Origin of the sequence: Bacillus sp. ISL-45 (genome assembly GCF_018613195.1) — a bacterium.
In the GTDB taxonomy this organism is placed as follows: Bacteria; Bacillota; Bacilli; order Bacillales; family Cytobacillaceae; genus Mesobacillus.
The window spans coordinates 30449-88119 of the sequence record NZ_JAGGQQ010000002.1; the positions used below are offsets into that span (position 1 = coordinate 30449).

The window sequence follows — 57671 nt, forward strand, 5'->3', positions numbered from 1 at the left end:
TGACCTGCCGTCACAGCATTCCCAAAACGGCACAACCATAGCCGATCTGCCGTCGCAGCATTCTCAAAACGGCACAACTATCGCGGATCTGCAGCCACAGCTTGATCATAATGAAGTATTAGTTTAAGGAACTTTTTTGAGGCAGCCTGGACCGTTTTGGTCAGGTTGTTTTTTAATACGACTAAAAATTTATGTCATTTTTCTTTCTTTCATGTTTTCTGCAAATTCTTAAGTTAAAATAGATCAAGTACATAGGAAAAGGCTCTGGCTTTTAGCCAGAACCTCATTATGTGACAGAGGATATCCAATTCAGTCGATGATATCCATATGGCTGCCATCCATCATATTAAAGTTTTTGCTCGGCATAGCACCGTTTGTACCGTGGCAATCATTGTACATTTGCTTGACCTCTTCATTGGACAGCCCTGGGTGCATCTGTTCAATTAACGGCTTCATTTGGCCGAAATTAAAAGCACCTTTGCCTTCTGTCCCTTCCTCTGCGAAAGCAGCAGTACTTGCTCCGAATATCAATGCAGCGCCTAAAAAACTTAACGTTAGTTTTTTCATGCCTTTGTCAGCTCCTTTCAGGTATACATAAATCTTACCGGGACAGTTTGCAAAAACTAAGCAGAAGCAGTGACAAAGTTTTGAAATTTGACTGGAGGCTGAAAATGTCATTATTAGAAACTTTATCTGGCCAGCCGGTATGGCTTGCTGTTGTCATTAGCCTTACAGTCAGCATACTGATTGCCTTGGCGGGAATTATTCCAAGTGCTTTTGTGACAGCTGCCAACATCGTTTACTTCGGATTTTCCTTGGGACTCTTTCTCTCCATTCTCGGAGAAGCCTTAGGAGCGATTATAAGTTTTATTCTATATCGGAAAGGGCTTAAAAAACTGAGTGGCAAAATCGATTCTGTAAAAGCAATTAAATTATTGGAAAAGCTTAAGCAAACAAAAGGCATGGAGGCTTTCATGCTGGTCCTTGTATTAAGGCTTTTTCCGTTCGCGCCATCCGGACTCGTCACCCTTGCCGCTTCATACAGCACGATGGGCACATGGACTTTTGCTGTTTCAAGTACAATAGGCAAAATTCCGGCCCTGTTGATCGAGGCATACTCAGTTTATACTGTTCTTGGCTGGGAAACTGAATACCAGCTTGCTGCAGCCATTTTTGCGGTGGCGGCCGGGATTTGCTACTATTATTGGACAACAATGAGATAAAAACGGAGGAAGTAAAAATGTTTAAATTGAGATTATTTTTGATCGCGATCTTTGCAGCAGTCATGCTCGTGTTTACCGGATGTTCAGGTGAAGCAGATCAGGAACAGGGAAATCCTGCTTCTGATGAAAATAAAACAAAAAAAGAGGAGCAAAAGGAACTACAGGCGGAATCAGATACTGATTTTTTGATTAAGGCAGAGCCACAGAAAATTGAGCATATTCATGGGATTGGTTACCCGGGAAATGATAAGGGATTATTTGTTGCCTCCCACTATGGTTTGAAGATATTCAAAAATGGGGAATGGCTGGAAACGACGGATGAGAACCATGACTACATGGGATTTCAGGCTGTTGAAGATGGATTTTTTGCAAGCGGCCATCCAGCAGAGGGGTCAGATTTGAAAAATCCGCTTGGCCTTGTAAAAAGTACGGACAGTGGAAAAACACTTGATAAAATAGCTTTTTACGGAGAAAGCGATTTTCACTTTCTCTCTGCAAGCTATCAGGATAACGTCCTTTACTTGATTAACGAAGAACCCAATTCCGAACTGGAACGAGGCGTATATGTCTCCAAAGATAGAGGTGCAGCATGGGAACCTGTAGAACTTAATGGAATGGAGGCCCAATCCCTGGGTATGATGGCTGTTCACCCTGAAAACGGTGGAACTTTGGCGATGGCAACAAGGGAAGGGGTGTTTGTCTCGGATGATTATGGGACGACGATGACAAAGGCAGGAGATTTTCAAATGGTAACGGCTGCGGCCTATTCCCGGGAGTCTTTGTATATCGCGCCAGTAGAGGATGAAGAGATTAAGCTAATCAGACTTACAAAAGAGCAGCCAAATGCAGGGGAGGAGCTTCCGATTCCCAAACTGAAGTATGATAATCCGATTACTTATATAGCGGCTGACCCAAAGCAGGAAGGCCGGATTGCATTCATCACCATCCTTAATGATCTATATGAATCCGAGGATGGCGGTAAGACATGGAATCAGCTTTTAGTTAACGGAAGCGTTGAATAGGAAGAACCACAAGTTCGGTTGCAGTGATTTTGGGCTCTATCCGCTATTGCAAATAACATTCCCAATTAGCCAGACACCATCCTCCCAGGGGTACATATCCTGACTAATGGGTGGTGATGCGGTTGGCAACAAGCAGAGCTATCGTGTATGTGGGTCAAATGGGTGCTGATACATTCACACAAGCATTAGAAGGAGTTTTATATACAGAAGATCAAATTGGCTTCATGGCGGACAGGATTTTATGGACAGAAGGGCAAATTGGAGTTATGGCAGACCGAATCGTATATGTAGTTGAGCTTTCACAGTTTAACACAATCAAGGCCATGTATATGGTGATGAACATGAGCTTTATGGGGATGGACAGCATGATGAACAATATGTTCAGGTATGCAATCAGTGTGAACCCAGTGAGGTATATTCCATGGCTAAGCAGGGGCGGATATGCCGATCCATACCAGTCTTATCCAAATATCTATTTAGGCAAAGAATAAGCAGGAAACAGCAGCCAAGGCAAAATGGTTGCTGTTTTTTTTTATTTTTTTTACAATATACGCATAGTTTTTACCGTAGGAGGTATATAAACTAGAGGGGATTTTTGCAGTATGGATTCCACGAATTCATAAATACTAAAGTGTAGGAAGGGGGATTAACTATGTCAATTTCTGCGGATAAAGTACTTGATGCAAAAGGTCTTGCATGCCCGATGCCGATTGTCAAGACGAAGAAGACCATGAATGAGCTGGAGCCAGGCCAGGTTATTGAAGTACAGGCCACGGATAAAGGTTCAACAACCGATTTAAAAGCCTGGGCTGAAAGTACTGGCAATCAATACCTCGGTACGATCACTGAAGGGGATGTGCTCAAACATTATCTCCGCAAAGCCAGTGAAGATGAACTGAACAATGAATCGCCACACCCGCATACAGCAACACTTGAAGAGGTGCTAGCAAAGCTGGAAGGCAATGAAAAAATAACCGTTCTTGATGTAAGGGAATCAGCTGAATACGCTTTTGGGCATATTCCGAATGCAAAATCAATCCCACTTGGAGAGCTGGAGCAGCGTTTCAATGAATTGGATGCTGAAGAGGATGTCTATATCATTTGCCGCTCTGGATCAAGAAGTGATATGGCGGCAAAGAAGCTTGTCGAAAAAGGATTCAAGAAACCAATTAATGTTGTTTCCGGGATGAAGGACTGGACAGGCCCTACCGAAACATCAGTTGAAAAATAAGGAGGAATCAACAAATGAAAGTAGCCATCATCGCCTCTAACGGCGGAATGTTCGACGCATATAAAGTATTCAATATAGCGACTGCGGCAGCAGCAACAGACGCAGAAGTAGGAATTTTCTTCACATTTGAAGGGCTTAACCTGATCCATAAGGAAGCGCACAAGCAGCTGCCTATGCCAGCAGGAACAGAGCACTTCCAGGAAGGCTTCGCAAGAGAAAACGTTCCTCCTGTAGAACAGCTAGTTGAAATGGCAGCAGAAATGGGCGTCAAGATGATTGCCTGCCAGATGACAATGGACGTTATGTCTCTTGAAAAAGACCAGTTTGTTGAAGGGATCGATGTGGGCGGAGCAGCTTCATTCCTTCACTTCGCAAGCGATGCAAACATTACATTGACATTCTAAAATCAAAGCATGACAGGAGGAATGAAATGGTACAGACAATCACAGCAAAAGAATTAGCTCGAAAAGTCATTAACCATGAAGACCTGTTTATCCTTGATACAAGAAATACAGATGACTTCGATGATTGGAAAATCGAAGGCCGCAATGTAAAAGTCCATAATACGCCGTATTTTGACCTGCTTGAAGGTGTGGATCCCGTAAAGGATGTTTTGCCGAAGGATCAGGAAATTTACGTCGTATGTGCAAAAGGTGGTTCGTCAGAATTCGTTGCCGAACAAATCGAAGAGGCCGGCTATACGAATGTTTACTCTATCGAGGGCGGCATGAAGGCCTGGAGTGAACATTTAGAGCCTATCAAGATTGGCGATCTGAAAAATGGCGGATCGCTTTATCAATTCGTCCGTATCGGCAAAGGCTGTCTTTCCTATCTTGTTGAATCAAATGGCGAGGCTGCGATCATCGATACAAACCGGATGATTGAACAGTATGAGGAATTCATGTCAGGCAAGGACTTCAAGCTTGTAGCCCTGCTTGATACCCACCTCCATGCTGACCATATTTCCGGCGGTAAGAAGCTTGCTGATAAAGTGGGAGCTAAATATTACCTTCCGCCTAAAGATGCAGAAGAAGTGACATTCCAATATGAACCTCTTCAGGATGGCGATGAAATCAAGGTTGGAAACACCGCGATCCACGCTTTGTACTCTCCTGGTCATACGATCGGAAGTACTTCGTTCATCATTGATGACCAATATCTGCTGACAGGTGACATTCTGTTCATCGACTCCATCGGACGCCCTGACTTAGCCGGTCTGGCTCAGGACTGGGTAGGCGACTTGAGGAATACTTTATACCAGCGCTATAAAGAACTTGCGGATGAATTACTTGTCCTGCCCGCCCACTATATGGGAATCAATGAGATGAATGATGACGGCAGTATTTCCGAAAAACTTGGCGTTCTTTACGCCGAAAATCACGGATTGCAAATCGACAGTGAAGATACGTTCAGAAAGACCGTAACCGAAAACCTACCGCCACAGCCTAACTCCTACCAGGAAATAAGGCAGATGAATATGGGGAAAATCAACCCGGACATCGAAGAACAGCGGGAAATGGAAATCGGTCCAAACCGTTGTGCTGTTAGATAACTCGATAACCGGAAGCGCTAGAGTGGGAAATGTTAAGAAAGAGGGTACCTTATGTGTAAGGTACCCCTTTTAATAAGGCTTTTTCCATAAGCATCGTGCTGATCAGGACGTTTATGGAAAAAGCTTTAACGAACAATGGAGGAGAGGATACTATGACTAAGTTGACGATTATCCAGCAAAACGACACACATGGGAGCCTGGAACTCCATCATGAACTATTCTGGAAGGAGAACCAGCCTGAACTCCGTAAAATAGGTGGTTTCCCGAGGATCGCAAAATATGTCAAGAATCTTAAATCGCAAAATGAAAATGTACTATTCCTTGATGGTGGGGATCTTTTTCATGGCACGCTTCCTTTGGTCGCTTCAAAAGGACAAGCCATTTTGCCAGCATTGAAGAAAATGGGGCTGGATGGATGGGTCCCCGGCAACTGGGATTTTGCCTATGGTAAGGAGCAATTTTCTTCACTGGCAAAAGACTTGCCTTTCCCGACAATTGCATGCAACGTAAAAGAGGAGAATGACAATCAGTCATTTTTAAAGCCATATATCATTAAAAATCTTAAGGGCATCAAGGTAGGTGTCATTGGACTTACCTATCCTTATGTTGACGAAACCATGCCTGCAAGCTTTTCAAAAGGCCTGGTATTTTCAAAAGGAGTGGAAGAGACCCGTCAATGTGTTGATGAATTAAAAGGCAGCGTGGATCTGATCGTGCTGCTGAGTCATATGGGTCTCCCGCTTGATGTTGAACTGGCTGCGCTCATTGATGGAATTGATATCATCTTATCGGGCCACAGCCATGACAGGGTCGAAAAGCCAATCACTGTAAACGGATCTCTAGTCGTCCAGGCAGGATCCAGTGCTTCCTTCATTGGAAAGCTGGTAATCAACCTGGAAGGCGGAAAGCTGGAAAGCTATCAGTACGAGCTGGCAGCCATAGATGAAAGCTTCCCTGCAGATGAGGAGATGGAGGAAATCATTGCGGATATCCTTAAGCCATACAGCAGGGAGCGGAATCATGTAGTGGGCAGGACAGAGTCGATTTTACACAGGATGACCTTGAATGAAGCCCCGATGGATCAATTGATTACCGATGCCTATCTAAATGCGTACGATAGTGATTTGGCGTTTTCACATGGCTGGAGGTACGGTACCCCGCTCCCTGCAGGGGATGTGACCAAGTATGACCTGCATACGATCATTCCCACGAACCCTGAGATGTTTACGCTGGAGATGACAGGAGAGCATCTGATGAATACTCTTGAGAAGAATCTTGAAATGGTTTTTTCGAGAGACCCATTCAAGCAAAAAGGCGGATATATACTCAGGTCCTCAGGATTATTTATGTCCTTCAAGCCTTATAATCCGGAAGGAAACAGAATTCAGAAGCTTCTTGTTGGCGGGCAGGGGATTGACTTGAGAAAGAACTACAAAATTGCGGGGGCAGGCAAGCAGCTTTTTAAAGGCGCTGAAGCTGATAAAACCTATCATGGTGTCCATGCAGTTGATATTATTAAGCAATTTTTAAAAGAAAAAGGTACATTCAAAGCAGATGCAGAACCAAAAATCCTGAGCACCTAAAATCCCTTGGTTTATGGACATTTCGGAGGCGGAGCAGAGCCAAAATGTCTAAGAAAGAGGGTTTAATGGACATTTCGGAGGCGGAGCAGAGCCAAAATGTCTAAGAAAGAGGGTTTAATGGACATTTCGACCACGAAACAGAGCCAAAATGTCAAATAAACAAAAAAAGTCGCGGGCAAATAACCGCGACTTTTCTTATTTAACCCCAGTAAGGTCCTTCATCATTTTCTCATCCATCGGGCCAACTATTTTCTTGATAATCACTCCGTTTTCATCGAGGATATAGCTAGTTGGGATGGTAAATGCCTGGTAGGTAGTTCCTGCATCACCCTCTTCATCAAGAGGGATTGGGAAGGTCAGTCCATACTCATCGACGAATTTCTGAACTTCATCCACACCTTTATCCATGCTAGTCAGGTTAACCGCAAGAATTTCCACTCCGTCATCTTTATGTTCTTCATAAAAATTTTGCATATGCGGCATTTCTGCTTTACAAGGAGGGCACCAGGTCGCCCAGAAATTCAAGATCACCTTTTGGCCGCGGTAATCTGAAAGCTTTACAGGCTGGCCGTCAAGTGTAGTTAACTCAAAATCAGGTGCCTCAGCCCCTTCACGCAACGAAGACAGCTTCGCGCCTGGAATATCTTCAGTTGTTTCTGCAGATTTGCCTGCTGGAGCTGTTGTGTTTTTTTCACTTTCTGTTGATCCTGGTTTCCAGATATTCACGACCAAAATGACAACAGCCAGTGCTAAAATCGCAAATGATAAAAGATTTTTATTCAATGCTGAAATTCCTCCTTATTAAAACGCTGAAAAATGATTAAGTAAATTCCGAGTGCGAAAATCAACAGATTCTCCACAGCCAGTAAATTGGAATAAAGGCTAATTATCAGTGCTTCGAGCATCAAGAACAATATAGCGTACTCAGCGGTAAGCTTTATGTTTTTTAAGTAAAACAAAATGAACAACACCAATAGGATGGCCTGGAATGCAGCCGCGAGGAAATCCTGTGAAAAGGCAAATAATCCTGTCCAATATAGTAAAAAGAATATAAAGTACCCAGGGAGATATTCCTCAGCTTTGATGGTATTTCCCTTTTTCTTTGTTAACCAAAATAAATATATTGCGATTCCTAGAAATGCTAAAATCTGGCCTTCAGTACCGCCGTTAAAGTAAAGAAGGGAGAATGGGGTGTCGATGAACAGTTTAAAATTGAAGACTGCATAACTGAGTTTATAAATCGCAATGTAAATGAAGAAGCTATTCCAAAACCAATCATCGATACTCTTTTTTTCCTTGACACGGTAAATCAAGGCTCCGATAAAAATGGCGGCAAACGCTGCAAGCAAATCTGCAGGCAGCGTGAATCTGCCCAATGTTATATAGTTCAAGCAACATCACCTTTTTTTGGCTGGTCTGGCGTGAAAGCAACCTGATATTGGATATTAATACTTCCAATGACAGATTGAATCATGCCGCAATTTTTCAGGACAAGTCCGGCAAGCTTTTCAGCCTGAACAGCATTATCCGCGGTATCAGTCTGGACTCTCACATGGAATGTCATTTGTTCGATCCGGTTTGCCTCTTCCGGGTTCCTGGCTGCTGACACATGCACGTCAATCCTTTTATAGTCTATTCTCTTTTTGACAAGAATATTTGCGAGCACTGATGTGCTGCACCCTGTTAAAGAGGATACGAACAATTCCATAGGCCGGTATCCCATTTCGGTGTTCGGAGATATTGGCAGGAATCCATATTCCATTTGTCCAATAAGCTTTCCGTTATAGTAGGTAAATTCCATCACAATCGCTCCTTTTTACGAAACTGCTTTATAAACCAGTATGTGACCTGATTGTTAAGGAATGATTAAGATTTGCGATAGATTGGAATCGTTACCCAAAATGTGTGATGATGCCCATCTGTATCAACGCCGATTTCTCCTTGATGGGCGTCAATAATGCTTTTTGCGATGGCAAGCCCGAGTCCTGCACCATCAGCTTTTGTGCTGCGGGACTCTTCAAGTCTGTAAAAACGTTCGAAAATGAGTTCTTTCGTCTCGGGATCAATGCATGTTCCTTTGTGGGAAAAAGTGATCCTGTACACCTTGCCATCTGGTTTGGCTTTGATTGATAGATCCCCGCCCATATCATAATCTATGATATTTTGAATCAGATTGGACATGACTTGTTTTAATCCGTCTTCATGGCCAAAAATGGGGGCATGTTCTATATGCTGGCTGGCTGTCTCGAATTTGTTCAATAATTTCAGCTGAAAGGCTGCAAGTGATTCTGCCATGACTTGTTTAATATCAATCTCTTCAAACTGCTTCTCAAGAAAGTAAACCTCTTTATTCCACGCGTCCAGCTCGGCGATCAGGTCGACAATCCGCGTAATCCGCCTGGACTCTTCCAATAGAGAACCGAACAGCTCACGGTCTCCGGTCAATACACCATTATGAAGGGCTTCAAGGTAGCCGTTGATATTCGTTAATGGGGTCCTCAACTCATGGGCGATATCCCTGAGCATTTCCTCACGCCGTGTTTGCACCGCAGAGAGCGTTTCGGTCATGGCGTTGAAATTTGAAACGAGCTCACCCAATTCCCCGCTGGCGTGAACATCGATCTTAGAGGGAATTTTTCCTTCCTTTATTTGATTGGCAGCAACAGCCATAGTCTTGACGGGCATCACGATGCGCTTTACTGAAAAATAATGCAAAAGCCCGGCAATGACAAAGGCAACGACACTCACTTTTACCAGGAAGGAATTTAATGTGTCAACCAGCTGTGTCCCTGTCACCTGTTCGCTATTGACAAGAAAGCAGGCATAATCTTTTACTGATATCCCTGCAAGCATAATAACCAGCAGGATGACGACACTATTGACTGCGACAAGCTTGGATAACAATAAATTCGCCATGCTTTTAATTCGCCGCAAATTTATACCCCATTCCTCTTACAGTCTGAATATAATCCTTCGGCGTTTTTTCTTTTATTTTTTCACGGAGATTTTTTATATGGACGTCAATGGTCCGCTCAGTAACGGCTTTTTCGTTGTTTTCATAAATGGTATCGAGTATTTGCGTCCTAGAAAGGATTTGACCAGGATGCTGCATGAACATATGAAGAAGCCTGAATTCAAAATTGGTCAAATCGAGCTGTTCGCCATCGATCATTGCCAGCCCTTTAGCCGGTTTAATGGTCAGGCCAGTAAAAGTCAGCTTCCCGCATCGGCTTGCCGTCCTTCTAAGCACCGCTTCAATCCTGACCATCAACTCCGCTGGACTGAATGGTTTTACGACATAATCATCGGCGCCAAGCTTGAAGCCTTCGATCCTGCTCTTTTCAGAAGCTTTTGCGGTCAGCATGATGACAGGCATCATGCTTTCGAGGTCATTGCGGAGCCAGCGGCAAATTTCCTCACCGCTTTTGCCGGGGAGCATAAGGTCAAGGATGAGGATGCATGGATCATATTTTTCAATCATTTCCTGTGCAGCAATCCCATTGTCCGCTTCAAGGACCTCGTAGCCTTCATTTGTTAAATAAATCTTTACAAGCGTACGGATTTTAGGATCATCTTCGACAACCAGTACACTTTTGCCAACCAGTTCTTTCTTCACTGTATAGGTCACTCCTTAATACTGCCTTATATCAACTATATAAGTTGAACTAGAAAGTTTAACTTTTCATTTCGCTCCAGGTGCTTCGCTTTCCGCGGGAAGAATTAAGTGCAAATTCTTCCTTGGCGGTCTGGGAGTCTCCTCGGCGCAAGCGCCTGTGGGGTCTCCACTGACCTTTCATCCCGCAGGACATTGGTTGAGCTTCCACGAACCCGCCCACGCACGATGGAAATGTTCCAGCATTTTCGAGGAGTCTACGCACCTTCCGCTCCATTTAATCGATAATGGTTAAGTTCAACTTATATAATAAAAAGCATTACAGCAGGAATTAAACTCCGAATAAGCTGTAAGCAGACAGCCAGGCACTGATTTTCTGCATTTGCCCGGAAAGGACAAGGAAGCCCATACCTACCATAATCATACCATTCACAAGTGCAAGCTTAGAAAGATATTTGTTGATTTTCTTGATTGCTTTTAATGAATAAGAAATGACAAAAGATATGATTAGAAAAGGAACTGCCATTCCAAGAGAATAAGAAGTCAGCAGATACATTCCCTGATATAAAGTATCGGAAGAACTCGCCAAAAGCAGGATGGATGAGAGTGCGAGGCCGACACAAGGTGACCATCCGCTAGCAAACGCCATACCAAGGAACACGGAACCAAATGCACCTTTCGATTTGGTTTCGGATTGAACCTTCTTTTCCATCATCAGAAACTTAATGTTCAGCAAGCCGGCCATCTGCAAACCGAAAATGATGATCAGCAATCCTGCGATTTGCATGACGATTGTCCGGTAATTTGCGAAAACCTGTCCAAGGAAAGATGCCGAGGCACCCATGACGATAAAAATCAAACTAAAACCGACGATAAAACCAAATGAACGGGTAAATAGTGTTGTGCGATCGACTGCAACTTTCGATCCCTCAATCTTTCCGCCAGTCAAATGTGTTATGTAAGCAGGGAGAAGAGGGAAAACACAAGGTGAGAAGAATGATAAAATTCCAGCAGTAAAAGCAAAAAATAAACCGATTTCTGTCATAAAAATAGTCACTCCTTTTCTTTTATCTATATTGTGATGTATTTGTTAAGGATTAATTAAGAATACTAAAAATATACCCCTGTTGGTATAGTGTGTTTTTATTGTATAATGACTGAAGATAAGTTTCAAATTTATTCACTTATTTTTGCCGGCACGGTTTTTCGTGCTTTTGATTGCTAGTATACTGCTTCAAGGAACATAAGAAAAGCGCAAGCGCCTTGGCAGCCCCGACAAGCGTTGCCCGCCTATAACGCCACTTCGTGTGGCTGGCGGGTCTGGCACTTCCTGTGCTTCAGAGGGCCGACCGGTGAAGTCGCTCTATGACTTCATAGGGCGGACCGAAAACGAAATGCGTAGGCGACTGCCCAACTCCGACAAGCGTTGGAGGGCCTGACAGTGAAGTCGTTCTTTGACTTCATTGGCAGGACCGAAACGACTCGAGGAGTTAGGAGCCGCAGCTAGACAGACGTCTCGAGCTGCTCAAAGCTGACGCTTCTCGCAAGATACTCGAGGAAGAATCTCGGAGATGAAAACTGGCTAGGCGCTGGAGCTGGACAATTCTCTAAGTTGAAATGATATACATTCTGATACTAAAAAAACCTAGGAGTTCTCCTAGGTTTTACTCAACAATATTTCCTCTCACAACTTAAACCCTGTGTGGTATAATGCCAATTAATGATTTAAATTTCTTCTGATACCGAAATAGGTAAACAGGGAAACAGTGGATAATATGGACAATGAGGCAATTTCGAATTTAACGTCGCGATATGTGACGGAATCATCTTTGGTAAAGTACATCAAGCCGAAGATAAAAACAGATAATACAATAACGGTAATGACAATATCTACTTTTTTCATTTTATTCCCTCCAATTCTATAGTATAAAGGGGTGCGATCATATTGAATCTGGAACATTTAAAGACTTTTATTGCTGCTGCAAAATATGAGAGCTTTTCCCAGGCAGGGAAGATGCTCAATCTTTCCCAACCAGCCGTCAGCCATCAAATCATTCAGTTAGAGACTTATTACAATAAACAGTTATTCATAAGGGCCAATCGTAAAATCAAATTATCAGAGGCTGGCAAAACATTGTATGAACATGGCCAGCAGTTGATTGCGTTGAATGAGAAACTGGAAAAAATCCTTGCGGAAGGAGACTCAAGTCAAACAATCAAGATTGGATGCAGCAATACGATCGGCGAATGCCTTATTTCGAAAATGGTTCAGGATTTCATCAAGCTGAATCCTGATATTAAAAGCAACCAAATCCAGATCACTATCGGAACATCTGTCCACATTACTGATTTGCTGTATGCTTCTGATATTGATCTTGCGCTTGTCGAGGGACAGGCCGGCCGATATGACTTCATTTCTCATGAGTTCTATGATGACCTGCTCGTTCTGGGTGTTTCTCCACAGCTTAGGGTAGACCCGGAAATCCAGGACCCTGCCAAGCTCGAAGAAATGACCTGGCTGATCAGAGAGCCAGGATGTGCAATGAGGCAGGCAACACTGGATCTATGGAATGGGTTAAACATCAAACCGAAATCCGTCCTCGTGTATAATAGCAACACGCTCATCAAAGAAGGCGTGAAAAATGGACTTGGTGTAGCTGTCTTTTCCAAGCTGGCGATCTGCCCCGAGGTAAAAACAAGACAGCTTATGGTCAGTTCTTTCAAGGACAGGGACCGTTTCCGCCCATTTTACCTGTTAAGGAAGGATAAACAGTTTAAGTCCAATCTTCATGAGAGATTATGGGACTATATAAAAGAATTAGATGAAAATCCTAATGCTCCCTGTTAAGAAGCATTAGGGTTTTTCTTTTGTGCAGCAACAGCGTATATAGGATGGTTCTAGCCAAATGCGATCGAGCTAGTTGTTCTTATTCTTTATCTTTATCTTTGTTTTGTTCAGCCAATTCCATTTCGAGTTCCGTTTGGATTGAAAGGGACTTATGCTCGTCAGAAGCCAGGTAATCGATGATTTGCTGTCTCTCTTCATCGGTCATTTTCGCTCCGTTTCCTTTCATACGGTCAACAACTGATGTCCACGCCTCAGCACCTTTACTGTTGTTCCTCATAATACGGCCGATATCATGGCAAGTCAGGCAAGTGCCCAGGAATGCTTCTTCATTAATATTCCTTGCATCCGGGAATACGAGAGTGGAAGCTTTTTTGATCTTGTTTGCTTCTTCCTCATTGCCTTTTTGGTTTGCAAGGAGCTGCTCTTTGGGAACATTAGTCTTAATGGCGATTCCGTTCGGGTTCAAACCTACAGGAATGGTCTGCCTGAAATCTTTTTTCTTTGTCAGATCAATCTTCGTAAGGGTTTTGTCACCCCAGTTCGATCCGAACATCATGCTGCCATCCGGGCTCCAGTAGAGCCAATGGATATTTTGTACGCCCCAGATTTTCCTCACGATCTTATAGTTATCTTCCGGATCCATTACAGTCAGATACCCTGCACCATTTTGGGAAGTATACCAGTATCCATCTGGACCAAGATAAGGGATATTTGTTCCCGGACCTGTTTTAATGGTTTTAATGAACTTTAGTTTATCTGCATCAATGATGGAAATGGATCCATCATTACGGTTCCCTGTAACCAAATCATAAGTATCGCCCATGAAGCTTACGTTGACCGGCTTAGGGATATCTCCGATTTTCTTTAAAAGCTTCTCGGATTCAGCGTCATAGATTGCCACTTCATTGTCGGCAGTATTGGATACTGCCACAAGTTTTCCATCGTTTGACATATCCAGACCGGAACCTGTTCCCTTTCCGTAGTCTGTCTCCGTTCTTTCGAGGTATCTCATGTCACCTGTTTCGATGTCGATGACTGTAATGAAAGATTCAGCCTGCAAGCTGACAAACAGCTTTTTGCCGTCAGGAGTGACATTCAGATCCCTTGGCTTTTTACCTACATCCTTGAAGACTTTTACAAGTTCAGCTTTTTCAGCATCGATCATTCCAACCGCTCCAACACCATTCAAGGAGGTAAAAGCGTATTTGCCATCTCTCGAGAATGTCATATGCTGTGGTGCAGGATCACTGTCAAAGCCGGGGAAGTCGATGTCATGTGCCTCTAGTGTCTCCATGTTGATGGCTAATACGCTTGTTCCGTAACGCTGTGTCGCAAAAGCCCATGTCTGGTCTTTGTTCAGGTGGACATGGTGAGGTGTACCAGAGCTTTGAAAGTATTTTACTGGATTGCCAGTTTTAATATCAGCGATGGCAATACCGTTACTAACTTCGTTTGCTGACAAGATCCAGCCTTCGCCGTCCCAGTCCTTATTGGTATCCGCGTTTCCGTTCGGCTGGTCTTTCCACCAGTTCGAAGAATAGTCCTCATGGATTGGAGGAAGTTCTTTGCTGTTTTTATCATCAAGTGATGTATCTTTCACTGCTGCTTCAGAGCAGGCAGTAAGAGAAATTGAAAGTAGTGCGAATGCTGAAAGTTTCAAGATTTTATTCATTTATGTTTTCACCTCGCTTTTGGTTTTTCTTAGAACCACCCAACAAGCAGGACTAGTACAAGGGCAGTCGTAGTACCCCATGTAATCCATACTCCTGGATGTGTAAGCCATTGAGTTTTATCATCCACACGTGAAATGCCCTGGGCAAGTCCGTATGGGCAAACCTTACAGAATGAGTTCCTGGCCTTGTAAGATAAAGTTGTAAATAGAACAGCAGTTGAAGTTACAAGGAAGAAATATTTATTCATTTTAAAGTTAACGAGTGATTCCCAAATCGTGATGGGATTGTAAAAATAACTTACTGTCGCATAAGCCATGAAGATGCTTACAACGAAAGCCAGCAGGAAGGTTACCGCTTTTCCTTTCTCACCTAATTTTGCTTCAATCTTGTTCAAAAGCATGCTGAAGGTATTGTGCGGGCATGCATACTGGCAAAACGCCCTGTACACGATCAGCGATAGTGCAAGGAAAGCCATCAGGAACAAGAATAAGAAAACGAAAAATAGATAGCCAGCTTCATAGGATAATTCGAAGCCGAATAAGAACAATTTTTCATTGTCGATATCCATCCTGAAGCCGTTCCAGAATGGAAGAGTGAAAATAATGATAAAAAATGCCCATCTTGTTATAGTTTTACCCACGAGAATCCTCCTTTCCTTATCTGTAGTCCTCTAAGTATTCATAAACTTTGTCGATTTCTTTCTCTGTATAAAGGTGTCCGATCGCAGGCATCGTGTTACGGCCTTTTTTGATGACATTCTTGATGTCCTCTTCAGGCATCCTGTCGGTCACACCTCTCAAGTCAGGTGCTGCACCCGTAGCATGGCAGCTCAGGCAAGTGCCTTCAAAAATAAGCTCTCCTTTATTATCCTGGGGAGCTGCAGCAGGTTCGACCGCAAGCTTTCCGGGCATGAAGATCGCATACCCAATCGCCCAGATGGCTACAACATAAAATACAGCTACCAGGAGTTTAGGCACTTTATTGTGTTCAATTTTAATACCAGAGACGATATCCGCCTCTTTGCTATCATGTTGCTGATATTCTTTTTTCATTTTTTGCACCTGCCTTTAAAATGCTGTGATAGAAAATCATTACCTTAAATTGCCGGGGCTTAAGGTAATGGCTATTAAAACGAGGCTTAGTTATGGTCCTTTGATTTTGCTTCTTCCCGTTCTTTCTTGTACTCTTCCAATCGCTCTTCTGTTGGCTTGAGGCTCATCAAGTAAGCGACAAGGTCATCAAGTTCCTGATTCGATAGATAATCGAAAGATGGCATGATTGTTCCCGGGCTTGTTGATTGGGGATCAATCAAATGCTGGCGCTGCCAGTCTTCGTTATATTTCAAGCCAACCCACATTAAATCCGGACCTGTACGGTTAGATCCCAAGAGATGGGGTAAATCATATTTGTAGTCGCCGCCTTTAGTTACGGGACCAAGGTTTTGATTCGTGTCAGCAGGCAATGCTCTTACAAATTGTGTATGGCAAGTCTGGCAGCCATTTTGTACATATATTTCTCTTCCTCTTGCTTCAGCAGAATCCTCTGGATAGTTGCGGAGCTCACCGCTCGCAGTCGCAGAGTTGATTTCCTGGTCGAAGAGGGGAAGGATGACCGTTCCGGCTACACCGAAAGTCCATAGGATTAAAGCAACGATTAATACAGCTGATGGTTTACGTTCCAACGTGTTCCCTCCTCATTAAGCAGAAGCAGCTTGCTGCTGTGCTTGCTGTTTTTTCTCAAGTTTTGCTAGTTTGATAGTTTTATACATATTCCATGCCAGGAAGAATTGAGCTACATACATCATTGTTCCACCGATTGCGCGGCCTTGTACGTAAGGCTCCATCATCAATACAGTCTGCAGGAATGGAACACCTTCGATCCATGCGAATCCTTGGACAACTCCTGCGATCCACAATGAGAATGCGAATACTAGGAAACCAACAGTAGAGAACCAGAAGTGAGCTTCCATTGCTCTCTTGCTGAACATCTCGCGTCCAACGATTTTAGGCAAGATGTAATAGATTGCTGCGAAAGATGTGAAAGAGAACGCACCGAATGGTCCCATATGTGCGTGCCCGACAGTCCAGTGAGTGAATTTAATGACTGAACTTACAGATGGAAGGGCTTGCAAAGGTCCCTGAAGACATGCGAACAGGTAAAAAATCGTTCCCGCAACCGTGAAACGGAGCGGCACGCTTGTTCTTGTCTGGGACCAGGAACCTTTCATCGTTCCCCAGAAGTTGGCTAGAACTGCCCATACCGGAATCAATAGAACGATTGAAGGAATAACTCCAGCTTTTGAAATCCAGCCTGGAATCGGTCCATTCATCAAGTGGTGAGGGCCATTCCAAACATAGAATGTAGCGATTGCCCAGAAACCAATCATGGATAACTGGTGGCTGTATAACGGACGTCCAGTCAATTTAGGCAGCAGGTAATAAATCTGTCCAACACCGACTGTTGTCATCCAAAGGCCGATTGCGTTATGGCCTAAGAACCAGCCCATCAGACCTTGCTGCACCCCGCTTGGAATCCATTGTGCCGGGAAGTTGCCGACAATCCAGGTCAAAGGCAGCCATAGCAATGAACCTAGAAAATACCAGAGGCTGACATAAAGCATTTTTTCCTGGCGGCGTCCAACTGTCTTGAAAAGGTTATAAGCTACAAGTCCAATTGCGACAAGAAGCTGAACGTCTACCCATAATGGAAATTCGCCGTATTCGATGACCTCGGTTTGGCCCAAAAGCAATGCGAAGAAACCTTCCAAAATGACAATGTTATAAAATACTAGAGCGAAATTCCCCATCTTCTCGCTATAAACCTTCGTTTTAGCAAGCTTTGGAATCATGTAGAACATAGAGCCTACATATGCCATCGATAACCATGCATAGATGACAAGCATAACGTGGGCAGAACGCACGTGCCCGTAAGTAAACCAGCGATTGTTCAACAATTCTGGCCAAATTTGTTTTGTTGCAGTAAGAAGTCCCATGCTCATGCCGATGATGATCCAGAAGACAGCAGCGATGAACCAGTTCTTGGAAGAACTCCATTTTTCGTCTGTAAACATTTTGACACTCCCCTGTTCATAAAATAAACACAAATATTTCACAATTTCTTCACAATCTGCTATGTTACATGATACATCCCATACAGAAATAAAGTTATTCAAGTTTTTTATAGTGTTATCCAAATGTTTTATACAAGCTATATAACTGGAAAAAACACGCGTTAATTTACAATTTTGTAAAAAAAAAACAGAGCGAAAGGATTTCGCTCTGTCAGGGGATTATTAATTTTGTTCTTCTTTTTTATTATACTTTCTGCGCAGTGTATCAAGGACGAAGATAATCAGGATAGGGACTCCGATATAATAAAGAAAATCGAAGTAAAAACCCAGGGATTGATGTTCCATTTGCTTACCTCCCAAATTAATTTGAACACATTGTAATCCCAAAGATTTTATTTTACAACCCCTAAAATATACTCTGGACGGTTTCCGATATTTCTGTTAGAGTAATTCGATAGTATAGGACAATTTTCAAAAAGGAGGTGCAATTATGGTACCTGGAGCTTGGCTCTTACTGATGGTGATGTTCGCATTCACTGCTTCAGCAGGGATTGTCTGGGCCTGGAGCAAGAAAAACGGCCTTTACGATGAAAGTGTAAAATATAGAATGCTTGATGAAGACTAATCAAGCCTGGATCAAAATCTTTACAATCTGCTAATTATAAAGGTTCATTTCTCCAGGCTTCTATTTCTTTTTACTATCCCACTATTACTTCTTCTAACTCAATTCACTTTACTATCTCTTATCTGACTAGGTGCTTTTTCATAGCTTTCTTTATTCCAGAAAACTATTTCCTTCTATATAAATATGTTATCAGCTGCATGTCTTTTTCATTTCTTAACTCAAATTCCATTCAACAATCCAAAATTGAAACATATGATGATAATATCCGTGTCATAAAGCTGTTTTCTAAGGTTATGATTAATTATGATAAAAAAAGTCATAAAAAATTCATAATTACGGTTGACAAAGGTATTGATTTTATATAATATATACCCTGTGAGGTATTTAATAACGTAATCACGTTAGAAAAGATATTATATTTTTTTGTAGTCATAAATACCCGTTACCGTAATTAAAGAGGGGAAGAGAGATAATGGGAGAACAGAAAAAAACCACAATTATTTTATTCAGTGGGGATTATGATAAAGTCATGGCTGCTTACATCATTGCTAATGGTGCCGCTGCCTATGATCATGAAGTGACGATTTTCCACACATTTTGGGGATTGAACGCTCTAAGGAAAGATGAGCCAATCCAGGCTGACAAAGGCTTCATCGAAAAGATGTTTGCCAAGATGATGCCAAGAGGCGCGAACAAATTAGGAATGTCAAAAATGAACTATGCAGGCTTCGGACCTAAAATGATCAAGGATGTAATGAAAAAGCACAATGTAATGCCGCTTCCAGACTTGATTGACATGGCAAAAGAGCAGGATGTCAAGCTTGTTGCCTGCCAAATGACAGTAGACTTATTTGGCCTTAAGCAAGAAGAAATCATGGAAGGCGTTGAGTTTGCTGGTGTAGCAGCTTACCTTGCTGATGCGGAAGACGGAAACGTCAACCTGTTCATCTAATAGATACTATTAATTGGAGGTCGACAAATGGAAACTGTTAAAACAAATGCTACAGTCGACGCAAAAGGGCTTGCATGCCCAATGCCGATTGTCAGAACGAAGAAAGCAATCAACAATTTAATACCTGGCGAGGTTTTAGAGGTGCTCGCAACGGATAAAGGTTCTAGGGCGGATATCCAGGCTTGGTCTAAAAGCTCTGGCAATCAGTATCTTGGAACCATCGAAGAAGGCGATGTTCTTAAGCACTATATCCGCAAGGGCGGTTCAGGTGAAGAACAAGAAGAAACAAAATATCCAAACATTGTTTCAAATGATGATGTTGTCAAGAAGCTTGAAGCAAATGAGGATGTTGTTGTCCTTGATGTAAGAGAGCCGGCTGAATATGCATTTGGACACATTCCAAATGCAGTATCTATTCCATTTGGTGAACTTGAAAGCAGACTCGATGAACTTGATAAGTCCAAAACAATCCTTGTTGTTTGCCGCACAGGCAACAGAAGTGACATGGCATCCCAGACACTTTCAGGCAAAGGCTTTGAGAAGGTTTGGAATGTAGTGCCAGGCATGTCTGAATGGAATGGCCCAACTGAAACAAAAGTATAATAATTTATTTTTTTGTAAAAAACCATACCCAGGGAGGTAAGATAGTTTATGAAAGCAATGACGTCTAAAGAAATAACTAAAAAAGTATTCAATAAAGAACCATTTTTCATTCTTGATGTCCGTAACGAGAGCGACTTCAACGACTGGAAAATTGAAGGCGAAAACTTCGAATACCTTAACATCCCATACTTCGATCTTCTTGACGGAGTAGAAGAAATCCTTGATAAAGTACCTACTGATAAAGAAGTTCTAGTTGTATGTGCAAAAGAAGGTTCTTCAGTAATGGTCGCTGAAATGCTTGATGAAGCTGGCCGTGAAGTATCTTATCTTCAAGGCGGTATGAAAGCATGGAGTGAACACCTTGAGCCAGTAAAGGTTGGAGATCTTAAAGATGGCGGAGCAATGTACCAGTTCGTCCGCATCGGAAAAGGCTGCCTTTCATATGCAGTAGTTTCTAACGGTGAAGCAGCATTGATCGACGCAACAAGAATGACAGATGTTTACCTGGACTTCGCAAAAGAGTTTGGCGTTGAAATCAAGCACGTTTTCGATACACACCTGCACGCCGACCATATTTCCGGCGGAAGAAAAATTGCGGAAGCAACAGGTGCAGCATACTGGCTGCCTCCAAAAGACGCTGATGAAGTCACATTCAATTACCAGCCTCTTGAAGATGGCAACAATGTAAAAATCGGTGAAACAAACATCGACATCAACGCACTTTATACACCGGGCCACACAATCGGTTCTACATCTTTTGTTGTAGATGAAAAATATCTTCTATCCGGGGATATACTATTCATTGATTCAATTGGACGTCCAGACCTTGCTGGTAAAGCAGAAGACTGGGTAGCAGACTTGAGAAACTCACTATACACTCGCTACAAGCAGCTTTCTGATGAGCTTGTCGTTCTTCCTGCACACTTCATGATTATTGAAGAGTTGAATGAAGATGGCAGCGTATCTGAAAAATTAGGTACACTTTTCGCCAAGAACCATGGCTTGAACATCGAAGACGAGGCTGAGTTCAGAAGACTTGTGACTGAGAACCTGCCGCCACAGCCAAATGCATACCAGGAAATCCGTGAAACAAACATGGGCAAAATCAACCCAGACGATGAGAAGCAAAGAGAAATGGAAATCGGACCAAACCGCTGTGCGGTAAGATAAATCTGAATAGGGGGCTTTGCTCCCTGATCGTTATTAAAAAATACAATTTTTTATACAACCAAGGAGGATTTTAACATGAACGTAGCAAAAGTATTAGACGCAAAGGGACTAGCTTGTCCAATGCCAATCGTAAAAACAAAGAAGGCCATCACTGACCTTCAATCTGGAGATGTACTAGAAATCCATACAACTGATAAAGGCGCTGTAAAAGATTTAGCAGCTTGGGCACAATCCACTGGAAACGAACTTCTTAAGCATGAAGAAGAAAACGGTGTGTTCAAGTTCTGGATGAAGAAGGCGTAATTGAACGAAAGGGGGAGCTCGTCTCCCTTTTCTTATGCGTTTTTTGAATAGGGAATGCTTCGAGGCATTCCTGTGGAAGTAGTTATCTACAAAAAGGAGGAAGCCCGATGGATTTCACATATCTTATTGTCATCTTTCTAATTGGTTTTATCGGTTCTTATATTTCCGGGATGGTTGGAATCGGCGGTTCAATCATTAAATACCCAATGCTATTATACATTCCGCCATTGTTCGGCATTGCTGCATTCAGCGCGCACGAAGTTTCAGGGATCAGTGCGGTCCAGGTTTTCTTCGCGACAATCGGCGGTGTCTGGGCCTACCGTAAGGGCGGATACCTGAACAAGACCTTGATTATTTATATGGGTTCCGCGATCCTGGTCGGTTCCTTGATCGGAAGCTACGGTTCCCGCTTCATGTCTGAAGGCGGCATCAACCTTGTCTACGGTATTCTTGCCTTGATTGCTGCTGTTATGATGTTTGTTCCAAAGAAGGGTGTAGATGAGATCCCGCTGGACCAGGTTACTTTCAATAAATGGCTGGCAGCAATCTTTGCATTCATCGTTGGGATTGGAGCGGGTATTGTTGGCGCTGCCGGAGCATTCTTGCTGGTGCCAATCATGCTTGTTGTGTTGAAGATTCCTACTCGAATGACAATTGCAACATCACTTGCCATTACCTTCATTTCTTCAATTGGATCGACAGTGGGTAAGCTAGCCACTGGCCAGGTGGAATTTTGGCCGGCATTGATCATGGTAGTTGCCAGTCTAATCGCATCGCCAATGGGTGCAAATGCTGGTAAGAAAGTGAATACTAAGATTCTTCAATATATCCTCGCATTCTTGATCTTAGGTACTGCAATCAAGATTTGGATGGATATCCTGTAAGATTTATTTAAACAAGACTCCGCTTCTGCGGAGTCTTGTTTTTTTTTGAGATAAACTTACATTGGTTATTTAGACAGTTTTTAAGGTGGATAGCCCAAAGCTGTCAAAAAAGCGAGGTTATTATGACAGGTTTAAAGCAGTGAGCCCCAAAGCTGTCAAGAAAGCGAAGTTATTTTGACAGGTTTCAAGGATAAGAGTGAAAAGTTGTCAGAACATGATCTTACTTCAGACAGGTTTGAAGGGAAAACGTGAAAAGTTGTCCGAACTTGATGCAACTTCAGACAGGTTTGAAGGGAAAACGTGAAAAGTTGTCAGAACATGATCCAACTTCACACAGGTTTGAAGGAAAAGCAAAAAAGCTGTCCGAACATGGTCCAACTTCAGACAGGTTTGAAGGAAAATCGTGAAAAGCTGTCCGAACATGGTGCAATCTTGGCCAAGATTAAGAGCGGAACAGCAAAAAGTCGGAGCAACTCCCTCCTATCGAGCTAGTATAAAGGTATTATTTAGGTAATTATGGAAATATAGTTAATTTTTATAGAGCAATATTGATAGTTAAGCCTTTCGACTCACGAAAAAAACTATCAAACGATACTTTATCCCTATTTAGAATATACTGAATCTTTTATATTATTTAGGAAATAGAAACATTCTAAATAGGGAGTGAATGAATTGTTAAAAGTCCTTTCAACATCAGCGTTATCACTTGCCCTAGCTGGAAGTGCAGTTTTTGCAGGAATCAATGGAACTGACACAACGGCTAAGCAAGAAAGTAAATATCACATCGGGCTGGCCGACCATGTTGGCGCTTCTCCTGAGCTAACCGAAAAAGCAAAGAAATTGGGTATCGATCTATCGAAGGTAGACCCTGCAGAGAAAGCCGCGCAGAATGGCACAAAGTTCCAGGAGCCTGGAGACAATCATGTTGCTTATAAGGAAGCAACAGGTGATATTCCGGTACTCGTTCTTTTGGCAAAATATCCTGATGGGGATGAGCCAGTTGGAGATATGCCAGGACAGGTGCCTGCAAAGTATTATGAAGATCTAATCTTCGGTACTGAATACAATCCGTATGAGTTAGAGCAATTCAAGAAATACGATGGACCAGATGTACCAAAGAATCGTACAATGCAAAATGCCTATAAGGAATCAAGCTACGGAAAAACCAACCTTGTCCGCAAAGAAGATACTGAATTTGTATGGGTAGAAATGCCGAAGGGCGCTTCCTATTATTTAGATCAGGAAGGTAAATACGCAGAAAGCGGTAAATACGTACTTGGAAACGAAAACGGCGATGCACATACTGGTGAGTTCATTCGTGACCTTTTAAAGGCAGCGGACGACCAGGTTGATTTCTCACAGTATGCAGAAAATGGTGAAGTACCAAATATCTTCGTCGTACACGAAGGAACTGGAGCGGAATTCAGCCGTGACCCTGCTCAATTTTGGTCTCACAAGTGGAGCCTGTTAAGTGCATTATTCTATGGAAAATACTATGAAACTGGAAAGCCTGCTCCACAGCATGAGGGGATCAGCCAGTCAGCATGGATCGACCGAACGATTAAAGAAGACATGACTTACGATGGCGTACTCGTAAACAACTACAACATCCAGCCAGGAATCGGCGGCAACGTAGCAGGTTTTGACGCTGCAACGAAGACATATAAAGAAGAAGCGAAAACGGGTCCATTCCCTGCTCAAACTGGGGTATATGCACACGAATTCGGACATGCTTTAGGCCTTCCTGATTTTTATGACACTGTTTATACTTCAGAGGGTGTTGGCAACTATTCAATGATGGCAGGCGGATCATGGATGCGCTATCCAGATGCAGCTGTTTATGGCGGAAACTCGCCTACACACTTTGATCCGTTCTCAAAGATTTTCCTTGGATGGGTAAATCCTGTCGAAGTTAAGCCAGAGGATGGAGTACAAACAATCACATTGCCTCCGGTTAACAAAGCATCCGCAGACAACGCGATTGTGAAGATGGAAGTTCCAGGCTCAAATGGAACAGAATACTTCTTGTTCGAAAACGTCCAGCAGGATGGATTTAACCAGGGATTAATCCGCCAGGGCAAAGACTCTAAAGGGTTGCTTGCATGGCATGTAGATGAAAATGTCATCAATCTTTACCAGACTGCCGGATTCCGTCCGAACAACGTAGAAAACTGGATGAACAAGCGCTTCCAGTTCAACCAGTCACAGACTGCCAGCAATGGTGATGTAGTCACTCACTACGGATTGTCAGTCCTTCAGGCAGATGGCCTGTATGAGCTTGAGAAGAACCTTAACCGCGGTAATGCAGGTGACTTCTTCAAGACTGGCAGCAAAATCACTCCAGTAAGCGGAAATGTACACACTGGTTCTTACTACTTCTGGAAGGGCTTTAGTGATACACCTGCTGACTCTGGAATCCATGTGACTGGCATTACAGAAAATGCAGATGGCTCAATTACAGCTAAATTCTTCTACAACTTTAATTCAAGCGTAAAATAAACCAAAAAAAACCTGAGCAGGGAATTCCTTTGCTCAGGTTTTTTATTTATTCATTTATTATCGGTACAAACACTTCCAAATGGCTCTGTAGCACTTTCGCCTTAAATGGCAATGGCTCTCCTTCTTCACCGTCGATATTCACCACATGGTGTTTGCCGGAAGTTACATTAAGGAAGGAGCTTCGTATATATTCTACTTCTTCACTTTCCTGCAATTCTCCCTTCATAAGGGATGGGATCAGTGCAGCAATTTTCGGGACAGACATCTTTTTAATAATGAATGCATGAAACTTTCCATCATTCACGCTGGCTTTAGGGGCAAGGGCCTCAAACCCGCCAACAGAATTCGTTAGTGCAGCAATCAGCAGGAAAGTTTGGCCTTCCCATTTCCCGCTATCATGTTCAACGCATAATTCGATTGTCTCACCACTTAGGAACGATTTCGCCCCTTCCATAAAATAAGCAAGTGGACCAAGTCTTGTTTTCAATTCAGGACTCACACTATAAGAGGCTTCTGCAATCGCACCGACTGCTATGACATTGGCGAAGTAATGTTCATTGATTTTGCCTATATCTACTGGCCGGAGGTTTTGCCCATCCAGAATAGAAATAGCTTCATAGGGGTCCAGCGGAATGTTGAGAGCCCTGGCAAAATCATTGACCGTACCAAGTGGGATGATGCCGAGAGCAGGCCTGTGGGCTTGTTCAGCCAGTCCATTTATCGCCTCGTTGATTGTCCCGTCCCCGCCCATGGCAATGACAGCATCGTATAAAGCAACGCAGGCTTCGGTAGCAAATGCAGCAGCATCGCCTTCTTTTTCGGTTCTTCGAATATCTATATCATTGTACTGATTTCTTAAGGTTTCCTCTATTTTTTCAGCGTAGTCAGCCGCTTTTTCTTTTCCTGAAGATGGATTCAAAATAATCATGGCTTTCATCCAGGATTAACCTCCCCAAAATCTATTCACAGAAATAAGTATTTTATCAACCCTATTATTTACCTTAAAATGAATCACTATAAACCGCTTAGTCCGGGAGTAGGAATGGCACGCATTATTACAGAAGTAAAAAATGAAGCAAAACGATGATTTAGTGAGAAAGGCTGTGATTTGGTATAAATAATGCTTTAAATTGAATAAAAAGAGTCATTTTTGGCGTTCTGTTCTTGTTTACAAGTAGAATATGGGAGGAGTATGATTACAACAGTTTCAGATTTCTATACAAAATTAAATGAGTTTCATATTTCTAAATCGCTGAATCCAATTGGAGCGGGGGAACCAACTTTGTGGATGCAATCCACTTGGGGTGAGGCCTGAATGATAGGCGGGGCTATTCTGAGCCCTAATCCGACAGCTAACTCCGTAAGCGTTGCAGATGAGGAAGATGAAGCTTGTGTGACAGGTTTGTTCAAAGTCCACAAGGCTGCTATCTTTTAGCCTCTGTGGGCTTTTTTGTTTTGCTGTATTTTAGATATGCCGGCTATTTGAAAATTCCAGTTTGAACAAAGTCCCTGCAAAGAAATATTAGACGCATGGTTTCCTCATACTAAGGAAAGAAGGAAGGATCATGAGGAGTAATTTGTTTTTCAGGATGGATCCGCCGAAAGTACTTGTTTTTGGATTTGGAGCCATTATTTTGTTTGGGACAGTGTTGCTGTCATTGCCATCTTCAACAGTCGATGGCAAAGGACTTCCTCTTTTAGATGCGTTATTTACGGCAACTTCAGCAACCTGTGTAACAGGCCTTGTCGTCGTGGACACAGGCGATACCTTTACGCGGTTTGGGGAAATGGTCATCCTGTCGATGATCCAGGTCGGCGGACTGGGGTTCATGAGTTTCGCCACTTTGCTTGCATTTATTTTAGGGAAAAGAATTTCCTTTAAAGAAAGACTGATCATCCAGGAGTCATTGAATAACGCGACGGTAGAAGGGATTGTCAGGCTTGTCAAACGAATCTTCCTTTTTACAGCGGCAGTCGAAATCGCTGGCGGAATCATCCTTTCTCTGAGGTTTTCACAGGAGATGGCTGCGGGCAAAGCGATTTATTTCGGTTTTTTTCATGCCGTATCGAACTTTAATAATGCTGGATTTGATTTGATGGGTGGATTCAGTGGGCTCACTGCATATGCTGAAGACCCGGTCGTCAATCTTACCATGGTCACTCTTATCAGTTTGGGTGGGATTGGATTCATTGTCATGAATGAGCTTTTTGACTATCGCAGGACTAAAAGGCTTTCCCTGCATTCAAAAGTCGTTTTGGCATTATCAGCTGTTTTGGTGTTTGGAGGAGCTGTCCTGATTTTTATCCTGGAATTTAACAATCCTTCCACCTTGAAGCCGATGACGATGACTGGTAAAATATTCGGAGCGCTTTACCAGGCTGTCACACCGAGGACAGCTGGATCCAATACAATAAATATCCCTGACTTGAAACAGTCGACCTTATTTTTGATCATCTTCCTGATGTTCATTGGCGCTTCGCCGGGTTCTACGGGCGGAGGAATCAAGACCACCACCTTTGCAGTCCTGATTGGTGCAGTCAGATCACAAATTCGCGGCAGGGAGGATATCACATTCTTTGGCAGAAGAATGGACCTAAGCATTGTCTCCAAGTCGTTGACGATTACAATGATTTCACTTTTTTTAATAGGATTGGTTACAATGGTGTTGACTGTCACTGAACCAGGTAAAGATTTTTTGATGATATTCTTTGAGGCAGTTTCAGCCTTTTCAACAGTAGGGCTTTCAATGGGCCTGACCCCTGAGCTGTCACCATACGGAAAAATATTAATAACGATTACGATGTTCGCTGGCCGGGTTGGTCCGCTGACACTGGCTTTTGCAGTTACGAAAAAAAGAAAAGAGGATCATTATCGATATCCAGCTGGAAAAGTGATGATTGGGTAGGAGGAAGTTATTATGGCAAAGCAGTTCGCAGTAATTGGTATGGGACGTTTCGGCTCCAGTGTAGCGACCACTTTTTATCATGAAGGGCACGAAGTTCTTGCGATTGATAAAAGTGAACAGCATATCGAGGACTATAAGGAGTTTGTTACCCATGCGGTAATCGGTGACTCAACGGATGAGCAAACGTTAAAGGCTGTAGGAATCAGGAACTTTGATACCGTCATCGTGGCGATCGGGGACGACATCCAGGCAAGTATCCTTACTGTACTTATTTTAAAAGAAATGGGTGTTGCCAACGTTGTTGCCAAAGCCCTTAACAAACACCATGCACAAGTACTGTTCAAGGTTGGCGCCGACAAAGTCATCTTCCCGGAACGGGATATGGGGGAGAGAGTCGCCCACCAGCTGATGGCATCACCCAATGTACTGAACTTTATCGAGCTATCGGATGACTATAGTATCGAGGAAATCAAACTTCCGATGAGCATGGCAGGGAAGAACCTGATTGAAATTAATTTGCGTGCCAAATATAATATCACGGTTATCGGCGTGAAGACCGCTAACAAGGTCGACATCTCTCCAGATCCAGAGAAAACGCTTAGAGCAGAGGATATCCTGATTGTATTAGGCGAGAATGGCGATTTGAACAGGTTTACAAAAATTAAATAATGTAATCGAAGCAGGCTGGGTAATCACAGCCTGTTTTTATATTTTTTAGAAAATTGATAAAAGATAGACTTTATTTTTTGGCATAAACAATAATTAGCAATGGTCGATGAATAAGATATAAATTTAACTGAAAAGGGAGCAGGACACCAAGATGAAACGAATCATGTTTGTGCTTATAATCGTGACACTACTCGCAGGAGGGCTTGCTGGATGCACCACTACCGAGTTGAACGCAAAAGAAAGGGTAAAAATTGGCATTATGTTGTCTGACGTCGGACTAGGTGACCAATCTTTTAGTGATGCGGCGTTTGCCGGCCTGACAAAGGCACGGGACGAACTTGATATTCTTTTTGATTATCGGGAGTTGCAGGAAGCAGGAAGCTATGAGAAAGGATTCACGGAGTTGGTGGAAGAGGGAAATGACCTTGTCATCGGTCTTGGCTTCATGGTTCTTGAAGACCTTGAAAAGGTGGCGAAAAAATATCCTGAACAACAATTTGTTCTTGTCGATTCGGTATCAGAGATGGACAATATCACATCGATTACTTTTAAAGAAGAACAGGGAAGTTTCCTGGCCGGTGCCGTAGCAGGAATGGTCTCAAAATCAAATATCATTGGATTTGTTGGCGGAGCTGATGTCCCACTGATCCACAAGTTTAAGGTGGGATTTGAGCAGGGAGTAAAATCTGTGAATCCAGAAGCCGAGGTTAAGGTTGAATACGCAAATGACTTTGGCAATGCAGAGCTTGGAGGGAAGATTGCTTCCGGAATGATTGATGAGGGTGCGGATGTCCTCTATGCTGCGGCTGGTTTCACCGGAGTAGGTGTGCTGAAGGAAGCGCAAGCGAGGATAAAATTCGCGATTGGTGTGGATAGCGATCAATACTTTTTTGCCGAAAAAGCAATCATTACCTCCATGCTGAAAAATGTGGATATCGCTCTATACGAAGTAGTAAAGGAATTCCAGTCCGAAAAGAAACTCGAATCCAGGCAAATCGAGCTGGGCATAAATGAGAAAGGAATCGGGCTAGCACCAATTCGTGTGATCAAACTGACACCAGAACAGGACAAGAAATTAAAAGACCTGGAAGAACAATTATCAACAAATGAAGTTTCAATCCAGCTAGATTAACAGCTGCAACTGGGGGAACCAAGATGACAATCAAGAAGAAATTACTATTGAACTTATTGCTCGCCATTGGCTTATCGATTGTGATGATTTCTTTCATCATTTACAGGATGCTGATGGTCCAGGCATCTAATCAGGACTATGTCCAGGTACTGCTGACTGTCCAGAATCTGCAGGCTGAAACATCGGCCGTAAAGCAATCGCTAAGCAATTTTTCCTTCAATCCAACAGAAGGCAACAAGCAGGATGCTTTGGTGAAAATGGAGAAGACCTCGCAGACTTTTGCTCAGGCAAAAGAAGTGATACAGCAGGAGAACAGCAAAATCGTGCTGGAAAAGGCACTTGGAAAGTTCAGCACCCTGGAGTCTGAAGCTAAACAAGCTCTTGAGGACAAGGTAAGTGCTGAAGTTAAGCGTCAGTCACTGCGCAGTGAAGGAATCCTGAACGATTTGCACCTATTGAATATCCAGGTCAATGAATACTATGATTTTCTGCAGGAGGATTTGAAGAACCAGATCCAATTCATCATCTTGGCGGCTGTCATCGGCAGCATCTTGCTTGTGATTGTTGCTGGTGGTATTGGAATCAGGCTTACCAGCTCAATCACCAGGCCGCTGAAGCAGATTGCCTTCAATGCCCAGGAAATCGCCAGAGGAAACTTGATGATCGAAAAAGTTCCTTACAAACACAGGGATGAGCTTGGAACTTTGAACGAGTCTTTTGAAATGATGGCAGCCCAATTGACATCCCTGCTGCAAAAAGTGAACATGGCAAGCAAGGAAGTGGAAGATTTCGCAGGAGAAATCGAGCAGGAAAATATCGCGCTGACGGAAATCTCCAACCAAGTGGCTATATCAACGGATGAGCTTTCTGCAGGTGCCCAGACTGTCTCGGAAGATCTTCAGCAATCAGTCGAGCTGATTGATGAAATGGATAAGGAAATCATGCTGAACCTCGATTACACCCAGGAATCTTCCTCGTATAGCCAGGAAGCGGTGGAAGCAATCAGCGCAGGCAGAAAAGCGATCGAGGGGCAAAAAGTCTTAATTACCGAAAACAAAGAAGCCTCTGCTTCAATCCAGGCAGCGACTGATCAGTTTGCAGGCTATGCGGCAAAAATCCAGGATATGGCCCAAACTGTTTCAGCCATCGCGGATCAGACCAATCTGCTGGCATTGAATGCGGCGATTGAAGCAGCAAGGGCAGGAGAAGCCGGAAAAGGATTTGCAGTCGTTGCCTCAGAGGTCAGGAAGCTGGCTGAAGAATCCAACAGAGCCACAACACAAATCTTTGATATGGTCAATCTCCTAAAGACTGGACTTGAAGGAATCGGAGAAGCGGTAAACAAAGGCGGAGCAATTGCAGAAGAGCAGATGGAATCAATGAGCCTGACAATGTCTGCTTTTGTGAATATTGAATCGAAGGTAAGCGGCATCTCAGAGAAAGTTACTAAGCTTGTCAAAGGTATGGAAGCTTCGAAGGAATTGGGAGCCAGGGTTCTGCATAATGTTGAATCGATCAGTGCGGTCGTAGAGGAAACAGCCGCTGGAAGCGAAGAAATCTCCGCATCCACAACGGAACAATTATCTGCATTCGGCAACCTTTCGAAAAAGGTGACAGACCTGAGGAAGCTGACAAATGAATTGAATGTATCCGTTTCAGTTTTTAAGTTTAATAGATAATAAGATGAGTATCATAGCCTTAGGGCTGTGGTACTTTTTTATATGAGGCTGTTTTCGTAAAGGTTGTTGTTAAAATCCTAAAGCCGATTTTAACGTAATATAAGGATCGGTAATAAGTTTGCGTGCTCTTTTCTCACAAAAGAGTCTACTTTGCGAGGAAAAATAGGTCATTTAATCATATTTGGTAGTCAATAGCAACAAAGTATGAGAAAAGAGCCTTATATGAAGAGCTATATGCAGCCGAAACTGCAGAAATGCTGCTTGGTCCAAATATTCGTGGAGTTTGCCGAATTGATCAAAAATTGGCAGGGATAATTAATAATTCGTCAATACCTTGCGTGGCGGGGAGAATATGAAGCATCTGAATGGCGAAAATTACGATGAAATAGGCCCACACGGTAAAAAACTTGAATTTGACATGCAGTATTGATTATATGAGTCTATAATTAAAAACAAGATATAAGTATAGATTGAATAGATTGCTGTTCCTGGAACGGTACACTTTTGAGGCTGGATTTGATTTGATTTCATAAGGATACGATTAGTTGCATCAATAATAGATTAGAAGGTGAAGTTTTGAAGCAAAGAGATTTATTCTTAGCATTTTTTCGCGTGGGAATCCTTGGATATGGCGGCGGCCCGTCTTCGATTCCGCTTGTACATAAGGAAGTGGTTGAAAAATATAAATGGATGGATTCTGATGAATTCGGTGATGTTCTTGCTTTGGGAAATGCGCTGCCAGGTCCAATTGCCACAAAAATGGCGGGCTACATTGGCTATCGAGTAGGCGGATACCTTGGTATGATCAATGCCCTTGCAGCAACGATGATTCCAGCAATTATCCTGATGATCCTGCTGCTGACCGGTCTGAACTCATACAAAGATGAGCCTTGGGTGAAAGGAATGGCAGAGGCTGTTGTTCCAGTTGTTGCCGTCATGCTTGCTGTCCTGACATGGGATTTTATCAAGAAGTCAGGTAAATCAAACCTTGGTTGGGCGTGGACAGCTGTGGCGCTTATTGGCAGCCTGGTTCTTCTTCAATTCTTGAATCTGCATCCCGCTATTTTAATTTTTGTCTTGCTGCTCGGTGCCTTGCTGAAAAAAGACCCTGCAACATCTGAAAATAAACAAACAGGAGGGGAGCAGCAGTGATTTATTTCCATATATTTTTGGCCTTTTTTATTCCAGGGATTTTAGGATACGGCGGCGGCCCTGCCTCCATTCCATTAATCGAAAATGAAGTCGTTGACCGATATGGTTGGATGTCAGTCAATGAATTCAGTGAGGTGCTGGCGATGGGGAACGCCCTGCCTGGCCCGATTGCTACCAAGATGGCTGGGTATATCGGATATGCAGAAGGAGGAATCCTCGGAGCTATAGTTGGGGTATTTGCCACGGTAGCACCATCCCTAATCCTGATGATCAGCTTGCTCGGTTTGTTAATGAAGTTCAAAGATTCACCCCGTGTCAAAAGGCTGACAATCGTCGTCCGCCCTGTCATTGCCGTCCTTTTAGGAGTCATGACCTATGATTTCTTTTTCTCTTCCTATGAGGGGGTCGGGCTGATGCAGACCATTCTGATTGGCGGAATCAGCTTCATCCTGATGGAAAAATTCAAAGTCCACCCTGCCTATGTCATCGCAGGATCCCTTGTTTACGGTGCCCTTGTTTTATCGTAAACAAGGGGTTTTCTTTTTCAAAAAATAATTCCCTTACTCCTGCAGCCATGTAAGCGGTAACATGAGAAAAACCTCAAAAAACTTTGTTGACAAATAAATCAGATAGACTTAATATTTCAATTATCGAAATTAATTAAATAAGTTACTTATCAAGAGAGACTGAGGGATTAGGCCCTATGACGTCCGGCAACCTCCTTTTGGGAAAGGTGCCACTTCCTGCAGAATGTTTTCATTCTGAAAGATAAGTCGTATAGATGTTTACGATGCCTCTTTCTTTGAATGAAAGAGGCTTTTTTATTTTTAAAAAACGGGGGTGCAAATCATGATTGAAGTGAAAAACCTGGTCAAGATTTATGAAACAAAAAAAGGGGCGGTTACTGGTGTTGACCAAGTTTCATTAAAAGTAGAAAAGGGAGAGATTTACGGAATTGTCGGATACAGCGGAGCAGGTAAAAGTTCTTTAATCCGATGCCTGAATCTTCTTGAAAAACCAACATCCGGAGAGATACATATTGACGGTCTGGAGCTTACTTCTTTGAACAAGAGTGATCTGAGGAAAGCGCGCCTGAAAATCGGGATGATCTTTCAGCACTTCCATCTTGTCAGCGCAAAGACAGTTAGTGAAAACATAGCCTTTGCACTGAAAGCGGCCGGCATTCCGAAACTGAAAATCAATGAAAGAGTGACGGAGCTTCTTGATATGGTCGGGCTTACTGATAAAAGAGAAGTCTATCCGGCACAATTGTCAGGCGGACAGAAACAGAGGGTTGGTATCGCCAGGGCGCTGGCGAACAATCCATCTGTGCTCTTATGTGATGAAGCTACTTCTGCTCTGGATCCAAGCACAACGAAATCAATTCTATCCCTGCTTAAAAAGATTAATAGTGAATTGGGCATCACGATTGTCCTGATCACCCACGAGATGGAAGTCGTCAAGACCATCTGCGACAGGATGGCTGTCATGCAAGACGGGAAAATCATTGAAGAAGGAGAGGTGTATGAAGTCTTCGCGAATCCGAAACAAGCACTCACAAAGGACTTCGTCAACTCCATCCTTCAATTCGACCTGCCGGAAAGATTGCTGGAGGAGCGTCGAGGGAAAATGATCAAAATCTATTTCCAGGGTGAGATTGCCGAACAGGGAGTCATTTCTGATGTGTTCCAGACCTATAAGGTTCGCGGAAATATCCTGCATGGAAAGATTGAATATATTCAGGATATTCCATTGGGAGTTTTCATTATGGAGGTTTCGGGCGACCAGCTGGAGATTGACCGGGCGATTGCCTATATAGCGGCAAGGACTAAAAATCTGGAGGTGATTGATGATGCTGCTTGATAACCTGATTACATTGCTGCCTGAATTGAATAAAGCATTTTTTGAAACGATCTATATGGTCGGCATCTCCATCCTTGTCGCCATCATCGTTGGATTGCCAACAGGAGTCCTTCTTTTTGTCACTGACAAAGGACTGTTCCTGGAAAACCAGCTTTTTAAAAATATTGCCGGCTTCATCGTCAATATGATCCGTTCGGTTCCGTTCATTATCTTGCTGATCGCCCTGCTCCCGCTTGCGAATTTGATTGCTGGCACGACAATTGGTCCGACTGCGGCATCTGTTTCATTGTCGGTTGCGGCCATTCCATTTTTTGCCAGAATCGTTGAGCAAAGCTTTCGGGAAATTGATAAAGGAGTCATAGAAGCTGCGGTTGCGACTGGCGCGACTCCATGGATGATCATTAACGATGTACTGATTCCTGAAGCAAAGCCTGGCATTGTCCAGGGTGTAACCATCACAATTATTAGCCTTGTTGCCTATTCGGCAATGGCCGGCATTGTCGGCGGAGGTGGAGTCGGTGACCTGGCGATCCGCTTTGGCTATTACCGATACGACAATACCATCATGATCACAACAGTCATTATCCTCATCTGCCTCGTCCAGCTGATCCAATTTGGTGGAGACAGGATTGCAAGATTAGTAGACAAAAGATAAATATTAGGGGGTTCTTTTAAAATGAGGAAATTATTATTGTTTGTACTGTTATTTTTATCAATCGGGCTGCTTGCCGCATGCGGCAGCGACTCAGCATCCAACGGCGCTGCGGAAGCAGACGCCAAACAAGTGACATTCGGTGCGACATCCGGTCCATACAGCGATATGGTCACAAAAGGGATCAAGCCGCTCCTTGAGAAAAAAGGCTATGAAGTGAAAGTAATCGAGTTCAGCGATTACATCCAGCCGAACCTGGCTTTGTCAAAAGGTGATCTAGATGCTAACCTGTTCCAGCACAAGGTTTATATGGAAAACTTCGCGAAAGAACATAAACTTGAGCTATCGGAAGTCATTGTCGTGCCAACCGCGCCAATGGGGATTTACTCAAATAAATTCAATTCACTGGATGAAGTCGCAGACGGTTCTGCCATCGCAATTCCAAATGACCCAACAAATGCAGCGCGTGCCTTCCTGATCCTTGAGGACGCTGGATTAATCAAGCTTGATCCTGATGCTGACCCACTGACAGTTTCTGAGAAAGATGTAAAAGACAATGTCAAGAACTTGCAGTTCAAGCCGATTGAAGCAGCACAGCTTCCAAGAGCAGTAGAAAGCGTCGACCTATCAGCAGTACCAGGAAACTTTGCCCTTGCAGCAAAAATGAACCTGCTGGACGCGCTTCAGCTTGAAAACATGCCAGACCAATACCGTAACCGCGTGGTTATCAACACAAAGGATCAGGATGCCCAGTTTGCAAAGGACATCAAAGAAGTTGTAGAATCCGCTGAGTTTGAAGAAATCATCGATGAAGAATTCAAAGGTTTCGGAAAGCCAGAGTGGATGAAGTAGGAAAGTCATAATAATGAAGTCCCGGCAGCCAAACTCCCGGGACTTTTCCTTTTTTATAGCTTTCTCCCCTATAAATTGGTTAAAATATTGAAGAGACTCTTTTTAGGAATTACTATTTTTTTCTTTTAATAGTAGAAATTTTTGGCATGAGGCAGAAAGGTACCTTTATGAGCTCAAATGAGGTTTCTCATTCTGAGAGGATTCAATCTATGGCCCGGCTGCAGCCTTTACGCCAGAGAGGTCACATAGAAAAAATCTATAAGCCCGAAATGAAGTCCCAAGGGATGAAAAGGTCACATAGAAAAATTCTATAACCCCAAATGAGGCCCCGGGGCATGAAATGGTCACAGAGAACAATTAACAGTAACAGAGGGAGATATATGGAAAAACGTGATAAGAGATCTAGACATTTAGCGGCTATTTCGCTGGCGATTATGGGAGCGGGGTTCCTTGCTGCGATTCCGTTTCAGGATTCATTGATCGGGAAATTGCTGATGGGCGGCTTTGAAGCTGGTCTTGTCGGGGGACTTGCTGACTGGTTTGCCGTTACAGCGCTATTCAGGCACCCGATGGGAATCCCGATTCCGCACACGGCACTACTGCCGAAGAATCGTGATAAAGTAACGCACGCGTTAATCAACATGCTTGAGAATGACTGGCTCACGAAAGAGAGCATCATGGAAAAGTTCAAGCAGATTCATATTCTTGATAAAATTTTCGAAACGGTTGAGAAGGAACTGCATTCTGAGTCTGTTAAGAAAAGCATCCAATCATTCAGTCTGGATGTTGCGGGGAAAATAGACATAGAAAGATTTGCACCGACGATCGAACAAGAAGTCAAAGGCTTCCTGCTATCAGCAGACTCTTCCGATTTTTTTCAAAAAGCCTCAAGCCATATACTGGCAAAGAAATATGACTCGGCCGCTTTTGACTATGTATTGCAGGAGACGGAAAAATGGGCGTCGCAGGATGAAGCGAAACTGGTTCTTGGCAAACTGGGCAAGCAGGCGATCGATACAACGGAAGCTGACGGACTTTTGAAATTCGCGATCCAGTCGTTCAGCAATATGATTACTGAAGAAAAGGTCGGCAATATTTTGCAATCATTCATTTTAAAAAGAATGAAAAACCTGCAGCAGGAAGATAATCGCTACCGCCATATGATTCTTGATAAAATCCGCCAAGAGCTTGGAAGCATCAGTGAGCGTGAAGCTCTCATGTCGGAAATCCAGGCCTGGAAAAACAAGATGGTCGAAGAGATGGACTTAACCGGACAAATCAAAGGTGTATTGGCAAAGGCAAAGGAGCGCACAATTGCTTTTATCGAAAAAGACAGCTTTGTAGATGATACGGTTACACCAGTGGTGAAAAAGTTCATTGAAGAAATCAAAGCTGACGATAAAAAGGTAACAGCGATCGAAACCTGGCTCCATGCAAAGATTGCAGGGTTGATTGAAAGAAACCATTCTAAAATCGGCAAGCTTGTCAGAGAAAATCTTGATAAGCTCGATACAGAAACACTGATTGACATGATGGAAAACAACGTGGGAAAAGACCTGCAATGGATCAGGGTGAACGGAGCCGTCTGCGGCTTCCTGATCGGGATTGGCTTGACGATCTTCAAGCTTATGGTGATGTAAAATAGTAATATGAGGCCAATCCAATGGGTTGGTCTTTTTTAATGGCTCTTTTCTCAAACTTTGTCGCTATTGACTACAAAAAAGGATTGTAATGACCTATTTTCTCTAAAAAATTGACTCTTTTGGAAGAAAAGAGCATGCAAACTTAATACCGACCAGCAAAATGGCCTTATTTTACGTTAAAATCTGCTTTAGGATTTTAACAACAATCTTTACGAAAACAGCGTTCTTAGTGAAGTAAATGGTAAAATGATAGGGGGAGGGATCGGCATGGCTAAAAGGAAAACGCTTGTAACTGTCATTTTAGTTCTGGTGAGTGTCATCCTTTTGACAGGATATTGGGCTTATCATCACAAAATCCTGTCAGGTAATTATGATAAATTGGCAGTCAGCGGCATGGATGGCACAACAATTCAGGTTATAAAAGACCCGGACGAGATTGCCAAAATCATAGCAGACATAAATGGAAGCCCAAGGACCTTCAAGTATAATGACGGACTTACATACGATTATCTGCCGCACGGTGTCTTGACTTTTGAAAATGAAACTGAAAAAGTGCAGATAGGGTTTATTTTACAAACTGGAAATACGATAACAAAGTATTGGGAAATCCATACAGAGTTTTCTTTTGGACAATAGGGGGGGATTGGCAAAAATGGAGAAGGTAAATATCAACGAAAAGTTTTCGCTTTTCAGTGATTATTGGAGTCCAAAAATTGCGGGGGAAATAAATGATATGCATGTAAAGTTCGCCAAGCTGAAAGGTGAGTTTATCTGGCATATGCATGAACATGAGGATGAGATGTTTCTTGTTGTAAAAGGTGAGCTTTTGCTTAAATTCAGAGATCGGGATGTACACCTGAAAGAAGGGGAATTCATCATTGTCCCTAAAGGTGTTGAGCACCTTCCTATAGCAGAAGAAGAAGCACATGTTATCTTTTTCGAACCGAAATCAACCGTGAATACAGGCGAAGAATTGAATGAAAGAACGGTTTCCGATCTTCCAACAATATAAATAGATGAAAAGGCTCGGTCAGTGACCAAGCCTTCTTTTTATGGTTAATCTTCAATTTTTACAAGTTCAAAACCCGTTTCTTTCCACACATAACGGATTCCATGGACAAATGTGTTGAAAGTCGGAACATTAACGTGCAAACCATTTAGCACGATTGATTTGGCCATTTCAGGACGGATCCCTACATAGATGGATTGAACACCCATAAGCTTCAAGGCATTGATGACCTGCTGCAGTCGGAACGCGATGGATGCATCAAGTTCATCCGAAACTCCGGTAAAATCAAAAATGACAAATTGATTTCCCTGCCTGGCGCTGTGGGAGAGGATTTTGTCACCAAGAAGCACCAGTCGGTCTTCAGTCAATTTTCCCATGACCGGAACCAGGACAGCTGAGTCGACGGATAGCGGGATGACAGGCATATCAAGAACTTGCAGCTGTTTCCTGTTTTCCTCCAGTGCCTCTTCGAATTCAGTGATATCTTTCCATGTAAGGATAAATCCGCTTTCCTTGCCATCATGATTAGTAAGTCGATCTACCATAATTTCGGCTGAAAATTTATTGAACAAAGTGATGCTGGCGGAATGAGGAAAATTCCCTTCGACCAGGATTTTCTGTTGACGGCTGCCATGGAACTCTCCTAAATTCCTGCCAATGAATTCTTCTGGATCAGCAATCCCTACATAAGGGCCAATTTGCGCTAATAATTTCAGGGCAGAATCATTGATGAAGACAATTTTGTATTCTTCATCAGCAATGAAAATATTTTCATTGATTTTATTTAAAAGCTGGTGAGTTTCTAGTGCACCGAGGTTGAACAAAATAATCGCTCCTATTCTAATAGGCGTTCTATGTAAAATTATAGCTAAGTTTTCCAGTTGGGACAAGGTATACAAAAGCCCCCTGCTATTAGCTCAGGAGGCCGAAAATTTATTTAGTGGCTGCTTTCTGTTTGAAAATGGTTTTCCGGATATACGGGATCACCCAGTAGTCCAATCCATACTTCCCTGCGTTAAAACCAGCGAAGAGAATGATGAAACCGAAGAATATATCAGTTGGATTATGGGATACGGTTCCGGCTAGAAAGAAGCTGAAATTCATTACTAAGCCGAAGAACATTGAGGCAGTGGTCAGGCAGCCAAGGATGAGGCCCAGGCCGACGAGGAATTCACCGACCGGCACTATAAAGTTGAATAGCTCAATGTTTGGCAGCGCGAAGTTTTCCAGAAAAGAGACATACCAGCCATAAACCATGTTCCCATCAGGACGTTTTACCGGATTGGCGACGGCATTCTTCAGGTATCCAGTTGCGTCAAATCCTTCCCCGGTCATTTTATGCCATCCAGCAACCATCCAGTTATATCCGAGCCAAAATCTTAAAACAGTCAACAGGCCAGCGGCAATCTTGTTTTCCCTTAACCAATCAGCAATCATATCAATCGCTTCCCTTCAAGGATGAAGTATTATTTGATTACACTACAATATATTAATCTTCTATTTTAAAATGCGGGCAGGAAGTCTTTGTTCACATATTAGAAAAAACATATTGTCAGGATTTTGAACACTTTGTGGAGAAGATGACAGTGGCAATGCTTGGCGGGGGCTAGGGAAATCATGGTGGAAGCAAAAACTAGTATAGGCAGATCCGTAAAAGAAAAAGAGCCAGGCAAATGCCGGGCTCTCTGATTATGATTTCAGTTAAACTGCTTTATATGCAGCTTCAGTTTCGCGTTTGAATACAGTTTTACGGATGAAAGGAACGACCCAGCGGTCTAAACCGTATTTGCCAGCGTTATAGCCAGCGAACAGGATGATGAAGCCGAAGAAGATGTCAGTTGGATTGTGAGATACTGTTCCGGCAAGGAAGAAGCTGAAGTTCATCACCAGGCCGAAGAACATGGCTGCAGTTGTCAGAGTTCCGAGAATCAAACCAAGACCAACAAGGAATTCTCCCAGAGGGACAATAAAGTTGAAAAGTTCGATATTCGGGAGCGCAAAACTTTCAAGGAAGTTTACATACCAACCATATACTGCGTTTCCGTCTGGACCTTTTACTGGATTGGCAACTGCATTTTTTAAATATCCAGTTGCGTCAAATCCTTCACCCGTCAATTTTCCCCATCCCGCAGTCATCCAGTTATATCCGAGCCATACCCTAATGACAGTCAACAGGCCAGCAGCAATATTGTTTTCTCTTAACCATTTAGCGAACATCTAAATCGCTTCCCTTCAAAAATAAGTAATTATTGATTACACTTACAATATATCAGAATCCGAAATAAAAATGAGTTGATTGTGAAGTTGTTCACACAAATGCAACAACAAATTGACGGAATATTGAACAAGAAAATTTTTAAAAGGATGGATTGGCAACAGTGCCTAAACAAAGCATGGAATTTAGAAAGGATGAATCATATGGATCAATCATCAGGAGCAGCTCAGCAGCCACAGGGCACTGAAAAAATTTGGAGCAAGGACTTTATGTTTATATTCCTGGCGAATTTCTTTATCTTCCTGGGTTTTCAAATGACCTTGCCTACCATTCCGTTGTTTGTGGAGCATCTGGGCGGAAATGACCAGTTGATCGGGTTTGTCGTTGGGATTTTCACATTTTCGGCATTGCTTGTACGCCCATTTGCAGGATGGATGCTGGAAACGAGAGGCAGGGGGGTTATTTACCTGACAGGCCTGGCCATTTTCGTGGTTTCTGTAGGCACATTTGGATTTGCTTCAGGAATCGCCTTCTTGTTTTTAATGCGGATTGTCCAGGGGGTTGGCTGGGGATTTTCCACGACAGCATCTGGTACAATCGCAACCGACTTAATACCACCGCGGCGCAGGGGAGAAGGAATGGGATATTTCGGTCTCTCTGGGAACGTTGCGCTCGCGATGGGACCGACGCTTGGTCTGGCGCTGGCTGCGGCAATCACATTCAAGCAGTTATTTTTAATCAGTGCCATCCTGGGTCTTGCTGCCTTCCTGCTGGCATCAAGGATCACCTATAAAAAGGTGGAAAAAACGGAAGAGAATAAGGTCAGGCGCAGATGGGATGTATACGAAAAGTCCGCCCTGCAGCCGTCATTGCTATTATTGTTCATTACAACCACATTTGGAGGAATCGCTTCATTTCTGCCCCTTTACTCAGCACAGAAGGGAATTGAAGGGATAGAATGGTACTTTTTTATTTTTGCGATTACCCTAATGCTTTCCCGGTCCTTTGCGGGCAAACTCTATGACAAAAAAGGACATGGCGCCGTCTTCCTGCCCGGGACAGTTTTAATTATGATCGCCATGATCCTTTTAGCCTGGCTGCCAAACAGCCTGGTGATGTTCATCGCAGCCGGCCTGTACGGATTCGGTTTCGGCTCAGTCCAGCCGGCACTTCAGGCATGGGCAGTACAGGATGCACCGATGAATCGAAAAGGCATGGCTAACGCAACCTTCTTCTCCTTTTTCGATTTGGGCGTTGGTGTCGGAGCGATGACTTTTGGCCAGATCGGTCACTGGCTTGGCTATGGCAGCATCTACATCGCTTCCGCCATTTCCGTTTCCGTTTCGATTCTCCTCTATATTTTGATGATGAAACGTCCTGCTGGAAAATAGACCTGTTCCAATTTTGGAGCAGGTTCTTTTTATTTGAAGGAGATTTCTTAACAGAGTAAAATACAGATATAGGTATATATTGGAATTAAGGCAGCCCCCTGCACTGATGTTTTTTGACTTTTAAAATATATGGTGTGGGGTATAAGAGAATATAGTCTTCATAAACCTATTAAAATGAAGGAGGAGTTCATATGTATTTCAAGTCATTTTTTGATGACCAGCTTGCACATATGTCTTACTTGATCGGCTGCCAGAGAACGGGCGAAGCGATTGTCATCGACCCGGCAAGGAATATCCAGCCTTATCTGGACATCGCCAAAAAAGAGGGCCTCAAAATCTCAGCTGCAACAGAAACCCATATTCATGCAGATTATCTGTCAGGAGCAAGGGAGCTTGCCCATCACCATGGCGCGAAGCTGTATGTATCCGATGAAGGGGATAAGGACTGGAAGTATCAATATGTCGACCAGTATGAGCATGAATTGCTGACAGAAGGCTCGACGTTCAATATTGGAAATATTTATTTTGAAGTCATCCACACGCCGGGCCATACACCGGAAAGCATCTCATTCCTGTTGACGGATAAGGGCGGCGGCGCCAATGAGCCGATGGGAATTTTCACGGGAGACTTCCTGTTCGTGGGCGATGTAGGCCGACCGGATCTTCTTGAAAAGGCGGCAGGCATCAAGGATACATCCGAAGCGGGTGCACGCCAGATGTTCGAATCGCTCCGAAAAGTGGAAGAGCTGTCTGACTTCCTGCAGGTATGGCCAGCACACGGAGCAGGAAGCGCATGCGGAAAATCCCTTGGAGCTGTGCCAATGTCCACTTTAGGCTATGAAAAAAAATTCAACTGGGCTTTCCAAATCAAAGAAGAGGATAAGTTTGTTGAGGAGCTGCTTGCCGGACAGCCGGAGCCTCCGAAGTACTTTGCCCAGATGAAAAAGCTGAATAAAGTAGGCCCTGAACTGCTCAGACATGAGGAAACGCCTAAAGTGTCATTATCTGACGCAGGGGATGCAGTGGTTGTCGACACCCGTCCGGCAGATGAGTTCGCCGAGGGACATGCTGAAGGAACGATCAATATCCCCTATAATAACTCCTTCACGAACTGGGCAGGTTGGCTGTTAAACTATGACCAGGACATCGTATTGATTGGTGATCCGGAAAAACTGACTGATGCAGGAAAATCCCTGCAGTCAATCGGACTTGACCAGGTCACAGGGTATATTGACCCGAAAGAGCTCAGCGGCAGCCTGGAAGGTTACAAGACCATCACCGCCAGCGAGGCAAAAGAAATGATGGAAGACGATAACTACTTTGTCATCGACGTCCGCAATCAGAGCGAGTGGGACAGCGGCCATATCCCCGGTGCCCATCACATGATGCTCGGAAACCTGACCGACAAGCTTGACGAGGTGCCAAACGACAAGAAAATCATCGCCCACTGCCAGTCAGGCGCACGTTCCGCGATCGGAACAAGCCTGCTCTTGAAAAACGGCTACAAGGATGTAGTCAACCTCGAAGGCGGCTACTCCGCCTGGGAAGAAGAAGGACTCCCTGTTAAAAAGGATTAATACAATTAGCCAGCTTAGTTTTTAAGCTGGCTTTATTTATTTGGGTATTGGAGCGTGTTGCGGGTGGAATTGTAATAATATGGTAAAAATAGCCGCCGATGGAGTGGATCGGCTTCGTGGATTGCAAGGTAGAGGGAAGAGGTCACTAGATCCATCTCTATAAGGGCATCGTCCAAGCCGAAAGGTACCCTTATGCAAGCAGTTCTGCATTTATAAGGGTACGATTCAAGCGGAAAGATACCCTTATGCAAGCCATTCTTCCTCTATAAGGGTACGATTCAAGCGGAAAGATACCCTTATGCAAGCAGTTCTGCATTTATAAGGGTACGATTCAAGCGGAAAGATGACCTTATGCAAGCAGTTCTGCATTTATAAGGGTACGATTCAAGCGGAAAGATGACCTTATGCAAGCAGTTCTCCCTCTATAAGGGTACCATTCAATCGGAAAGATACCCTTATGCAAGCAAAACACCCTCTATAAGGGTACCATTCAAGCGGAAAGATACCCTTATGCAAGCAAAACACCCTCTATAAGGGTACCATTCAAGCGGAAAGGTAACCCCATTAAGCAATCCTTTCAACCCAATAGAGTGTATTGCCGCCTGAATTTAACTAACCCCCCTATAATCATGAACAAACTATGACCAACATGTTAAATAATCTGTAACAGCAGGTGAAACAGTTGATTCTCTCGCCATTGCGCTATAATTTATATATAACAGATGTCGGAACAGAGGGGATTGCCGTGAAAATATTAGTGATTGAGGATAATGAAAGTGTCTGTGCGATGATTGAGATGTTCTTTTTAAAAGAGGGCATAGAAGGCAGGTTTGTGAATGATGGCCTCCAGGGCTATGAGGCTTACAAAAGCGCAGAGTGGGATTTGCTGATTGTCGACTGGATGCTTCCGGGTATGGATGGTGTAACACTTTGCAGGAAGATCAGGCAGGATGGCAGTGATGTGCCGATCATCATGCTGACGGCCAAGGACAGTGAATCTGATCAGGTTCTTGGACTAGAGATGGGAGCGGATGATTATGTGACGAAGCCGTTCAGTCCGCTGGCTTTGATGGCGAGGATCAAGGCTGTGGCCCGGCGATATCAAAAACAGAAACCCGGTGAGCACAGCGAGGTTGGGACGAGCCGTCTGAAAATCAACAAAGAAACTCGTGAAGTAAGCCTGGACGGCAGCCCAGTGACAAATTTGACGCCAAAAGAATTCGACCTGCTTCTATTGTTCGCCCAGCATCCGCGCCAGGTATTCACGAGGGAGCAGCTTCTTGAGCGTGTCTGGGGATACCAATTTTACGGTGATGAACGTACGGTGGATGTCCATATCAAGAGACTAAGGAAGAAGATTGGCAGTGCTGAACAGCCATTCTTCCATACGGTTTGGGGCGTAGGCTATAAATTCGATGAACTGGTTGATGGGCATGAAGGTTAAATATATATACCAGCAATTTCTGAGCCATATCAGCATTATCATCGTTGCCTTCCTCATCCTGAGCCTCGTATTCACACAGTATGTGGAAACGTTGGTTTATAAAAATAAAACGGAGGAGCTGATTTCCTACGGGGAAAATATCCTCCGAGATCTTGATCGAGGCAGTGAACGTCCTGATCAGGTGATCAATCAGTATGCCCGGGTTCTTTTTGGCCGGGATATCCAGTTCAGTGTATTTGATGAGAATATCCAGCTGCTGAATCCAATCAGATGGAGAGGGCCGGCGATCGAGTTATCGGAAGAAGAGTGGAGCCAGCTCACAAACGGAAATCCGATTGTGAAAAATTTTGATCTAGAACGGTATGACCGTGCTGTGACCCTGGTTGTTTTGCCATATGTGGATCGTGGAAATTTCATCGGCGGCATTCTCCTGACCTCGCCAATCAGCGGGACACGGGAAATGATTACAGAAATCAATAAATATTTATTTTATACCGTGCTGATTGCGCTTGCTGTTTCGTTCCTGCTGAGCTGGGTGCTGTCACGCATCCATGTGAACAGGATCAAAAAGCTGCAGGAAGCCACATCGCTGGTGTCTGCAGGGGATTATACCGTAAAAGTTCCATCCTCTGACTTCGATGAAATCGGTGAATTGGCGAATGATTTTAACAGCATGGTAAGCAAACTGAACGATTCGAAATCAGAAATCGAAAGCCTGGAAAACCGGCGCCGCCAGTTCATGTCAGATGTTTCCCATGAATTGAGGACGCCGCTTACGACCATTAGCGGAATTATTGAGGGGCTCAGGAATAATATGATTCCCGAGGCGGAGAAAGAGCGGGGCATCAACCTGGTCAGCCAGGAAACGAAGCGGCTGATCAGGCTGGTTAATGAGAACCTGGATTATGATAAAATCCGCTCGAATCAAGTACTGCTTTTAAAAGAAGATATTGAACTGATTGAGGTATTCGAAATCATCCAGGACCAACTAGGGCTGCAGGCGGAGGAACGAAATAACTCAATTGAGATCCAAACGGAAGAATCAGCCATGGTCCATGCTGATTATGACCGTCTTGTCCAGATTTTGATCAATATTACGAAAAACAGCATCCAGTTCACTGAAAATGGAACCATCTTGCTTCGCGGCAGGATGGCTGGGGCGAAGACGGTGATTGAGATCGAGGACACAGGCATTGGCATCGAACCGGCTGAAATCGAAAAAATCTGGCATCGCTTTTACAAAGCCGATATCTCGAGAACGAGCAACCCGTTTGGAGAGTTCGGCCTCGGGTTGTCAATAGTCAAACAGCTGGTACAGATGCATGATGGAAAAATTTCAGTGGAAAGCGAGCATGGAAAAGGGACAAAGTTTGTGATCGAACTCCCTTTTCGATAAGATGAAAAAAGAAGCTGCGGGCATGGTCCCCGGCTTTTCCTATTTGAAAGGGTGAAACAACATGGTGCGTTTCGGAGTAGTAGGTACAAATTGGATTACAGAAGCATTTATCAAGGGGGCAAGCCACCATCAGGATTTTCAGCTTAATGCCGTTTATTCGCGTACTGAGGACCGTGCCGCGGAGTTTGCCGGCAAATTCGGAGTGGATACTATTTTTACAGACCTGGAAGAGATGGCAAAAAGCAATTTAATTGATGCCGTCTATATTGCAAGTCCCAATTCTCTGCATGCCAGCCAGGCGAAGACTCTCATGGAAAATGGCAAGCATGTTCTCTGCGAAAAAGCAATTGCGTCTAACAGCGGCGAGCTGGACGATATGATCAGGACGGCAAAGGATCATCAGGTTGTTTTGATGGAGGCGCTAAAATCGACCCTGATGCCGAACTTCAAGGCCGTCCAGGAGAATCTGGATAAAATCGGCACGATCAGAAGGTACTTCGCCAGCTATTGCCAGTATTCGTCCCGCTATGACAAGTATAAAGAAGGTACCGTATTGAACGCCTTCAACCCGAAATTTTCGGCAGGTTCACTGATGGACATCGGCATCTATTGCCTCTATCCTTTCGTTGTCCTGTTTGGAGAGCCAAAGTCTATTCAGGCAACCGGCTATTTGCTTGAATCAGGTGTGGATGGGGAAGGCAGCCTGATTATGAAATATGAGGAAATGGATGCGGTCATCATGTTTTCGAAAATCACTGATTCATCTCTTCCTTCTGAGATACACGGCGAGAATGGGAACATCAAGATTGATAAAATCAGTACGCCGGAAAAAGTGGAAATTCTCTATCGTGATGGGAGATATGAAGATATTTCGAGAGAACAACTGGATGATAATATGTTTTATGAAGCGGAGGAATTCATTAACTTGATTCAGCAAGGGAAACTGGAATCAAGGAACAACTCGCTTGAAAACTCGAGGATCACGATGAGGATTCTTGATGAGGCAAGGTCGCAAATGGGTGTCAGATTCCCGAGCGACAAATAGAAAAAGGGCAGGTGCCTTTTGTGCACCTGCCTTTTAGCATTTTTCAGAATGCCCGAGGATCAATAATTCAAAAATTTCACGCATACTGGATCCGGCACCTTCACATCTGACTGCAGCAATGTCAATCTGCCTGTATCTGTATCACGGGAATACAGCGCGACATTGCTGGAATTCTGGTTGGCGGCAATCAGGAATTTCTCACTGGGGTCTAGCACAAAATCCCTTGGCCAATTCCCCTCCGTAGACGTAAGCTCGACAAAATCAAGCTGGAAGCTTTCTGGGTCCACCTTAAAAATCGCGATACTGTCATGGCCGCGGTTGGCAGCGTAGACGTACTTCCCATCAGATGAAATATGGATGGCGCTTCCTTGGTTGTTGTCGGTAAAATCTGCAGGCAGGGTGGAGATGGCCTGCAGCTGTTCAAAGCTGCCTTCCTGTGAATTGTATTTTAAAACAAGTACTTCAGAGCTGAATTCTGTCATCAAATAGGCGATGGTATTGTTTGGATGGAAAACAAGATGCCTTGGACCGCTGCCTGGTGCAATATGGAGCACACTCTTCTCGATCAGCTGGCCGTTATCCAGAGTATAGGTAATCAATTGGTCGATGCCAAGGTCGATTACTGCTGAATGGTTTCCGTCCGGTGTAAATCCCGCATAATGGGTGTGTGCTTTTTCCTGGCGCTCATCCGGTCCTGAGCCATCATGGACCGCGCTTGATAAGACCGACTCAATATTGCCTGTTTCAGGGTTCAGCAGATAGGAATCAGCAGACCCTTTATGGTAATTGGCGGATAAAAGCAGGTTATTTTCCTCGTTCACGCTCACATGGCATGGTGACGCTCCTTGTGCAAGCTCGGAATTGATGAATGATAGCTTTCCGGAATCGAGAATGCGGAAACCTGCCACTCCTCCTGTACCACCTTCCTTTGCGACAGCATAGAGAAAGCGGTTGTCGTCACTGATTGTCAGGTATGTAGGATTTTCCAGGGCTGCCGCTGGTTCCACGTCGAGGATTTTTCCATTCACTGGATCAAGGGTGAAAGAGTAGATGCCCTCGCTGTCTTCTTTTGTATATGTACCGAAATAGCCTTTGAACTTTTCATGGGTTGCCATTATGAATGCCTCCAATTTGATTAAGCATTAATTGTCTAAGATATAGTCTAGCAAAAAAATCCTGGGTGACAAAATGTTACGAACAACAGGTGAATGGGTAAAATAGTACAGGAGATCTTCAGTTTGTAAAATGAATGTTAGATAACCTGACCAAAATCTGGACTTTAAGCTTTTTAAGGGATATGCTCTTTTATAATGAGATTCTAGCAAAGTTTTCTCAATAGACGAAAGAGCCTGATATCAGTTTAAAGTGTTTAGGAGGTTTATTATGAGCTTGCAAAAACAGATAATTGACGCATTGAATGTGAAGCCGCAAATCGATCCCCAGCAGGAAATCAGGAAGAGAATCGATTTTTTAAAGGAATATTTACTTGTCTCAAGGGCAAAAGGGTTCTTGCTTGGAATCAGCGGCGGCCAGGATTCCACCCTCGCTGGAAGGCTGGCGCAGATGGCAGCGGAGGAATTGCGGTCAGAAGGCAAGGAGGCCAAATTCGTAGCAGTCAGACTTCCATATGCTGTGCAAAAAGACGAGGAAGATGCACAGAAAGCATTGGACTTCATCAAGGCTGACCAGACGATCACCTTCAATATCCAGCCTGCTGTCGATACGTTCAATACACAGTTCGAGGAAGCGATTGGCGATAATATGACGGATTTTAATAAAGGAAACGCAAAGGCAAGGATGAGAATGATCACACAGTATGCCATCGCAGGACAGGAAGGCTTGCTGGTGATCGGGACAGACCATGCTGCCGAGGCTGTGACCGGATTCTTTACAAAATACGGGGACGGCGGTGCCGATTTGCTGCCTCTATCCGGACTGAACAAGCGTCAGGGCAGGGAACTGCTGAAGGCATTGAACGCAGAACCGAGACTGTACCTGAAAGAGCCTACTGCCGACCTTCTTGACAACAAGCCGCTTCAGTCCGATGAAACCGAGCTTGGAGTCAGCTATGAAGCAATCGATGACTATCTGGAAGGAAAGCAGATTGACGAAGCGGACGCTGGCAAAATTGAAGGCAGATACCTTGCTTCCGAGCATAAACGGCATATGCCTGCATCCATGTTTGATTCTTGGTGGAAGAGATATGCATAAAAAAGCCTGGCTGAGATCTTCGATCAATCAGCCAGGCTTTTCATTTATTCAGTTTGCGCCACTGCGAAATGCGGCGTATCTTCTTTTTCCGTCACTTTGTCGATTTTATCGGTGAACATTTGGAAGACTCGCTTTTTCTCTTCCAATTCCTTGATATATTCCTTCAAATCATTGAATTTCTCCTCAAATGGCTGATGATACAGTTCACGGATTTTCCTGTTCAAGTCTGGATTCACTGTCGACTGGACGACTTGCTTTGTGATGTTGAATTTATATGTATACACTTTTAACTCGTTTTTAACTTCTTCATACTCCGAATCAATCTCTTGAAGAATCTCTTCAATTTCTGTTTTCCATTCATCTAGCGACTTCTTAACATGCTGTTCCATAAGGATCCTCCTGCCATTCGCCTGTAATAAAGCTTCTTCCCTTTATTCTAGCAAGCGAATTTTACATAGAGATTGCTGGGATATTACATTGTTAAAACAATCCTAGTCCGAATTTGTACAGTGCTTCCCAAAAGCTGTTTCTATCAATCTGCAGGTATTAAACTATCTCATAAAAGATTTCTCTATAAATGGTTCTAGGAAAAAAGACTCATCCTTGTAAGAAAATGGCGAAAATTGTTGAAATAACGGTACTATAGTTTTATATTTTAATTAGAACTGAAAAAGGCAAACTCATCGAAAGGTGAGGACGCAAAGCCACGAGTCTAAGGCATCACTGCTATGATCGTCGGGCTGCCAAAAAAGAACGGATGAGAACACCAGGTACAGGTGGATGGTTTTAAAGACTGTTTGCCACATTAAAATCCGCCGTCCTTTTGGGGGATTTTTTATTTGGAATGTCTCTTTCTGCACCATATTGCAAAAAGAAACGAATTTCACGTTTGTATATTGCGATATAGGATAAATAATACCTAAGATACTTGACAGGACAAAATAAAATGATCCTTTTGGCAGATTTGGTTTTAGCCAATGTTCAATTTTTTTATGAAAGGTGGAGGAAACGTTGACGGTTTTATTTGGGACGGTAGAGTACTTTGAACGGGAGATAGAGTTTCATTTATCTGAAGTTGAAAAAAGAGAGAGGTTCCGGGAAGAAATCAATCAAATTCAATTGAAGCTTGAAGAAGAGCTGCTTAATGACTTTATCTGCGACGAAAAGCTAAGGATGGAATGCTTGCAGAATCTATCGAATGCCTGCAGTAAGTTAACTGAAGATTATGTAGTTTGACAAGAAAAGCGGAAGCGCCTTGGTCAGCCCCGACAAGCGTCTTGAGGGGCTAGGCGGTGCAGCTGGACAATTCTCAAGTTATATCTTTCTTATTTCATACGAAAAGCCTGTGGACCGATCCACAGGCTTTTTCTATTGCTCTATTTAACTAGGCAGAGGGATAATACCTGGTTGGTATGTATTCTGCTTTGTAAAAGAAGAATGTCCTTTTGAGTATTTTTGATGAGGCTGGAACGGAAATCAACAACCACTATGGACAAGAGCATTATTTCAAAAAAGTGTTTGAACATCTCGTTTAAAGGATATGTTTATCAATAGGACAGCAAAAGGGGAATCGACATGGAGAAAAAGGAATATAACAAACTCGTAAGAGACCTGTTTCCTGATTTGATGAAGGAAAAGGGAAAGAAAGTAGAATTTGAAATTTTGGAAGCCAGTCAATATAGTGAAAAACTTATGGAGAAGTTCAATGAGGAAGTTGAGAAATTCCGTAATGCTGGAACAGACAGGCTGCTGAGTGAAATGGTTGATTTGCTTGAGGTGGTCTATGCGATTGCCGAGCACAGGGGAATCACTGAATCGGAAGTAGAGTTTATGCGCCAGCTGAAGAAGAATCGCAGCGGCGGCTTCAGGAAAAAAATCATGCTTAAAACAATTGAGGAAGAATCCTGATAAAAAAGCCCTCTGCCTTATCGGCGGAGGGCTTTTGCTATATCGTTAAGCAGATTTATGTGCAGCTTCTGGTGTTTGTTTGAAAACAGTTTTGCGGATGAAAGGAACCACCCAGCGGTCCAAGCCGTATTTACCAGCGTTGTAGCCAGCGAACAGGATGATGAAGCCGAAGAAGATGTCTGTTGGGTTGTGAGACACTGTTCCGGCAAGGAAGAAGCTGAAGTTCATCACAAGGCCGAAGAACATGGCTGCAGTTGTCAGTGTTCCTAGAATCAAGCCAAGACCAACCAGGAATTCTCCCAGCGGGACAATAAAGTTGAAAAGTTCGATATTCGGGAGTGCAAAACTTTCAAGGAAGTTTACATACCAACCATATACTGCGTTTCCGTCTGGACCTTTTACTGGATTGGCAACTGCATTTTTTAAATATCCAGTTGCGTCGAATCCTTCACCAGTTAATTTTCCCCATCCAGCAGTCATCCAATTGTAACCCAGCCAAACACGAATCACAGTCAACAGGCCAGCAGCAATATTGTTTTCTCTTAACCATTTAGCGAACATCTAAATCGCTTCCCTTCAAAAATTAATAATTATTACACTTATAAGATATCAAAGCAATTTATGGAAATCTGTGAAAAAAGTGTGAAGACACATATCAGCCATAATGTTTTGAACAAATTTTGTCAAATAAATTCCTTTAATGCAACATAATACCTACACAGGTATTTTTTTATTTTCCTTTTTCTTGTCGCATATGATGGAAATATATAGAATAAATATAGTGAGAAGTACAAGCTGGAAAGGGGAAGGTAAGGATGAGCGAGCTTTTATTCAAGCAGTTTGAATTAACAAGAGGTTCTTTTTTGAAAACAACTGAGGGCATCACTACGGAACAGGCAAGTGTCCAGCCAGAGGGCTTCAATAATAACATTCACTGGCACATCGGGCATGTGCTGACAGTTACAGAACAATTCATGATGGGATTCCCGAAAAAATCAAGTCATCTCCCTGTAAACTATATAGAGTTATTCGGAAATGGTACCCGTCCATCCGACTGGACTGGAGATGTTCCTTCCGTTGAAGTTTTGCGGGACCAATTGAAAGCGCAGCTGGGAAGGATCAAGGAAATACCGCCTTCAATGCTGGATGAAAAGCTCAAAAAGCCTTTCCTTGGGATGGAGACTTTCGGAGAGCTTGCGAACATGTCACTATTTCATGAAGCCTATCATCTTGGGCAAATTCACGTGATGAGAAAATTAGTAAAGTGATAGAGTAGCAAAAGCTATAAATGGGCTCTGTTTTATTAACCTGAAAACCCTTAATACGTAATAGTAAATAAGGGAAGCGGATGGTGTCTATAACACAACAATCAATGGAGGAACAGGCACAATAAAAAATGAGAAAAAGTAAGGGTTGGCAGGAATGGAGGCACTAGAAAATGTACCAGGAGAATTGCCCATATTGTAATGTGCACGCAGATGAAGAGCAGGAAATTGTACTGGAAAGTGAAACCTGTTATTTTATCCAGAAGGAGTCTGAGCAGCAAGTCCTGCAGGGAAGCGGGCTGATCATCCCGAAGCTCCATAAGCAAAATGTTTTTGAGTTATCAGATCAGGAATGGAAGGATTCCAGGGAGTTACTGCTTGAGACGAAGAAGATTCTTGACGAAAAGTATGCTCCAGACGGTTACAGTGTAGGGTGGAATACGGGACACGCTGGAGGGCAATCGATTTTCCATGCCCATTTGCATGTGATTCCGCGATTCAAGGATGAACCTCTCGCAGGCAAGGGGATCAGGTATTGGATTAAACAAAAGGAGAATAAGAGGAATTGAACCACGAAGTTTAGGTTGGGAAAATTTCCGTGAAGATATTAGAATATTTTTACAAAAATGATTCCAAAATCCCGGGAGAGCAGTCCCGGGATTTTTCTATTTTAGAGGAGGGTTGGGTCTATAGTGGTATAGACATCTATACTGTTATTTAGATAGTCTAAGGTTACAGCATGAAAGCCTTTTCAAAGTTTAATAGATTAAATGGAGCAATCGCTCGGAAAAGGAGGAAACATGAAGAACAAAACACTAACTATTGCACTGTCAGCAGTTCTCGGTACAGGGGTGATGATTCCAGTCTCATTCGCGGACGGGAATCAAGTGCCGGGCCCATCGATTGAAAAGCGGGAGGGAAAAGCAGGCTTCCAGGAAGTCCATCCTGTGTTTTCGTGGGATAAGCCAGGTCCTTTATCGCCTGTACTTCATAAAGGATCGGTTCGGGGAGCGGGCATGGTCCAGCAGCCGCTGGATGAGATTGACGGGCATATGGAAAAAATGATAGCCGACCGTGTAATGCCAGGTGCTGTCGCTTTCGTCGCCCGGCGCGGCCATGTTGTGAAGCATGAGGCGTATGGATTTGCTTACAGATATGAAGATGACCAATTCACTGAATCCAGGAATCCGATCATGATGGAAGAAGATACGATATTTGACCTTGCCTCTATCAGTAAAATTTTCACCACTACAGCAGCTATGATTCTTTATGACCAGGGAAGGTTCAAGCTGGATGATAAAGTTTCAAAGCATATTCCTGAATTCGCCGCTAATGGAAAAGAAGACGTCACCATAAGGCAGCTCCTTACCCACACATCCGGTTTCACGGCATGGGTTCCCCTTTATACAAAAGGAGGCAGCCGTGAAGACAGAATGAATATTGTATTGGAACATCCATTGAAAAATGAGCCGGGCAGTACTTATACATACAGCGATCTCAACATGATCACGCTCGGTATGTTGATTGAAAGGCTTTCAGGCCAGCGTCAGGATGAGTTTGTCAAAGAATTTATAACAGAGCCTCTTGGAATGGCGGATACAATGTACAATCCTCCGTTATCACTGAAAAAGCGGATCGCTGCGACAGAATATCAGCCATGGACGAACCGCGGAGTTGTCTGGGGTGAAGTACATGACGAAAATGCGTGGTCACTGGATGGTGTCGCAGGACATGCTGGAGTGTTCTCAACAGCCGAGGACCTGGCAAAGCTTGCTCATATGTATTTGAATGATGGCAAATATGGAAGCGTTCAGATCCTTAAGCAAAAAACAGTGGATATGATTGTTGAAAACCAAATCCCTCAGTTCTCTGGTGATGACCACGGATTAGGCTGGGAGCTTGCCCAGGGATGGTTCATGGATGCGTTATCTGAGGGGACATCACTTGGCCATACCGGTTATACAGGGACTTCGATTGTCGTAAACAGGAATAATGGCACACTCGCAATCCTGTTGACCAACAGGGTCCATCCAAGCCGAAGCACGGTTTCTACGAATGTAGCGCGAAGACAGCTTGCAAGACAGGTTGCCGATTCCATCCCGGTAAATATTCCAGATGGATCTGCCTGGTTTTCAGGATATGGAGACAAACTCCAACGCACGATGACAGCAGAAGTAAAACTCGAAAATCCTGCTAAACTATCATTCGACACCTGGCATCGGATTGAAGCGGATGCTGATCATGTTTATCTGGAAATCTCGGGGGACGGTGAAAACTGGGAACGAGTGGCTAGTTTTACAGGAAGCAGCGTGGATTGGGATGCAGAGGAGGTTGAAATACCTGCAGCGACTAAGCACATCCGTTTCCAATACGAAACGGACAGTTATACGAATGGCCGAGGCTGGTATGTCGACAATATCAGTCTAGTAACCTCCGATGGAAAAAAGGTTGAACCTGAATTTTCAGGAGAAGGCTGGGAGCAAAGAAATTACTAACTTTAGTAATTCTTAATAAATTGGATAAAATATGCAAAACGGAGGAGATTAGATGAGGAAACTCAGTAAGCTAATGCTTTATTCTCTAGTGTTCATGCTGGCATTTTCACAAATGCTGCCTGGCCTTTCTATGAAGAAGGCTGGTGCCGAGGAAAAGAACACAGCGGAGGATCTGGTGATTTACGAAAATGTTCCAGAAGCCGAAACAGCAGTTAAAGACGGAACCATACAATTGAAAGCACTCCATGTGTATTCCGAAGGACATTTTATGCTGGCATCTGAAAACCTTGTATGGGAGTCGGCCAATAAAAATGTGGCAACAGTTGACAAGGATGGAAATGTGGAGTTCACAGGGCAGAATGGACGGACATTCATTACAGTGACAGACGGTACTTTCAAGGACCGTATCGCACTCGATTATAAAGTGAATCCATCCTCCAAGGCTGAAGGGGAAAAAGGAAAGCCTGAATCGGAAGGTGTTGTCATTAAGCAGGAAAGTCAGCGATATGACTTGATTGGCAATGCAATCAGCAAAATGACCCTGGAGGAAAAAACAGGGCAAATGCTTATGCCTGATTTCAGGACTTGGAAAGGTGAAAATGTAACCGAAATGCTGCCGGAAATTGAGCAGCTCGTAAAGAAATACCATTTGGGCGGAGTTATCCTCTTCCGTGAGAATGTGGTTACAACAGAACAGACGGCACGCTTAGTATCCGATTACCAGGAGGCGGCCGAAAAATTCGGCCTGCTGCTGACAATTGACCAGGAAGGCGGAATTGTCACCAGGCTTCAATCTGGGACGGATATGCCAGGCAACATGGCATTAGGCGCAACACGCTCACCAGAAATCGCTTATAACGTGGGCAGCGCCATCGGCGAGGAACTCGCATCTTTGGGAATCAACATGAACTTTGCACCGGTTATGGACGTTAATAACAATCCGGACAATCCGGTAATCGGCGTCCGTTCATTTGGTGAAGATCCAGAGCTTGTTGCTGACATGGGTGTAGCTTATACAAAAGGGCTACAGGCTGCTGGTGTCGCGGCTACAGCGAAACATTTCCCTGGCCATGGGGACACGGCGGTCGATTCCCACCTTGGATTGCCTGAAGTTCCACATGGTAAAGAACGATTAAAGGAAGTTGAATTGTATCCTTTTCAAAAAGGAATGGAAGCGGGGATTGACGCGATCATGACAGCACATGTGACTTTCCCTAAAATAGATTCAACAAAAGCAGTTTCTCAGAAAACAGGAGAAGAAATCGCCATTCCGGCAACACTTTCATACAAGGTCCTGACAGAACTAATGCGTGAAGAAATGGGCTATCAAGGCGTCATCACAACAGACGCGATGAATATGAAAGCCATTGCTGACCATTTCGGCCCTGTTGATGCAGCTATCCGTGCGGTAAAGGCTGGTACGGACATCATTTTAATGCCGGTCGGTCTTGAAGAAGTCGCATCAGGACTGCTGGAAGCTGTGAAGGCTGGAGAAATTTCCGAAGACCGAGTGGAAGCATCCGTTAGACGTATTTTAACCTTGAAGGTAAAAAGAGGTGTGATCAAGGAAGAAGCGCCTGTTTCAATCGAAGACAAGATTGCGAATGCAGTGAAGGTGGTCGGATCTGCTGAGCATAAGCAAATTGAAAAAGAAGCGGCTGAGAAATCAATCACTTTAGTTAAAAATGATGCAGGATTGCCTCTGAACCTGGAAAGCGGTGGGGAAATCGTCGTTGTGGGCAATACTTTCATCAGCAGCCTGGGTGAAGCGGTTAAACAGCGCCATGGAAATACAACTGTCATCTCATCTTCAACTTACAAGCTGACTCAGGAACAGCTGGAACTGATTAAAAATGCCAGCGCGGTAATAGTCGGCACCTACACTTACAATGTGTCAGGACGTATGCCATCGAGCGCACAAATGGCAATGGTCAACCAGATCATAGAGGTTGCAAACGGTCCTGTTGTCGGTGTCGGCATCCGAAATCCATATGACATTATGGCTTACCCGAAAATCGATGCGTACCTCACCCAATACGGTTTCCGTCCAGCAAGCTTTGAAGCAGCGGCCGGAGCGATCTTTGGTGAATTCGCTCCAACAGGAAAGCTGCCTATCACGATTCCTGATTATAATGGCGGGGTTCTTTATGAATTCGGTCACGGATTAACCTACTAAAAGTTTATAGGCGGGCTTCAGGAATGCGGCCTGCCTTTGATTTTGGAAGATGAAAAAAATGTGAGAACTGCATAACTAATAGTTTTTAAATCTATTAAAACAGGAGTGATCATGATGAAAAAATGGCTGGCAGCAGTATT

The 57671-nt window shown here is 43.6% G+C and carries 61 protein-coding genes and 3 riboswitches (1 of these 64 cut by a window edge); of the genes, 40 read left to right on the forward strand and 21 right to left on the reverse strand.

What is annotated here, in order from left to right; genetic code table 11:
• Positions 1-309: 309 nt before the first annotated feature.
• Entirely contained in the window at positions 310-567 is a 258-nt protein-coding gene (locus J7E35_RS01365; protein ID WP_214776429.1) for a hypothetical protein, read from the reverse strand.
• A 104-nt stretch (positions 568-671) separates the two neighbouring features.
• Between J7E35_RS01365 and J7E35_RS01370 the strand changes: the two genes are divergently transcribed.
• The 7 genes from J7E35_RS01370 to J7E35_RS01400 all read left to right on the forward strand — a co-directional run bounded on the left by J7E35_RS01370 (position 672) and on the right by J7E35_RS01400 (position 6611).
• Complete coding sequence (locus J7E35_RS01370) at positions 672-1223, forward strand: TVP38/TMEM64 family protein (RefSeq protein ID WP_214776430.1); 552 nt, start codon at positions 672-674, stop codon at positions 1221-1223.
• Positions 1224-1240: 17 nt separating this feature from the next.
• A complete protein-coding gene (locus J7E35_RS01375; protein WP_214776431.1) occupies positions 1241-2245 on the forward strand; it encodes a F510_1955 family glycosylhydrolase in 1005 nt (334 codons plus the stop codon).
• Between the two features lie 122 nt (positions 2246-2367).
• Positions 2368-2736 carry a hypothetical protein gene (locus J7E35_RS01380; protein ID WP_214776432.1) on the forward strand — a complete coding sequence of 123 codons (369 nt, stop codon included), beginning with the start codon at positions 2368-2370 and terminating at the stop codon, positions 2734-2736.
• 161 nt (positions 2737-2897) lie between these two features.
• Positions 2898-3476: a sulfurtransferase TusA family protein gene (locus J7E35_RS01385; protein ID WP_214776433.1), complete on the forward strand. Its 579-nt coding sequence runs from the start codon at positions 2898-2900 to the stop codon at positions 3474-3476.
• A 14-nt stretch (positions 3477-3490) separates the two neighbouring features.
• Entirely contained in the window at positions 3491-3880 is a 390-nt protein-coding gene (locus tag J7E35_RS01390) for a DsrE/DsrF/DrsH-like family protein (protein ID WP_214776434.1), read from the forward strand.
• Between the two features lie 26 nt (positions 3881-3906).
• Positions 3907-5028 carry an MBL fold metallo-hydrolase gene (locus J7E35_RS01395; protein ID WP_214776435.1) on the forward strand — a complete coding sequence of 374 codons (1122 nt, stop codon included), beginning with the start codon at positions 3907-3909 and terminating at the stop codon, positions 5026-5028.
• 152 nt (positions 5029-5180) lie between these two features.
• Complete coding sequence (locus J7E35_RS01400) at positions 5181-6611, forward strand: bifunctional metallophosphatase/5'-nucleotidase (protein ID WP_214776436.1); 1431 nt, start codon at positions 5181-5183, stop codon at positions 6609-6611.
• A 195-nt stretch (positions 6612-6806) separates the two neighbouring features.
• Here J7E35_RS01400 and J7E35_RS01405 read toward each other — a convergent pair whose 3' ends face one another.
• From J7E35_RS01405 to J7E35_RS01435, 7 genes are all read right to left on the reverse strand, one after another.
• Positions 6807-7394: a redoxin domain-containing protein gene (locus tag J7E35_RS01405; RefSeq protein WP_214776437.1), complete on the reverse strand. Its 588-nt coding sequence runs from the start codon at positions 7392-7394 to the stop codon at positions 6807-6809.
• Positions 7391-8002, reverse strand: coding sequence for a hypothetical protein (locus J7E35_RS01410; RefSeq protein ID WP_214776438.1), 612 nt, complete (start codon positions 8000-8002; stop codon positions 7391-7393). Before J7E35_RS01410 ends, J7E35_RS01405 begins: the two co-directional genes overlap by 4 nt.
• Positions 7999-8412 carry an OsmC family protein gene (locus J7E35_RS01415; protein WP_214776439.1) on the reverse strand — a complete coding sequence of 138 codons (414 nt, stop codon included), beginning with the start codon at positions 8410-8412 and terminating at the stop codon, positions 7999-8001. The genes J7E35_RS01410 and J7E35_RS01415 overlap by 4 nt, the downstream gene beginning before the upstream one ends.
• A 65-nt stretch (positions 8413-8477) precedes the next feature.
• On the reverse strand, positions 8478-9527 hold the full coding sequence (locus J7E35_RS01420) for a HAMP domain-containing sensor histidine kinase (RefSeq protein WP_251040705.1): 1050 nt from the start codon (positions 9525-9527) through the stop codon (positions 8478-8480).
• Between the two features lie 4 nt (positions 9528-9531).
• Entirely contained in the window at positions 9532-10227 is a 696-nt protein-coding gene (locus tag J7E35_RS01425) for a response regulator transcription factor (RefSeq protein WP_353050003.1), read from the reverse strand.
• A gap of 328 nt (positions 10228-10555) precedes the next feature.
• The gene (locus J7E35_RS01430) at positions 10556-11269 is read right to left on the reverse strand and encodes a cytochrome c biogenesis CcdA family protein (protein WP_214776441.1); all 714 of its coding nucleotides are present in this window, start codon (positions 11267-11269) and stop codon (positions 10556-10558) included.
• A 672-nt stretch (positions 11270-11941) separates the two neighbouring features.
• A complete protein-coding gene (locus J7E35_RS01435; RefSeq protein WP_214776442.1) occupies positions 11942-12127 on the reverse strand; it encodes a hypothetical protein in 186 nt (61 codons plus the stop codon).
• A 42-nt stretch (positions 12128-12169) separates the two neighbouring features.
• On the opposite strand from J7E35_RS01435, the gene J7E35_RS01440 reads away from it, so the two are divergent.
• Complete coding sequence (locus J7E35_RS01440) at positions 12170-13072, forward strand: LysR family transcriptional regulator (RefSeq protein WP_214776443.1); 903 nt, start codon at positions 12170-12172, stop codon at positions 13070-13072.
• Between the two features lie 79 nt (positions 13073-13151).
• Here the strand turns inward: J7E35_RS01440 and J7E35_RS01445 are convergent, their stop codons facing one another.
• The 6 genes from J7E35_RS01445 to J7E35_RS23425 form a co-directional block, all read right to left on the reverse strand.
• Positions 13152-14744: a beta-propeller fold lactonase family protein gene (locus J7E35_RS01445; RefSeq protein WP_214776444.1), complete on the reverse strand. Its 1593-nt coding sequence runs from the start codon at positions 14742-14744 to the stop codon at positions 13152-13154.
• A gap of 29 nt (positions 14745-14773) precedes the next feature.
• Positions 14774-15385: a 4Fe-4S binding protein gene (locus J7E35_RS01450; protein WP_214776445.1), complete on the reverse strand. Its 612-nt coding sequence runs from the start codon at positions 15383-15385 to the stop codon at positions 14774-14776.
• 16 nt (positions 15386-15401) lie between these two features.
• Entirely contained in the window at positions 15402-15797 is a 396-nt protein-coding gene (locus J7E35_RS01455; RefSeq protein WP_214776446.1) for a c-type cytochrome, read from the reverse strand.
• Between the two features lie 86 nt (positions 15798-15883).
• Positions 15884-16426, reverse strand: a complete 543-nt coding sequence (locus J7E35_RS01460; protein WP_214776447.1) for a cbb3-type cytochrome c oxidase subunit II — start codon at positions 16424-16426, stop codon at positions 15884-15886.
• A 15-nt stretch (positions 16427-16441) separates the two neighbouring features.
• Complete coding sequence (locus tag J7E35_RS01465) at positions 16442-17815, reverse strand: cbb3-type cytochrome c oxidase subunit I (protein WP_041964867.1); 1374 nt, start codon at positions 17813-17815, stop codon at positions 16442-16444.
• Between the two features lie 222 nt (positions 17816-18037).
• Positions 18038-18160 (reverse strand): hypothetical protein, encoded by a 123-nt coding sequence (locus tag J7E35_RS23425; protein WP_285290312.1) that lies wholly within the window; start codon positions 18158-18160, stop codon positions 18038-18040.
• 145 nt (positions 18161-18305) lie between these two features.
• Here J7E35_RS23425 and J7E35_RS23430 point away from each other — a divergent pair, with 145 nt between their 5' ends.
• The 7 genes from J7E35_RS23430 (at position 18306) to J7E35_RS01495 (ending at position 24851) form a co-directional block, all read left to right on the forward strand.
• The gene (locus J7E35_RS23430; RefSeq protein ID WP_285290313.1) at positions 18306-18440 is read left to right on the forward strand and encodes a hypothetical protein; all 135 of its coding nucleotides are present in this window, start codon (positions 18306-18308) and stop codon (positions 18438-18440) included.
• A 472-nt stretch (positions 18441-18912) separates the two neighbouring features.
• Positions 18913-19392: a DsrE/DsrF/DrsH-like family protein gene (locus J7E35_RS01470; protein ID WP_214776448.1), complete on the forward strand. Its 480-nt coding sequence runs from the start codon at positions 18913-18915 to the stop codon at positions 19390-19392.
• Positions 19393-19419: 27 nt separating this feature from the next.
• On the forward strand, positions 19420-19995 hold the full coding sequence (locus J7E35_RS01475; protein ID WP_214776449.1) for a sulfurtransferase TusA family protein: 576 nt from the start codon (positions 19420-19422) through the stop codon (positions 19993-19995).
• Between the two features lie 48 nt (positions 19996-20043).
• Positions 20044-21165 (forward strand): MBL fold metallo-hydrolase, encoded by a 1122-nt coding sequence (locus J7E35_RS01480; RefSeq protein WP_214776450.1) that lies wholly within the window; start codon positions 20044-20046, stop codon positions 21163-21165.
• A 75-nt stretch (positions 21166-21240) separates the two neighbouring features.
• On the forward strand, positions 21241-21468 hold the full coding sequence (locus J7E35_RS01485; RefSeq protein ID WP_144478685.1) for a sulfurtransferase TusA family protein: 228 nt from the start codon (positions 21241-21243) through the stop codon (positions 21466-21468).
• Between the two features lie 107 nt (positions 21469-21575).
• Complete coding sequence (locus J7E35_RS01490) at positions 21576-22352, forward strand: sulfite exporter TauE/SafE family protein (RefSeq protein WP_214776451.1); 777 nt, start codon at positions 21576-21578, stop codon at positions 22350-22352.
• Between the two features lie 663 nt (positions 22353-23015).
• Entirely contained in the window at positions 23016-24851 is a 1836-nt protein-coding gene (locus J7E35_RS01495; RefSeq protein ID WP_353050324.1) for a M6 family metalloprotease domain-containing protein, read from the forward strand.
• 46 nt (positions 24852-24897) lie between these two features.
• On the opposite strand, the gene J7E35_RS01500 is transcribed toward J7E35_RS01495, so the two are convergent.
• Complete coding sequence (locus J7E35_RS01500) at positions 24898-25788, reverse strand: diacylglycerol/lipid kinase family protein (RefSeq protein ID WP_214776453.1); 891 nt, start codon at positions 25786-25788, stop codon at positions 24898-24900.
• Between the two features lie 303 nt (positions 25789-26091).
• Positions 26092-26233: riboswitch (cyclic di-AMP (ydaO/yuaA leader) on the forward strand.
• A gap of 183 nt (positions 26234-26416) precedes the next feature.
• Here J7E35_RS01500 and J7E35_RS01505 point away from each other — a divergent pair.
• The 12 genes from J7E35_RS01505 to J7E35_RS01560 all read left to right on the forward strand — a co-directional run bounded on the left by J7E35_RS01505 (position 26417) and on the right by J7E35_RS01560 (position 38411).
• On the forward strand, positions 26417-27757 hold the full coding sequence (locus J7E35_RS01505; RefSeq protein WP_214776454.1) for a TrkH family potassium uptake protein: 1341 nt from the start codon (positions 26417-26419) through the stop codon (positions 27755-27757).
• Positions 27758-27769: 12 nt separating this feature from the next.
• Entirely contained in the window at positions 27770-28426 is a 657-nt protein-coding gene (locus tag J7E35_RS01510) for a potassium channel family protein (RefSeq protein ID WP_214776455.1), read from the forward strand.
• Between the two features lie 151 nt (positions 28427-28577).
• The gene (locus J7E35_RS01515; RefSeq protein ID WP_214776456.1) at positions 28578-29558 is read left to right on the forward strand and encodes a BMP family lipoprotein; all 981 of its coding nucleotides are present in this window, start codon (positions 28578-28580) and stop codon (positions 29556-29558) included.
• 23 nt (positions 29559-29581) lie between these two features.
• Positions 29582-31237, forward strand: coding sequence for a methyl-accepting chemotaxis protein (locus J7E35_RS01520; protein WP_214776457.1), 1656 nt, complete (start codon positions 29582-29584; stop codon positions 31235-31237).
• Positions 31238-31813: 576 nt separating this feature from the next.
• A complete protein-coding gene (locus J7E35_RS01525) occupies positions 31814-32389 on the forward strand; it encodes a chromate transporter (RefSeq protein ID WP_214776458.1) in 576 nt (191 codons plus the stop codon).
• Positions 32386-32916 (forward strand): chromate transporter, encoded by a 531-nt coding sequence (locus tag J7E35_RS01530; protein WP_214776459.1) that lies wholly within the window; start codon positions 32386-32388, stop codon positions 32914-32916. The genes J7E35_RS01525 and J7E35_RS01530 overlap by 4 nt, the downstream gene beginning before the upstream one ends.
• 143 nt (positions 32917-33059) lie before the next feature.
• Positions 33060-33164, forward strand: a riboswitch (SAM riboswitch).
• A 74-nt stretch (positions 33165-33238) separates the two neighbouring features.
• Positions 33239-34252 (forward strand): methionine ABC transporter ATP-binding protein, encoded by a 1014-nt coding sequence (locus J7E35_RS01535; RefSeq protein ID WP_214776460.1) that lies wholly within the window; start codon positions 33239-33241, stop codon positions 34250-34252.
• Positions 34242-34907 (forward strand): methionine ABC transporter permease, encoded by a 666-nt coding sequence (locus J7E35_RS01540; protein WP_214776506.1) that lies wholly within the window; start codon positions 34242-34244, stop codon positions 34905-34907. The genes J7E35_RS01535 and J7E35_RS01540 overlap by 11 nt, the downstream gene beginning before the upstream one ends.
• Positions 34908-34928: 21 nt before the next feature.
• Positions 34929-35756, forward strand: coding sequence for a MetQ/NlpA family ABC transporter substrate-binding protein (locus tag J7E35_RS01545; protein ID WP_214776461.1), 828 nt, complete (start codon positions 34929-34931; stop codon positions 35754-35756).
• A 380-nt stretch (positions 35757-36136) separates the two neighbouring features.
• On the forward strand, positions 36137-37396 hold the full coding sequence (locus J7E35_RS01550) for a DUF445 domain-containing protein (RefSeq protein ID WP_214776462.1): 1260 nt from the start codon (positions 36137-36139) through the stop codon (positions 37394-37396).
• A gap of 270 nt (positions 37397-37666) precedes the next feature.
• Entirely contained in the window at positions 37667-38035 is a 369-nt protein-coding gene (locus J7E35_RS01555; protein ID WP_214776463.1) for a hypothetical protein, read from the forward strand.
• Between the two features lie 16 nt (positions 38036-38051).
• Positions 38052-38411 carry a cupin domain-containing protein gene (locus tag J7E35_RS01560; RefSeq protein WP_214776464.1) on the forward strand — a complete coding sequence of 120 codons (360 nt, stop codon included), beginning with the start codon at positions 38052-38054 and terminating at the stop codon, positions 38409-38411.
• A gap of 44 nt (positions 38412-38455) precedes the next feature.
• Here the strand turns inward: J7E35_RS01560 and J7E35_RS01565 are convergent, their stop codons facing one another.
• The 3 genes from J7E35_RS01565 to J7E35_RS01575 form a co-directional block, all read right to left on the reverse strand.
• Complete coding sequence (locus J7E35_RS01565; protein ID WP_214776465.1) at positions 38456-39232, reverse strand: STAS domain-containing protein; 777 nt, start codon at positions 39230-39232, stop codon at positions 38456-38458.
• A 109-nt stretch (positions 39233-39341) separates the two neighbouring features.
• Positions 39342-39845 (reverse strand): DoxX family protein, encoded by a 504-nt coding sequence (locus tag J7E35_RS01570; protein ID WP_214776466.1) that lies wholly within the window; start codon positions 39843-39845, stop codon positions 39342-39344.
• 264 nt (positions 39846-40109) lie between these two features.
• Positions 40110-40625 (reverse strand): DoxX family protein, encoded by a 516-nt coding sequence (locus J7E35_RS01575; protein ID WP_214776467.1) that lies wholly within the window; start codon positions 40623-40625, stop codon positions 40110-40112.
• Between the two features lie 201 nt (positions 40626-40826).
• On the opposite strand from J7E35_RS01575, the gene J7E35_RS01580 reads away from it, so the two are divergent.
• From J7E35_RS01580 to J7E35_RS01600, 5 genes are all read left to right on the forward strand, one after another.
• Positions 40827-42014 (forward strand): MFS transporter, encoded by a 1188-nt coding sequence (locus tag J7E35_RS01580; RefSeq protein ID WP_214776468.1) that lies wholly within the window; start codon positions 40827-40829, stop codon positions 42012-42014.
• A gap of 191 nt (positions 42015-42205) precedes the next feature.
• The gene (locus tag J7E35_RS01585) at positions 42206-43591 is read left to right on the forward strand and encodes an MBL fold metallo-hydrolase (RefSeq protein WP_214776469.1); all 1386 of its coding nucleotides are present in this window, start codon (positions 42206-42208) and stop codon (positions 43589-43591) included.
• 745 nt (positions 43592-44336) lie between these two features.
• A complete protein-coding gene (locus J7E35_RS01590; RefSeq protein WP_214738919.1) occupies positions 44337-45035 on the forward strand; it encodes a winged helix-turn-helix domain-containing protein in 699 nt (232 codons plus the stop codon).
• Positions 45025-46431, forward strand: a complete 1407-nt coding sequence (locus J7E35_RS01595) for a sensor histidine kinase (RefSeq protein ID WP_214776507.1) — start codon at positions 45025-45027, stop codon at positions 46429-46431. Before J7E35_RS01590 ends, J7E35_RS01595 begins: the two co-directional genes overlap by 11 nt.
• Positions 46432-46492: 61 nt before the next feature.
• On the forward strand, positions 46493-47476 hold the full coding sequence (locus J7E35_RS01600) for a Gfo/Idh/MocA family protein (RefSeq protein ID WP_214776470.1): 984 nt from the start codon (positions 46493-46495) through the stop codon (positions 47474-47476).
• 59 nt (positions 47477-47535) lie between these two features.
• Here J7E35_RS01600 and J7E35_RS01605 read toward each other — a convergent pair whose 3' ends face one another.
• Positions 47536-48591, reverse strand: coding sequence for a lactonase family protein (locus tag J7E35_RS01605; protein WP_214776471.1), 1056 nt, complete (start codon positions 48589-48591; stop codon positions 47536-47538).
• Between the two features lie 268 nt (positions 48592-48859).
• Between J7E35_RS01605 and nadE the strand changes: the two genes are divergently transcribed.
• The gene (nadE, locus tag J7E35_RS01610) at positions 48860-49687 is read left to right on the forward strand and encodes an ammonia-dependent NAD(+) synthetase (protein ID WP_214776472.1); all 828 of its coding nucleotides are present in this window, start codon (positions 48860-48862) and stop codon (positions 49685-49687) included.
• Between the two features lie 44 nt (positions 49688-49731).
• Here the strand turns inward: nadE and J7E35_RS01615 are convergent, their stop codons facing one another.
• Positions 49732-50076 carry a hypothetical protein gene (locus J7E35_RS01615; protein ID WP_214776473.1) on the reverse strand — a complete coding sequence of 115 codons (345 nt, stop codon included), beginning with the start codon at positions 50074-50076 and terminating at the stop codon, positions 49732-49734.
• A gap of 274 nt (positions 50077-50350) precedes the next feature.
• Positions 50351-50435: riboswitch (cyclic di-GMP riboswitch) on the forward strand.
• 263 nt (positions 50436-50698) lie between these two features.
• On the opposite strand from J7E35_RS01615, the gene J7E35_RS01620 reads away from it, so the two are divergent.
• On the forward strand, positions 50699-50923 hold the full coding sequence (locus J7E35_RS01620; RefSeq protein WP_192472149.1) for a hypothetical protein: 225 nt from the start codon (positions 50699-50701) through the stop codon (positions 50921-50923).
• A gap of 339 nt (positions 50924-51262) precedes the next feature.
• Positions 51263-51595, forward strand: a complete 333-nt coding sequence (locus tag J7E35_RS01625) for a nucleoside triphosphate pyrophosphohydrolase (protein ID WP_214776474.1) — start codon at positions 51263-51265, stop codon at positions 51593-51595.
• Positions 51596-51640: 45 nt separating this feature from the next.
• Here the strand turns inward: J7E35_RS01625 and J7E35_RS01630 are convergent, their stop codons facing one another.
• Positions 51641-52156: a DoxX family protein gene (locus tag J7E35_RS01630; RefSeq protein WP_214776475.1), complete on the reverse strand. Its 516-nt coding sequence runs from the start codon at positions 52154-52156 to the stop codon at positions 51641-51643.
• 254 nt (positions 52157-52410) lie between these two features.
• On the opposite strand from J7E35_RS01630, the gene J7E35_RS01635 reads away from it, so the two are divergent.
• From J7E35_RS01635 to J7E35_RS01655, 5 genes are all read left to right on the forward strand, one after another.
• Positions 52411-52863 (forward strand): DinB family protein, encoded by a 453-nt coding sequence (locus J7E35_RS01635; protein ID WP_214776476.1) that lies wholly within the window; start codon positions 52411-52413, stop codon positions 52861-52863.
• Between the two features lie 170 nt (positions 52864-53033).
• Positions 53034-53429, forward strand: coding sequence for an HIT family protein (locus J7E35_RS01640; RefSeq protein WP_214776477.1), 396 nt, complete (start codon positions 53034-53036; stop codon positions 53427-53429).
• 231 nt (positions 53430-53660) lie between these two features.
• On the forward strand, positions 53661-55355 hold the full coding sequence (locus J7E35_RS01645) for a serine hydrolase domain-containing protein (protein ID WP_214776478.1): 1695 nt from the start codon (positions 53661-53663) through the stop codon (positions 55353-55355).
• A gap of 52 nt (positions 55356-55407) precedes the next feature.
• Positions 55408-57531 (forward strand): glycoside hydrolase family 3 protein, encoded by a 2124-nt coding sequence (locus J7E35_RS01650; RefSeq protein ID WP_214776479.1) that lies wholly within the window; start codon positions 55408-55410, stop codon positions 57529-57531.
• Positions 57532-57645: 114 nt separating this feature from the next.
• Positions 57646-57671 carry the 5' portion of an exo-beta-N-acetylmuramidase NamZ family protein gene (locus tag J7E35_RS01655; protein WP_214776480.1) on the forward strand. 1237 nt of this gene lie beyond the right edge of the window, so the window shows 26 of its 1263 coding nt (coding positions 1-26); its start codon is at positions 57646-57648; its stop codon lies off the right edge, out of view.

What these genes read in the sequence shown, in the direction of transcription:
- J7E35_RS01430 (WP_214776441.1), bottom strand. Translation starts at nt 11,269, where the DNA reads ATGACAGAAATCGGTTTATTTTTTGCTTTTACTGCTGGAATTTTATCA.
- J7E35_RS01415 (WP_214776439.1), bottom strand. Translation starts at nt 8,412, where the DNA reads ATGGAATTTACCTACTATAACGGAAAGCTTATTGGACAAATGGAATAT.
- J7E35_RS01630 (WP_214776475.1), bottom strand. Translation starts at nt 52,156, where the DNA reads ATGTTCGCTAAATGGTTAAGAGAAAACAATATTGCTGCTGGCCTGTTG.
- J7E35_RS01555 (WP_214776463.1), top strand. Translation starts at nt 37,667, where the DNA reads ATGGCTAAAAGGAAAACGCTTGTAACTGTCATTTTAGTTCTGGTGAGT.
- J7E35_RS01605 (WP_214776471.1), bottom strand. Translation starts at nt 48,591, where the DNA reads ATGGCAACCCATGAAAAGTTCAAAGGCTATTTCGGTACATATACAAAA.
- J7E35_RS01395 (WP_214776435.1), top strand. Translation starts at nt 3,907, where the DNA reads ATGGTACAGACAATCACAGCAAAAGAATTAGCTCGAAAAGTCATTAAC.
- J7E35_RS01445 (WP_214776444.1), bottom strand. Translation starts at nt 14,744, where the DNA reads ATGAATAAAATCTTGAAACTTTCAGCATTCGCACTACTTTCAATTTCT.
- J7E35_RS01515 (WP_214776456.1), top strand. Translation starts at nt 28,578, where the DNA reads ATGAAACGAATCATGTTTGTGCTTATAATCGTGACACTACTCGCAGGA.
- J7E35_RS01600 (WP_214776470.1), top strand. Translation starts at nt 46,493, where the DNA reads ATGGTGCGTTTCGGAGTAGTAGGTACAAATTGGATTACAGAAGCATTT.
- nadE (WP_214776472.1), top strand. Translation starts at nt 48,860, where the DNA reads ATGAGCTTGCAAAAACAGATAATTGACGCATTGAATGTGAAGCCGCAA.
- J7E35_RS01545 (WP_214776461.1), top strand. Translation starts at nt 34,929, where the DNA reads ATGAGGAAATTATTATTGTTTGTACTGTTATTTTTATCAATCGGGCTG.
- J7E35_RS01365 (WP_214776429.1), bottom strand. Translation starts at nt 567, where the DNA reads ATGAAAAAACTAACGTTAAGTTTTTTAGGCGCTGCATTGATATTCGGA.
- J7E35_RS01435 (WP_214776442.1), bottom strand. Translation starts at nt 12,127, where the DNA reads ATGAAAAAAGTAGATATTGTCATTACCGTTATTGTATTATCTGTTTTT.
- J7E35_RS01500 (WP_214776453.1), bottom strand. Translation starts at nt 25,788, where the DNA reads ATGAAAGCCATGATTATTTTGAATCCATCTTCAGGAAAAGAAAAAGCG.
- J7E35_RS01540 (WP_214776506.1), top strand. Translation starts at nt 34,242, where the DNA reads ATGCTGCTTGATAACCTGATTACATTGCTGCCTGAATTGAATAAAGCA.
- J7E35_RS01560 (WP_214776464.1), top strand. Translation starts at nt 38,052, where the DNA reads ATGGAGAAGGTAAATATCAACGAAAAGTTTTCGCTTTTCAGTGATTAT.
- J7E35_RS01385 (WP_214776433.1), top strand. Translation starts at nt 2,898, where the DNA reads ATGTCAATTTCTGCGGATAAAGTACTTGATGCAAAAGGTCTTGCATGC.
- J7E35_RS01470 (WP_214776448.1), top strand. Translation starts at nt 18,913, where the DNA reads ATGGGAGAACAGAAAAAAACCACAATTATTTTATTCAGTGGGGATTAT.
- J7E35_RS01505 (WP_214776454.1), top strand. Translation starts at nt 26,417, where the DNA reads ATGAGGAGTAATTTGTTTTTCAGGATGGATCCGCCGAAAGTACTTGTT.
- J7E35_RS01645 (WP_214776478.1), top strand. Translation starts at nt 53,661, where the DNA reads ATGAAGAACAAAACACTAACTATTGCACTGTCAGCAGTTCTCGGTACA.
- J7E35_RS01580 (WP_214776468.1), top strand. Translation starts at nt 40,827, where the DNA reads ATGGATCAATCATCAGGAGCAGCTCAGCAGCCACAGGGCACTGAAAAA.
- J7E35_RS01595 (WP_214776507.1), top strand. Translation starts at nt 45,025, where the DNA reads ATGAAGGTTAAATATATATACCAGCAATTTCTGAGCCATATCAGCATT.
- J7E35_RS01490 (WP_214776451.1), top strand. Translation starts at nt 21,576, where the DNA reads ATGGATTTCACATATCTTATTGTCATCTTTCTAATTGGTTTTATCGGT.
- J7E35_RS01480 (WP_214776450.1), top strand. Translation starts at nt 20,044, where the DNA reads ATGAAAGCAATGACGTCTAAAGAAATAACTAAAAAAGTATTCAATAAA.
- J7E35_RS23425 (WP_285290312.1), bottom strand. Translation starts at nt 18,160, where the DNA reads ATGGAACATCAATCCCTGGGTTTTTACTTCGATTTTCTTTATTATATC.
- J7E35_RS01585 (WP_214776469.1), top strand. Translation starts at nt 42,206, where the DNA reads ATGTATTTCAAGTCATTTTTTGATGACCAGCTTGCACATATGTCTTAC.
- J7E35_RS01535 (WP_214776460.1), top strand. Translation starts at nt 33,239, where the DNA reads ATGATTGAAGTGAAAAACCTGGTCAAGATTTATGAAACAAAAAAAGGG.
- J7E35_RS01570 (WP_214776466.1), bottom strand. Translation starts at nt 39,845, where the DNA reads ATGATTGCTGATTGGTTAAGGGAAAACAAGATTGCCGCTGGCCTGTTG.
- J7E35_RS01615 (WP_214776473.1), bottom strand. Translation starts at nt 50,076, where the DNA reads ATGGAACAGCATGTTAAGAAGTCGCTAGATGAATGGAAAACAGAAATT.
- J7E35_RS01520 (WP_214776457.1), top strand. Translation starts at nt 29,582, where the DNA reads ATGACAATCAAGAAGAAATTACTATTGAACTTATTGCTCGCCATTGGC.
- J7E35_RS01635 (WP_214776476.1), top strand. Translation starts at nt 52,411, where the DNA reads ATGAGCGAGCTTTTATTCAAGCAGTTTGAATTAACAAGAGGTTCTTTT.
- J7E35_RS01370 (WP_214776430.1), top strand. Translation starts at nt 672, where the DNA reads ATGTCATTATTAGAAACTTTATCTGGCCAGCCGGTATGGCTTGCTGTT.
- J7E35_RS01375 (WP_214776431.1), top strand. Translation starts at nt 1,241, where the DNA reads ATGTTTAAATTGAGATTATTTTTGATCGCGATCTTTGCAGCAGTCATG.
- J7E35_RS01485 (WP_144478685.1), top strand. Translation starts at nt 21,241, where the DNA reads ATGAACGTAGCAAAAGTATTAGACGCAAAGGGACTAGCTTGTCCAATG.
- J7E35_RS01510 (WP_214776455.1), top strand. Translation starts at nt 27,770, where the DNA reads ATGGCAAAGCAGTTCGCAGTAATTGGTATGGGACGTTTCGGCTCCAGT.
- J7E35_RS01465 (WP_041964867.1), bottom strand. Translation starts at nt 17,815, where the DNA reads ATGTTTACAGACGAAAAATGGAGTTCTTCCAAGAACTGGTTCATCGCT.
- J7E35_RS01420 (WP_251040705.1), bottom strand. Translation starts at nt 9,527, where the DNA reads ATGGCGAATTTATTGTTATCCAAGCTTGTCGCAGTCAATAGTGTCGTC.
- J7E35_RS01455 (WP_214776446.1), bottom strand. Translation starts at nt 15,797, where the DNA reads ATGAAAAAAGAATATCAGCAACATGATAGCAAAGAGGCGGATATCGTC.
- J7E35_RS01625 (WP_214776474.1), top strand. Translation starts at nt 51,263, where the DNA reads ATGGAGAAAAAGGAATATAACAAACTCGTAAGAGACCTGTTTCCTGAT.
- J7E35_RS01640 (WP_214776477.1), top strand. Translation starts at nt 53,034, where the DNA reads ATGTACCAGGAGAATTGCCCATATTGTAATGTGCACGCAGATGAAGAG.
- J7E35_RS01550 (WP_214776462.1), top strand. Translation starts at nt 36,137, where the DNA reads ATGGAAAAACGTGATAAGAGATCTAGACATTTAGCGGCTATTTCGCTG.
- J7E35_RS01650 (WP_214776479.1), top strand. Translation starts at nt 55,408, where the DNA reads ATGAGGAAACTCAGTAAGCTAATGCTTTATTCTCTAGTGTTCATGCTG.
- J7E35_RS01390 (WP_214776434.1), top strand. Translation starts at nt 3,491, where the DNA reads ATGAAAGTAGCCATCATCGCCTCTAACGGCGGAATGTTCGACGCATAT.
- J7E35_RS01400 (WP_214776436.1), top strand. Translation starts at nt 5,181, where the DNA reads ATGACTAAGTTGACGATTATCCAGCAAAACGACACACATGGGAGCCTG.
- J7E35_RS01475 (WP_214776449.1), top strand. Translation starts at nt 19,420, where the DNA reads ATGGAAACTGTTAAAACAAATGCTACAGTCGACGCAAAAGGGCTTGCA.
- J7E35_RS23430 (WP_285290313.1), top strand. Translation starts at nt 18,306, where the DNA reads ATGGTACCTGGAGCTTGGCTCTTACTGATGGTGATGTTCGCATTCACT.
- J7E35_RS01575 (WP_214776467.1), bottom strand. Translation starts at nt 40,625, where the DNA reads ATGTTCGCTAAATGGTTAAGAGAAAACAATATTGCTGCTGGCCTGTTG.